The sequence below is a fragment of the Pleurocapsa minor HA4230-MV1 genome (assembly GCA_019359095.1).
GTDB lineage: Bacteria > Cyanobacteriota > Cyanobacteriia > Cyanobacteriales > Xenococcaceae > Waterburya > Waterburya minor.
Map to the genome: position 1 here is coordinate 115,344 of JAHHHZ010000021.1, position 57,671 is coordinate 173,014.

Below are 57,671 nucleotides of genomic sequence, written 5' to 3' on the forward strand. Positions count from 1 at the left end.
AGACTACAATATTTCCAGCAGCAGTACATTTATTTTTAATATTCGCGTTTTAGCCAATCAATACCAGCGAATTTTAGAGCAGAATCTCAAGATTTCTCCTGAATGCAAGATAGAAGAATATCTCGATCAAGACCATCAAAATAGCTACTTTCGTCTAATTGCGCCTACAGGAAAACTAGTTATTGATTATCAAGCAACTGTAGATTTAACTCACCGTGCTGATAGTATCAATGAGATTCAAGAAACATCTCCTGCTAAATTACCTCTTGATGTTATTCCTTATTTATATCCTTCCCGCTATTGCCAAAGCGATCGCCTGATGAAATTAGCTCAAGACGAATTTGGTAGCGGTGAATCTGGGTATGCCAAGGTTCAAGCCATTTGCGATTGGATTTATCACAAAATCGACTATCTTTCAGGAAGCAGTGACTCTCAAACTTCAGCATATGATACGGCGAGCGAAAGAGTAGGAGTGTGTCGAGATTTTGCTCATTTGGGAATCGCTTTTTGTCGAGCATTAAGTATTCCTGCGCGTTTTGTTTCTGCCTATGCTTGGCAATTACAGCCACCCGATTTTCATGCTTGTTTTGAAGCATATTTGGGCGATCGGTGGTATTTGTTTGACGCTACTCGTCTTGCGCCTATTAATGGATTAGTACGGATTGGTACGGGAAAAGATGCAGCAGACACTGCTTTTGCTACGGTATTTGGTGCGATCGAGTTAAACAACATGAACGTATATATCGATCGGGTTGACGAACAGGGATCAGAGCCAGAAAAGACCGACTACGCGACAATTTCTGCTTAAATTAATATTAAACAATATACCCAGCGTGATGAGCCTACGGTGATTACTTAAAACGATCGCGTCCCTGTTGTTTTGCTTGATACAGAGCAGCATCAGCAGCAGCGATCGCCGACTTTGGCTGTAATTTTTGGCAGGGAATTTGACTACTGATACCCAAACTCATTGTCACGTATTGGCTAACTAAAGATTGAGCGTGAGGAATTTGCAGCTTTTTTACTTCGGCGATCGCGGATTGGGCAACTTTAATCGCCCCTTGATAATCGGTATAAGGTAAAATCAAGGCGAATTCTTCCCCACCATAACGACAAACTAAATCTGATTCTCCCTTGGCAGCTAAATTAAGAGCCACAGCTACTTGTTTAAGGCAATCATCTCCTGCTTGATGACCGTAAAAATCGTTGTAATTTTTGAAATAGTCAAGATCCCCAAGAATAAGAGTGATTGGTGCTTGTTTTTGTGCCAATAAACACCATTGTTGGTCGAGATACTCATCAAAGCGACGACGATTGGCAACTGCGGTCAAGCCATCTAAATTGGCTAATAACATCAGTTGTTGATTAGCTTGTTGTAAAGCAGCCGATTGTTCCATCACTTTACGAGTTAAAAAATGCAGCTTTAAATGAACTTTAATCCTAGCTAGTACTTCCTCTTCTTGAAATGGCTTAGTAATATAATCTACTGCCCCTAGGGATAATCCTTTGATTTTATTTTCGGTATCGGCAAGTGCAGTCATAAAAATGATGGGAATATTACTGGTAAAAGAATTAGCTTTCAGTCGCTGACAAGTTTCAAAGCCATTAATACCAGGCATTTGAACGTCCAACAAAATTAATTCTGGTAGAGCATATTGGGTCTGAGCGATCGCACTTTCTCCATCAACTGCTACTCTGACTTTTAATCCAGCACTTTTTAGCACCTGGGATAACACTGCCAAGTTAGTATGATTGTCATCGACGATTAAAATTACACCAGTATCTGGATTATCCATAATCTAAAGAAAAGTTAGAACTCAAGAGTCCGCAGAATTATTAGCCAGATGTTGTTCAATAAATTCTTGAAGCTGTTTTATTTGAAAACTGGCGGTTAAATCGAGCAATTCTTGAGCAAAAGCGTAAAAACTGTAATCTAACTGTTTTAATTCCTCAGCAATTTCTTGAATTTCGTCTAGGCTACCTTGTTTGGCAAGGTCATATAATTGAGAAAGCTTGCCACTTGCAGGAGGAACCATGGCTTCTTTTGGTTGAGAAACATTGAGAACATTATGATTGGTTAAATTAGCATCAGTCTCTTCATAAATCCATTGTAGTTGCAGATGCACTTTTAGCATTTCAAACAAAACGTCTGCCTGGACTGGTTTGGGCAGAAATTCATCCGCACCTGCATCAATACTTTTATTGCGATCGATTTCAAAAACACTGGCAGAAGAAGTAACTAAAATAATATTTTGCAACTGAGGTGATTTTCGCAGCTGATGCATCATTGCAAAACCATCCATTATGGGCATGATTAGATCGGTAATAATTAAGTCTGGAGCAATGGCTAAAGATTTTTCTAACCCTTCTCGACCATTATCTGCTTCGCTCACATCAAAACCAATTGGTCGCAGTAAGTTAAGTAGTACAGAGCGATTTTCCCAGCGATCGTCTACTACTAAAATTTTTCTGGTCTTGCCGTCATAACCAATAATTTTGCCATCAGTTCCAATTCTGTTCGTATCTGCCCATGCTTTTGCTTCTGGTAATTCCACATCAAACCAAAATACACTACCGCGATCGCGCTGACTTTGGACTTCTATAGTACTATTCATCATTTCTATGATGTTTTGACTAATTGCCAAACCCAATCCTGTTCCCTCCGTCATTTTTGTCGTATCGCCAACTTGCTCAAAAGGCAGAAAGATGTTTTGGACTTGTACTTCTGTCATACCCACCCCTGTATCTTCAATTTGAAATCTAATTTTTGATAATGAATCTGATGAGCTTAACAATTCAACTTTAAAAGTCACACCACCGCGATCGGTAAATTTAATTGCATTACCGATCAGATTAATTAATACTTGTCGCAGGCGTTTTTCGTCGGCACTAACGCCAACAGGTAGTTGTGAGTTGGCTTGAAAGATAAAGGCAATGTTTTTCTGTTCGGCACGGATACGACAAATTTCTGCCACTCCTTGTAAAAAGCTAGAAAAATGGAAACTTTTAGGATGAAGCTCCATTTTCTGCGCCTCAATTTTAGAAATATCGAGAATATCGTTGATCAAGGTAAGCAAATGAGAGCCACATTGATAAATGATTTCTACTCCTTTACTATCCTCGTTTTTACTTGCTTTAGAGCGTTGCAATATTTGTGCGTAGCCCAAAATTCCGTTCAAGGGTGTTCTTAATTCGTGACTCATGTTAGCCAGAAATTCGCTTTTAGCTTGGTTAGCGCGATCGGCAGTATGTTTAGCTTTTTCTGCTTCTTCTTTTGCCACTTGCAACTCTAAAGTGCGTTTTTCTACCCTAGTTTCTAGTTCGGTGTTCGTCTGTTCCAGGGTAGCAAAAGATTCTTGTAACTGTTGTGCCATATTGTTAAACGAATCAGCTAAAACTCCTATTTCATTAATACCTCGAACTTGGACTCGGCGATCTAAATCACCACGAGCGATCGCTTCAGATACCTGGGATAAGAGTAAAATCGGTCGAGCAATCCAGCGAGAAGTGTAAATCCCCAAAACTGTTGCCACGCCTAAAGCTATTAAGCATAATAAAATGGTCGTGCGAGTATTGGCATTAATTTCTGCCATAAAATCAGCTTCGGGAATCGCCAAAACAACCAACCAATCCAAACCATATTGATCTTGCCAAGGAGTAACCAGAACAAAAGTTTTTTTGTCTGCGTTTGGCGCAGCTATGTCAGAGGGAATCGCCATTGCCAACTGCTGAGCATTTTTAATCTTGTTGAGATTGCCAAATTTTTGTTTCAAATCAGCATAAATTGCGCGAATCGTCGGATCTTTGCTAGCCGAGGCTTTCATTCTTTGAGCTTCACCTTTGTCAATGGTGTAAAATTTCTCGTCACTTGAAGCTGCTACTATTAACCCGTTTCTTTCTAAGATATATGTCTTGGCTGAAGGAGTAACTTGTAATTGTTTAAGAAAATCTCCAATTTGCGAAAGTACTAGATCGATACCAATTACACCCAGCAGTTTTTTATCTCGATCGTAGAGGGGATAGCTAGCAGAAACAGAGATGATCGAAGGATCGTCATCCCAGGTGTAAATTTCGCTCCATAAAGGACGACCATACTTAACAGCATCTGTATACCAACTATCAAGGCGAAAATCAAATTCCTCTTCAATAATTTTTTGGGTAGGATTGCCCTTGGCATCGGTAGCATAGCCGTGATATTTACCCAGATAAGCTTGTTCGATCAAATCCATTCTTAAGCTATCGTCAGAGGCGCGATAAATACCAATGAAGTCACCTTGAGGATTACCAAAGTTGATATAGCCAAACTTGGGAAAAGTCCGCATTTGTTGCCAAAAATAACGCCCAAAAGTGCGAAGATCTTGGGTGTTAATTAAGCCTAAATTAATCGCGCGAGCATTAACTTGATTGATTTGATGAGGAATACCTAAATAACTATCCAGATGTTGATCGATGCGATCGCTGACATCTTTTTGTAGCTTTACAGCTAGATCGTTAACCGCTTTTTGACCGTTGCGTAGAGATAAATATCCCGTCAGCCCAACGGCAGCAAAAATTTGCAAGACAAAAGGAATGACAAGAACTGTACGCAGGGGAAGTTGTTTAGATTTTTTACAGCCCAGATAAGTTGATAGTATGCTCAAGGAGTTAACTCGCTTACGATCTAAATTATTTTTATAATTCCCCGATTAATTTAATAATTTAACAATTAGATTTTTATCAAAAGAATTTTTAATACAATTCATAGTACTAGAGCGTCTAGGTTACAATATTTAGCTAATTTTAAGTAGCGCGAGCATTTGGGCATTGCCCACATTACCACATTTAATTTTTTTGACACAATAAAATTAGAGTGGACACATAAGTACTAGCACGTCTAGTTTAAATTGTTAGGTAAATTAATCGCTAAAAATAAAGCCAGATAGAGACTTTATACATTTGATGAACCCAGTATTTTAGCCTAGACACGCTAGTAGGTATCTTTGTCAATCAACCAGTAATTGAAGAATAGATAACCCAATATTTTATTCATTATCGAGCAGTTAAAATTCATATCCTCTTTTAACCCAATAATTCCAATCTTCAATCGCTTCTTTTGTGGTCGAATCAATGTTTCGAGCTTGTATATCAGATAATCGTGCGCAGAAAACATCCTCTAGCTCACTTTCTTGATAGAGAACTTCAACGAACATATCATGTGAACAATCATCTTCTGGCGACATTTCTAAAACAGTAACGTCTCTGCCTTTAGGTTTTTGACGGTTTACCCATTTAGCCTTGAAAGGAAAATTGATTTTATCTTGCAAATAGTAATACCAACCCATTGCCCTTTCCTGGTCATCATAGCAATCTACCACCACTTCCATATAAATCCGCTCGTCGCGGACATGATCCTGTTTAACTTCCGACATAACTAGACAAATTAATATAACTGTTTGAGTTTATTATCCAACCTATTTTTAAATGTTACATTTATAGTTAGCAAGCGATCGCTATCTGAAGCAATACTTCAACTTGCTCACGTTACTAAGGCAAACAGAGAATTTTTTGAGTTATTCATTGAATCTTCATGATCTTTTAAATCAGGAAAACGAGTTGATTATAGTAAAGTTTGACTGAATTCTCTTAAAGCTACAGAAGAGCCGACTTGCCAAGCTCGATTAATATATTGAGTTACGATTTCTTTGATCAAAAAATTTGGGAAAACAACGCTTTGATCAGATTCTATATATTTGTTATTCGCGAAAAGATAAATATGCAATTTATTAGTTTTATAAATCCATACTTCGGGAATTGCTAGAGAAATATAATCTTCAATACGAGTAAAAGAAGTAACATCTATTTCAATTGCTAAATCGGGTGGCGGGTCGATACTCAAATCTAATTTTCTTTTTCCCAATATTGCTTGATAATTCTCGATATAAAAACAAACATCAGGTTCTAATCCCGCTTCTTTTCCACGCCTTAAAGTTATGGGATGAAAACTTTCCCAGTCTTGCCCTTGATGGCGTAGTAATATTTTAACCAGGTCTGCAATCACATCAATTTCTTTGCCGTGTTCGGCTATAGGACTCATCAATAAAATATAATTATCTCGGAAACGAAGACGGGGAATAGAGCGATCGCCTAATTGGTTTAAAATTTGTTCGTAATCGGCTATAGTACCAGGAAATTTTAATATTGTTCCTGCTGGAAGATCGATTTTATCTGGGGTAATAATAGGTAACATATTTTTACTTTCTAGTAGCTGTTGAAATTAATTTTTTGTTTCATAATTTCTCTTTAATCTTGTCAAAGTTTTTCTAGCAAATGTTAGTAAATACTTCCCTTTTTTTTGATTACCTTGTACCTAATTAAAAGTTTATCAAATTAGTTGGAGAAATGACCTTACAATAAAAACATAATTTTGGCTTTCGAGAAAAATCGAGGTGAATAGTTGAAAAACACGACAACTCAAGTCCGAATTGCTAATCCTAATGATATTCCTGTAATTTATACTTTTATTCGCAAAAAATCAGAATTTGATCGCTCTATTGGTTCTTATTCAGGTACTATTCAAACTTCTGAAAGCAAAATACGTCAGACAATTTTTGGGACTCATCCTTTTGCTTACGTTTTATTAGCAGAAAATCAAAGTATAATAGGATTTGCTTCTCTTCAATAATTAAAAATAGTTTGTTTAACTACTTAATTTTTTAAACTTATTGGTTTACGATTAGGTAATGTGTAACCACAAATTTTAGAATAAAGAGTCGCATCAGGATGTTCTGAACCATATTCTTCGTAAGCCCAAAGTTTTGTCCATTGTGGTTCTTTTTGATCGAAAGGAACTATTTTATTTTCTTGATTAATAGTAGCTAAAGCTCGTCTAAGTGGTATAGATTGATTGGAATTGCAAATAAATTGATCGATTCTTAAAAATGCAGTTTTAGGCGAACAATTAGGCAAACAATTATGAGTGAATGCTTGTTTAAATGTAACTATATTACCGTCTTGTTTAATCGAAGAAGGAGCATAATATAATCCAGCTTTATGAAGCTCTTTTCTTTTTCCATAAATATCTGTAACACCATAATTAGCAACATAAATATATTCTTCTCCGTGAATATACAAGTTTGGTATTTGGTTATTGCTATTTCTTTTTTTTAGAGTAGTAGTTTGAGCAATTTTTTGTTCTGGTTGTTTTGCAACTGATTGTTGCTTTATTTCTTCAATTTGTGGCTCGTTTGACTTAGTGACAGTTTTATTACTGCTTTCAAAAGACCCTGATAAAGAAAGCCAGCCAAAAATTAGTGAGCTAACTATATAAGTGCCTATAGTTATTTTTTTGTCATGCTTTGTAGGCTTAAATCCCATGATGTTAATTATCTTGATATTGGGTTCTATAAACTTTTTTTCTTTTTGTGGTCATAATTTTTTGTCTAGCAGATACACAATATTTATTACTTTCAAATGTAGTTATTCTCCGATAAAAAAGCTTCTAAATTAGGAATAAATGTATTAATGCCATTAGGTAGGTAACAATCATAACGACGGTGAAAAGATAGATCCATATTGATTCTTTCTTTAATATGTTTAATCGCATCAGGATATTCACCTAACATACTTTTAATAGCTGCATAACTAGCCATCTCAATAAAATAATATGGACAACTATTACTAGCTTCTTGTCTTGCTTTTATTACTTCATCCCAATGATATTTAGCTTCGGCTCTGAGAAAATTGGGATACTGAAGAGTTACATCCTCAAAACCATTGGTATTAAGCGCAATTATTTGTGGTGGATATGAAGTAAAAGATTTTTCAAAAGCAGAAAATCTTTTATCTTGTGTAACTATTTCTGTAATTCCATTATTATCTATATCTTTAAAATCTGTACATATTGGGACATAATATGGTTCTCTATCTAACACATAATAATCAGAGCCATAGTCATATGTTAAAGCAGCTTTAACAACTCCATTACCTAATCTATAAAGTTTATTTGGTAAATTTTGATCGTAAACAGTTACTTCTAAACTCCCAGTGCAAGAACCATTACCAACCATTTCATCTTCAACAACAACACTAGCTTTGTTTCTGTTATAAAGATTCTTCAACGACACTGTTAATGATTGAGCACCACTACCTGTTGTAAACTGAACTTTTTGTTCATATACTTCGCCACTATTGGAATCGAGAACGTACACTGAGGATTCTTTTGCTCCAAATTCAGAAAGTTGATTCGCATGAATAATGTTGAAAGCTACAGAATATTCAGTTGTTTGGTCACGAAGCTTATATTCAAAGTTACAACCAAGATCGACAGATCCACTAAAAATATTAATTTCATTTTCTTTTAGCTCTAAACTACAACCTTCAACCTCAGTTCTTTCTATTGACTGGGCTTTAGCTTGTTCTGGAATCAATGAACTGAATAAAGATAAGCTAATGGCAGCTAAATATTTAATTAGTAATTGTCTGTTTTTCATTTATCGGCTCGGCTTAATTGGTTACTCTTGTAGATTTAGAGTTCCCAAAAATACAACGCCAAGTAACAATGTTGCAGTAGTTGAGATTAGACTTGAGACAAAGATAAATGATGTATTAATGGCTAGTATTTTAGAATTTTATAAAAACATTATTTACCTTACATTTTGTTAACCAGAACCTAACTTTTACCAAATCTGAGACAAGAATGTTTTATTCCTTTCTATTTTTGGGAAATATGTAGCAAGTACCCTGTAAGGATTCAAAAACGACGACTTGGCGATCGCCAGCTTTACTAAATATTGCAGCCTTTGGCTAGTTCTAGCCTTACAGGGGGAGAGTCATATCTCTTATCGACTCAACCTCCCTTTTACGAATTAGCTCTTAAACATTCATTAAAAAATCTTATTCTTGAAGGTACAAATATAGAAGCAGCATTAGTTATTTTAGGTCTTTCTTTTGATCTTTGTGGGAAAAGATACAGGCTTTCTTTTAGCAAATTATGATTGTTTGAGAATAACCAATCTTTTGCTTCAATTAAAATAAGACTATTGTGATTTTCTTTATATTGTAAACTATCTACGAATCTTAATTCTATTGTATTACAAAATGTATTTTTGTTAGATATTATATCATCTATATTTAGATTTTCTGTATTATCGACTTTTAGCATTCTCTCTAAATCATTTATGTAGAGAAATTTATATCTATAATCAGGAGCTATTACCACTAAAATTTTAGGACTAATTGCACAGCATATCATAGACTTTGGATTTAGAATATCAGAACGAGTATGTGGATCACCATCCATTGCGATAACAGGATTATCAGAGGCAATAAAAATAGGTGTTTTACTAAAAAAAACAGAAATTTTTTTTCCACACAATGAAAGAAAAGTTCTTCCAGCCATTAATCCCATTTCTCTTAAGTGATGTATCTTTACAGCACTTTCTAGCTCATCTTTGCTTGTGTTTATACAATTAAATTTGAAAAAACACTCAATTTCTACCCGTCTAGCTTCAACTCTCCAAAAAAAATTAGCAATTGATCTTTTGAGTTCAATAGAAAGTTCAGAGTTTTGAAAAGTTTGAACTTTATAAAATAAACATTTTTTATCAACTAAATTTGTAATTTCTTCTACTATCCTGTTCCAATTATTCTCAAATTGCTCATTATTCTTCTCAACAAAATCATTATATTTTGGTTGCTCATCATCTTTAATGGAGTAAAAATGTCTTTTTATTGCTACTCTTTCTAGTTTTTTTTGTTCAATATTATATGTAGGACTATTTAAATTAATAGATAAAATTTTTCTTTCTCTTCTTTCTTCGTTAGGATTACAAGAAAAATATTTAAGATAAACAACGGGGATAATATGTTGTTTTTTAGTAACCATATTTGCTTAATATAATAAATATTTAACCATGATAGTCCTTTTTTATTTATGCTTACATACTAGGGGAAGAACTAGCGAACGTGACATGAGGAGTAATCTAGATAATTTTGTAGGAACTACCCAAAGGCTGCAAAAATTCCGAAGATTGGCGATCGCTGTTTTTTGCAAATCTGATGGTAAAGTTTTCTCGGAAAAAGCAGTTGGCGATCGCTAATCATTGAACATAATATTATAATTTATCTAAAGAATAGACAAATTATGCAACTAGATATCATTCTTATTAGTTCTCTTACGATCAAATCGTTTACTTCAATGGTGCTGTAAATTGTTTTGTTTCCTGGTGTAAATCTGCAACTTTTTGGCGAATTTCAGGATTATAAAGACGGAGATAGTTCCAATAATTGCCAAACACCCCCTCGATATAATCTTTGGTTTCAGGAAAAGGTATTTGTTCTACAAAGCGATCGCGATCCTCGATATCGTATTGCTGTAGCCAAGAGTTAACATTACTTGTCCCTGCGTTATAGCTTGCCACTGCTAGTAATGAGTCATCTTGATAGCGTTGATGATTATGTTCGAGATACCAAGTCCCAATTTTAATATTGTCATCAGGATTAGTTAGGGAATAATTTGCCAGCCCGATTTGTGCTGCCGCCCATTTAGCAGTAGGCGGTACAACTTGCATCAAACCCACTGCGCCAACGGTAGAATTAATGGTGGGGTTAAAAGTAGATTCTTTACGCATGACCGAAATTGCTAGAAGAGGATTAATCTTGTCCTGTTGAGCGTTTTGCAGGATCTGAGTTTTATAGGGAAAAGGAAACAGACTCTGCCAATATGTCTTGGTTTGGCGTAAAGCTCGCCACTGCTCTAATTCTGGGGGAGTTTCTCGTTTAGTCAGATCCCAAATCTGCTGCATTCCCTGGCTGTATTGACCCCGTTCTAATAAAAGTACTCCTTCGCTAAACTGTTCGTTAACCGAGGTTTGCTGAGGACGCTCGATTTCTGACTGTAGCAGTAGCCAAGCATCATCATACTGTCCCAAAAGGTAGAGTTCTTGTAGCGCAGCCGAACCTATTGGTAGTGGCTCATAAGTTTTGGCTAAGTCTAAAGTAGGTGAAAGAGGACGTAGTTGGTTAAAATCTCCCACATCCCACCCCAGCATGACCGCAGCACGCCATGCCCAATAAGATTGAGGATAAAGCTTAATTATCTGCTTAAAGGTGGTTTTAGCCGCTTCTGGCTGATTGATTTGCGTCGCCCATTTACCAGTTGTATAGAGAGCTTGAGCAGCGAAATCATGCTCTTGATTGGATTTAACTAGAGGCTGCATCCATGACCAAGCATCTTCCAGGTTACCTTGTGCAGCTAGATCCTGTGCCTTTTGCCAACGATATTCAGCCGCTGATGCAGAATTACCATACTGATTGAGTAATTTTTGCCGAGAATCATTGGTAGCATCGTACTTACCAAATCTTTCATGGATGATCGCCTTAGAACGATAAGCTTCAGGAGCAACTTCGGGAAACTTAGCGATCGCTTTTTCCAGATAGACTACCGCTTCATCACCACTAGAGATGCTAGCAAGATGAATTAAAGCCTGTCCCGCTTCTTGTGAATCATGATATTCTCTCAGTAATCGCTGGTAAGCATTTTGAGCGGTATCTAAATTACCGTTACGATGGAATCCTCTGGCAGCGCGGTAGAGATTACGGGGAATTGAAGAGGCAAAAATATAGGCATCGGCAGCTTTACGATGCTCCTCATCTCGCCAGTAACCATCAGCGATCGCTTGCCAATCATCTGGAGTTAACTTAGCAGCATATTCCAATACTAGGCGATCGCGAATCGGATTTAAATCTTGAGCGCGACTATATTTTGCCAATAACAGCAGCAGTTGATGCTGATTGGGGTTTTGTCGCAGACGCTGACGAGCGATATTTTGGGTAATCGGATGATAGGGAAACTGGCTGATTAGTTTGGCTAATAAAGGTTGCTTTTCTGCCAGCACTAAGGCATTGGCACTTACAGGAGAGTTAGGATAGTTTTTGAGCAGATAGTTAAGAGTTTTCTCGGCTGCTTGTGGCTGATTGTCTTGCTGATATGCTTGAGCAATTTTCCACAGAATTTGGGGACGCAATAGAGAGTAATCTTGGCTTAATTCTTGAAGATAACCTAGAGCCTGTTTACCTTTGCCCTGCTGAACTAAATCCGTTGCTAGTAAATAATGAGCGCGTTGACGATCCCTAAGCTGCTGGGGCGATAAACCACGTTCTGGCTGGTTAATTAGAGCAATTAATTGAGACTGTCGAGCAGTAGGAGTAAGCGATCGCAAACTGACCAAAGAAGATGTTTGAGTTTGTTGCCCAGACTTAAAGAATCGCGCCTGACAACTACGCAAAGCAAACCAGCCCAAACTACAAAATAAAACTAGCACCACTAGCTGATGCTGCTTTTTCAATGGAAGTCTTTTTCTAAGGCTAAGTTGATTAGGTTTTGGTTGTTTTGGTCGCACGGGAGATTCTAGCATGAGGTCAACTAGGGAGAATGAGAATTAGTTGCAGGTTAAGAGGTAAAAGTTTACCTAAATCTTTGACCATCAGACAATGTTATACACTATGTGATATTTCTTTGAGGCAGATGATCGGACTAACCAATTCGCTTAAGTTAGCGTTGCCTGGATCGATAATCTGGAACTATGGTTACTAGCTTTGCGTCAAATGCTCATAACTAATCTATAAAAGAAATATTTTTTGCCTAGTCATGTTTAACGCAAAATATCCTAAAATAGCTACCTCTAGTCTCATAATTTTGTCTGTTTTGGCAGCGACAATTAGTAGCTTTGCTAATATAACTCCTGCTCAAGCACAGTTGTTTCCTGAATCAGAATCAAGTAGAGATCGAGATTATACCCCCCCAAGTAGAAATCAGCGGGTGGGAAATAACACAATTCCCGAGGGGTTTGTCATTCCCATGGAATACGAGGAAGAGAAAATTTTAGTTACTCCTGAAGAAACTGTTCCCATTACTTTATTAGTAGCGGCTGATATTAAGGACAGTAGACGCAATATTTTGATTCCTTATGGCAGCGAAATTATGGGAGAAATTCAACCTAGTGACGATGAATCTGGTTCGTTTTTTATGGCGGATAAAATCGTATTACCTGACGGTACAACTCAGTCAATTGACGCAGTTTCTGAGGTAGTAACCCGTAGAGAGAAGATTAAAGAGGGTGCTAAAGCTGGAGATATTCTGCAAGGCGCAGCTATTGGTGGTGCTGCTGCTGCGGTACTATCGGAAATTTTCGGCGATATTGGCGCATTAGAAGTCCTGGGGGGAGCTGGCGCTGGCGCTCTAGCTGGAGTGTTGCTGGGAAAAAATGAAGTAGAATTAGTTTCCATCGATCCCAACAACGACTTAGATTTGACTTTAATGAGCAGTTTGACAGTGCGCTAAATCTTCAGTAAGTTTTTAGGCTTTCGTTACATTATTCAACAACTTCAAAAATTAATCATCTGATCCCCAATAGTTGTGGGATCTAACTAAGTTGAAAAATAAAGGTTACGAGATCTCCTTTGCCTAAAGCGATGCGATCGCCAGTTCTCAGCCGATGACGATTGCCTTTTTGCAAAGGAGCATGGTTAATATACGTACCGTTAGCACTGCCTGTATCTTCGACATAGTAAGTATCTCCTTCAATTCTGATATCAGCATGAACCCGTGATACCACCTCAGAATCAGGAAATCCAGAAACATCAATATCAGGTGGAATTTGCTCATTTGGTTTACCAAAATGAACCACGTCTAGGCTTGAGGGAATTTCGATGGTGGTGTTGCTTTGTAAATGTAGTAAACTTGCTTTTTGGATTTGTAGCTGGGTTGCTCCAGGTATTCCCGCCGAGCTAAAAGCCTGATTTCTTTTAGGAACTGAAGCTTTGGGAGCTTGATAGTGATTTTCGGCGATCGCGCCATCTTGACTGTTTTCTACAGATGCAGATTCCCTTACTGGAGTTTTGCCATCCAAATTTACATTAGGTATTTCCGAAGGAAAAGGCGTAACGTCTTCATTATAAAGACTTGGTACGGTTTGAACAAATTCAGTGTCAGGAGGTTCTGGGGCAAAATTGCTGGTTACGCTCGTTTCTACTTCGGGAAATCCAGTCGGTAATTCCGAATTTTGAGCTATGGTTTGAATGTCATCATCTTGATCCTGCTCGTCCCAAGGACTCTGGATTGGTGATGTCATCACAGTTTCGGGTAACATATCTGAGCTGCTACCAGATAAAGGTAGTTCTTCAGTTAGAGATATCTCTGGAGGAGAGATATTAGGTGGCGCACCAATGGCAGTTTCTTGTAAACCGGCTGCGGTGGGAGTATTTTCTGCTTGCAAATTAAAGCCACATTGACCACAAAAAGTAGCATCTGTTTGCACTGAGGCTCCACAATTAGGACAGCTAGTGCTAGCTGGCAGAGGAGTATAACAATTTTCACATTGCAAAGATCCTTCAGGATTTTGATGGTTGCAACTGGGGCAAGTAATCATAAGGGTTTTAAAATTAACTATTTCAATATTAACGACATAGGTATTTTTTTATCTCACTATACTATCGTGAGGGTCAAGGTTGGTAAACATTAGCTATCCAAAGTGTATTGATTTGATGAAGCTAACAATACTCAGTCACTGTTCTATAGTTCTGCTGCTGCTGCTTGGTCTAATAGCCACAATAATTCTCCTTGGGGTTGAATTAAACGAGAGGGATATTGTCTTTCGTCTCCTTGAGCGGCAAAAACCTGTTTCAGTGCAGAACGTTTACTCGCTCCTACAACCATAAATAAGACGTAGTTTGCCTGATTGATCAAGGGGACGGAGAAAGTTAGACGAGGTTGATCGTCTTTGTTGCCTACTGTGATTAGGCGATCGCGAACTGATAAAGCATCTGTATGGGGAAACAGTGAGGCGGTATGTCCATCATCCCCCATACCCAATAAAATTAAGTCGAAAGTAGGAAATCCCTCGGATTGCTGGAAAAATTCTCTTAATTCAGCTTCATGTCGTTGAGCATCTTGTTGGGGATCTGCACCAGTAATATTCATCGGGTGAATGTTACTCGCAGGAATGTCGATCTTGTCTAGCCAGACTTGGCGAGCCATTAACTGATTGCTGTCTTGATGGGTGGCGGGGACATAACGCTCATCCCCCCAAAAAATATGTATTTTTGACCAGGGTAAAGATTCAGTCGCTAAGGCTGCGTAAAGAGATTTGGGCGTACTACCACCAGATAAGGCGATCGTGAAGCGGTCATTTACTTCTAGCACCTGATGTATCAATTCAATCACGATTTCATGCGATCGCTTAATCAAGGCAGATTGATCGGCTAAAATTTCTACATTTTGTTGGTTTATACTAACCATTTTAAATTTTCCCCAGGTCAAAAAAATATTTATGCTTGATTTAAGTTAAAAAGACTGGTAATTGTAGGCAAAAGTCTAGTTTAAACACTGTTTATTTTAGAACTGTCCACTGAAAATATGACCAAAACTTAAATATATTTAGGAATTCTCTAGAGATTAACCCTTATTCTAGCTTCTGGCTCAATTCAGATTGGGCGATCGACGTCTAAATGCTGAATTAGGGTATAACATAAACTAAAAAGCGCTCAAATGAATCTATATGTTTGTGTTGATGTCAACACTTGCAACAATTATTCATAAGCTTTAAAACTAGTATATAGAGTGCAATAATACAATTTTAGTTGTAAGGAGAGTAATTGCTCTGTGCTGCAACGTTTAAAGCAAGATTTAAAAAACGATTTAATTGCGGGTTTGCTGGTAGTGATCCCTCTAGCAACAACCATTTGGCTGTCTGTTTCTACCGCGAGATGGGCGATCAATTTGTTTACCCGTATTCCTAAGCAGATTAATCCTTTTGACGATTTAAATCCTATCCTGACGGATGTGCTTAACTTCTCGGTAGGGTTTACCGTGCCACTACTGAGTATTCTAATTATCGGTTTGATGGCACGAAATATTGCTGGACGCTGGCTATTAGATTTTGGCGAAAGGTTTCTGCAAGCGATTCCTCTGGCTGGTTCGGTCTATAAAACTCTGAAGCAGATCTTAGAAACTCTTTTGAGTGATTCTAAAAGCAAATTTAGAAGAGTGGTACTAGTGGAGTATCCTCGTAAAGGAGTTTGGACGATGGGATTTGTTACAGGTAAAATTAGTCCCCAGCTACAGAATCATCTTCAACAAGAGGTGATTAGCGTCTTTATTCCCACTACTCCTAATCCAACTTCTGGTTGGTATACTGTAGTGCCACAAGAGGAGGCACTCGATCTTGATATTTCGATTGAAGATGCTTTTAAAATCCTCATCTCTGGAGGAATTGTGAGTCCAGAAATGCCAGAGGTCAAATCAAAGCGCTTGGTTGCCAAACAGCCTGAACCAGCCGTAGTTGAGCATGGTTTTATTAGCCAACAGCCTGAATTAATTTCTGTAGAAGAAGAAAGTTGAGTGAAACAAGACAGTATAATGATTGAGCTTGATGGAATTATTAAGCGTCTATCTTTGATTCACTATTACTAAAACATGGCTCTGCGTAAACAACCCCGAAGTATTGCTCGCGAATTAGCACTGCTAAGTATTAGTCAAGTCAAAACTAAACAAGGCAAGCTAGCCCAAGAAGAATTAGATAGCCTGGTTTTAGCAGCTATTCGTACCTTGACCATTGAAGTACAGGATAATCTCGAAACAGCATCAGCAGAAATTAAACGTGGAGAAGAACGTCTGTTAAATAGCGAAACTCGCGCTAGTGATTTGGATAGTGCCAAAGTAATGATTCAGGAAGCTCTGGCAGTCTCCCAAGCAGCGATTAATCGAGTTGGGATGGCGATCGAATTTCCCGAATTTTTGCAGCTGACAAACAAAGAACAGGTAAGACAATACGCTACAGAATTAATTGTCACCGTCAATGATTATCGTCAAGAAATTGAAGCAACAATTGAGGACGTTTTGGTGGGTTGGCAGCTTAGTCGCCTAGCTAAAATAGATCGTGATATCCTGAGAATTTCTGTGGCAGAGATGCTTTATTTACAAGTACCTGAAAAGGTAGCTATCAACGAATCGGTAGAGTTAGCTAAACGCTACTCCGATGAGGATGGATTTAGGTTTATTAATGGTGTCTTGCGTCGGTTAAGCGATCGCCGTCGAGAGAGTACTGAAGTACCAGAATCACAACTAGCAACAGCAGATACAGAAATCTTAACTCCGTCTAACGCCGAAAAAGTAGAGCCTTCAGCCGAAGAGCAGCCACCAGAAATCTTACCAATTGTGCAGCCAAGTTCTTCTAATCAAGATTAGGTTATCTTTAAGTTAAGCGATCGCGACAGTTCAGCTTCGATCTTCATTTAGAAGTAGGGAATTACTATTTTCTGGTTAATCCTTACATACTTTTCTTACTAACAAATTGTTATGCCAACTTTTTTACAGCAGATCGTTAGATTCTGGCGAAATAACATTAGTCCTAAAATAGCCCCTTTAATTACAGCAGTCGGTATAGTCGGCTTAATCACTTGTCTGCTAATTATTTATCTCGTTGCTGAAATTTCTGATGAGGTTCTAGAACAAGAGGCTTTTGCTTTTGATAAAACAATTTTGCTGTGGATACATTCCTTTGCTAATCCCACCCTCGATCGCATCATGCAATTTGTTACCAGTTTCAATAATCCCGATCTAGTCTCCATTATTGCTGGAGTCGCTCTGGTGTTGTTGCTGTGGAAACGTTGTTATCCAGAAGCGAAAATATTTGCCATTGACTGTGCTGGTGGGGTCATTCTTAGCTATGGTTTAAAGTCTGTATTTGGTAAAACTCGCCCCGATCTTTGGCAATCGGCGATTAAAGAAGTATCTTATAGCTATCCTAGCGGTCATGCTTTAGGTTCGACGGTTTTATATGGATTTTTAGCCTATTTATTTGCTACTCGCTTTCCTCAATTTTCTGGACTAATTTATCTGCTGGCAGTTGTTTTGATTGGTTCAATTGGTTTGAGTCGTTTATATCTGGGAGTGCATTGGCCAACTGATATTTTAGGTGGTTATGGCATTGGTTTTTTATGGCTGACTTTTTGTACCACCATGCTGAAGTTACAGAAAATTAAACAACTAACAACAACCTAATTGGCGATTGCGGAGCCTTCTTGGAGGGAAATCGCCTTGCAATTTACCTGTTTATTTTTGCAAGATAGTAAGTATTAATGCTGATTAGGAAGTAAATTAGTGGTAGATGTCAAAAAGTTGTTAGGCGAAAAAGCGATCGTTATCGGTGGTAGTATTGCTGGCTTGCTGAGTGCGCGGGTGCTGGCAGATTATTTTCAGCAGGTATTAATTCTTGAACGCGATCGATTACCTGAAACTCCTGAAGCTCGTCGTGGTGTTCCCCAATCGGTTCAACCCCATGTCTTGTTTACCAAAGGATATCGGATCTTAGGTGAGCTTTTGCCTGATGTTGCCGAACAGTTACAGTCTAACGGCGCATTGAGTATTGATTGGGCAAGAGAGTTTAAGCATTATAATCAAGGACATTGGGGTACAGAAGCAATAGAACCTTCCGAGATTGTGTCTATTACCTGTAGTCGCTATTTATTGGAGTGGACAATTCGCCAAGAGTTAGTCAAGCTACCGAGAATTAAAATTCTCGAACAAAGTAAGGTTTCAGGATTACTGTACGATCGGGCGAGAGATCGAGTAACGGGAGTACAGCTACATTCCACACAGTTAAGCGCAGATTTAGTCGTAGATGCTAGCGGTAGAAGTTCCCAAGCTGCTCAATGGTTACAAGAGATAAATTACTCTCCTGCACCAGAAACTGTAGTTAACCCTTTTTTAGGCTATGCTACCCGCCGTTATCAATTGCCAGCTAATTTTCAACCCGACTGGAAAGTACTATTAATCTCCCAAGCTCCACCAGAAAATACTCGCTTAGGCTATTTAGCCAGAATTGAACATGATGAAGTAATTGCCACCTTGGGCGGTTATGGTAAAGACTTTCCTCCTTTAAATGACTTAGGATTTCTCGAATTTGCTCAGAGTTTGGCACAACCCGATTTCTATCAGGCGATCGCTAATGCTCGTCCGACATCGCCAATTTATGCTCATCGCGCCACGGCTAACCGTCGCCGAAATTATGACCAGATTAAGCTTCCTGCTGGCTTAATTGCCCTAGGAGATGCTGTCTGTGCCTTATGTCCCGTATATGGACAGGGAATGACCGTCAGTGCTTTGGGAGCAAAAACCCTACAGACTTGGTTAGATAAATCGGCTAGGGGTAAATTAGATAATAATCGCTTCCAAAAACAACTAGCAAAAAGCAATTCTTTTCACTGGATGCTAGCCACTAGCCAAGATTCTCGTTTCCCCACCACCGTCGGCGGGGAGCAAAGCAAAGAGGGAACAGTAAATAAATTAATGACAGGCTATATGAACAGGTTGCTAGCTAAATCTGCCTCCGAACCTAATTTACACCTCATGTTTTTAGAAGTTGCTCATTTATTGCGATCGCCCTTATATCTCTATCATCCTGCGGTTATGTGGCAGGTTTTAGCATCATCAAAGAATTTTACGTCCGACTAATACTTCTTGGGCTGGCGATCGCTATCTCTAGTATGCTAGTACATTCCTTTTTTAATTTATTTACTCCCAGCCGATCAGCTTAGGAGAAAGGGATAAAAAGAACTTGCCCTTCATATTCTTCAGGTTCGCTACAACAAATAAATAGCTCTAAATCATCAATGATCTTACCAATGGGTGCTGTGGCAATCACTTCAACAACTCCAGTCATAGGTAATCCTTGATTGACGCGCTCGTACGCATACATTGTAACAGTGGCTACATCATGGGTAAGCAAGATACGTCCCTCGTTCGCAGCCCATTCCAAAATATCTGGATCATCAGCATTCATCAACCCTACGTCTTGAACACGGACTAAATCTAGGTCAATAAAACGTCTCATTAAACCACGCAATATAGTTCCGTTAAAATTTTCGTCACTTAGAAGACGCATTTTGTCCCGATTCTTTTTGTGACTTACGGGTAAGCAAGCGCTGCCTTAGATCGGCTAAGTTGTGTTTTTGAGTCAGTTGTTGTCTGAGTTGTTGAGCTTGTCGATCGCGCTGTTCCAAATAACTGTCAATTTCCTGACGATGGTTTAGATAGTAAGCAATGCTAGTGTATATATCTTCTAAGCGAAGAACTGAAAACTGAATAGCGATTTCTTCAAGAGTGGAGCCGTTGTGATATGAGGCAAGTATGCTATCTAAAGTCACTCGGCTCGAACCAACACGGATACCGCCCGCTTCGTCCCAGCGGAAAGGGGGAGAGATTGCTGGGAATTTTGCCGAAGAACTCATTGGGGACATATGGCAGCTTAGTTGAACTGTATAAAAGCATTGTAGCAAGAAGCATATTGCTTTTTCTGGCAGCAACTGTGTTTAACTCACAACACAAATGCAGGGCTATTTCGTTCTAACTGTAGTGAACCAAGAAATAAATTTCTTGGCTTAAAATTAAAGTCCGTTTAAACGGACTTAATATACTTAGACAGAGAATTTATTCTCTGGATATATGAGAATGAAATAGCTCTGAAACAAGTGTAATATCAAGAATTTTTCTGGATATCTTTCCAGGTCAAAATCTCCCAAAAAACTGCATCATATTCGATCTAATCGCTGCTTTAGTATTTCAAGCTTCATACTCTGTTCCTACTAAAGAATTTTGCGTCCGACTAATATTTCCCTAACTTCCAACATGGCTGAATAAGTGGGGATAATATGTAAAGTTTCCGCCAGTTTTGTATATTCCAAGGCAGTGCTAATGGCTTCGGGTAAGTCTTCCTTAACTATTAGTTCAAAATTGGTTTTCTCTGGATCGACCGATTCAGAACTATATGCCAGGCGTAATGCCATATCGTAAACGCGATCGCCACTGACAATTAAAGTGCCTCCTAGCTTAACTAATTCCTCGGTATCAACGTCCCAAATCCAAGAGACATCTGTACCGTCGGGAATGCGATCGTTCAAGACTAAAAGGGTAACATCAGATTTACCTTTCTTCTTGATATCATTAACGGCGCGGATCGTTTCATTCAGACCAACAGGATTTTTAGCCAGCATGATCCGCACTTGCTTTTGCTCGATTTCTAACTCTTCAGCACGACCAAAGGCAGCTTTAAAGTTTTGCACCGTGCGATATATATCTTCAGTTTTAATGCCAATTGACTGAGTTAAGACGCTGGCTGCCAGGGTATTGTACTTGTTATAAACACCAATTAAAATTTGCGGATGTTTATGGCTATCAAGCGCCACTTTGCTTTTGGCAAAACCACAGCTAGGACAGTGATAGTCGCCTAAATGGGACAGATAAACTCCCTGATAATCTAAAAGATGTCCACAACGAGGACAATAGATGGAATCAACCGCATGGGGAATTTCAGCTAGATATAATTCTGGTTCATTGAGTCCAAAATAAAGGACTTTTTGTTTCAGCTGCTGTCCTAAACTACTCAGGGTAGGATCGTCGGCATTTAAAATAATGGTGGTGTCTGCTGGTAGAGGAGAAATTGCTTTTCCCCACCGTTGGGCAATGGTATCAACTTCGCCATAACGATCTAACTGATCGCGAAAGAGATTTAACGCCAAAATATATTTAGGCTGACAGTTTTGTAATAATAGAGGCAAGATGTTTTCATCCACTTCGAGAATGGCATAGTCGGCAGATATCTTACCCGTCATGTCCGCACTACTGAGCAGCGCTGTAATCAAACCGTTGATTAAATTTGCCCCACTAGAATTATGTACCACTGTATAACCGCGATCGCTTAAAATCTGTTTGAGTAATAAAGCGGTGGTGGTTTTACCATTTGTTCCCACGACCACAATTACTCCCTGACTAACCTGCTCAAACAAGAGAGGCAACAGACGAGAATGCAGCCGACGAGAGATTTCTCCTGGTAGGACAGACGCAGCACCCAAGCCAAGCGATCGCACTATCCCTGTTACCGTCTTAGCCACCCCAACAGCCAAACCTAAGCGAATTCGATCTAATAGTTGCATTTTATTCAGTTAACAGCGATCGGTTATCAATTAAACAGTCCCGTCAAGCGGGATAACATCAACAGTTAACAATAACTAATCGCGAATGACAAGTAATTAGCCGTACAAATTAGCGATAGACAATTAGGGTGATCGGCTCGTAAGTAGCGCGAAATTCCGTTGCCCTAAAGGACTAGCTTCGCGTCGCGCGGGTTCCCCGCGTTGAGGAAATTTCGTAAGAAGGAAATAGGAAATAGGAAATAGGAAGTAGGAAGTAGGAAGTAGGAAAGTGGGTATCGCCGTTTGCCTTGTTCACCTAAAGCTTAGAGCTAATTGATTAATCAATCTCGAAATTAAACGGTAAACGAGCATATACGCCACTAGGATCGTTAAAAGCGCTTAACATCGATATTTCCTGTTTAAGCTTGAACAATTCGGCGGTAAGAGGATCTTTTGCTGCTTGCGATTCTAGAATTTTAGCCGTAAACAATTGAAGAATTTGCCTGTCAAAAGGATTTTGTTGGGGATATTCTTCTAGTTGCCAACTATTCCCTAGGTTAGCTTTTTTAGCTGCAAAGGCGATCGCACTTTCTAATCCTCCCAGGCGATCGACTAGACCAATTTTGAGCGCTTCTTTACCCGACCACACACGACCTCTAGCAATCTCTTTTACCTTGTCTAGGGGCAAATGACGATAGTCAGCTACTTTGCTCAGGAATAGCCCATAGGTTTTATCTACTGACTGTTGATAAATAGCTAATTCTGCTGCGGTTTTCGGCCGAACATTGGAGTCAATATCGGCAAATTTTCCTGTTTTAACTACATCCCAAGTAACGCCATTGTCTTGCGCAATTTCTTGAATATTAGATAGTAAACCAAAAACCCCAATCGAACCTGTAATAGTATTTTCTTCAGCAAAGATTTGATCTGCACCAGCAGCAATCCAATAGCCTCCAGAGGCTGCCACGTTACCCATCGACACAATTACTGGTTTTTTCTTTTTAGTCAGCAAGATCTCTCTTAAAATGACATCTGAGGCTGTGGCGCTACCTCCAGGACTATTAATTCGCAGCACAACTGCTCTAACGCTCTCATCTTCGCGTAATTCCTGAAAATCCTCAGTAAAGCGATCGCTGCCAACGGTTTCAATACTGCCACTACCATCAACAATTGCTCCTTCGGCATAGATTACAGCAATTTTATCCGCAGCCTTAGAGGTAACTTGGGTCGGGGAAATCGTTTCATTGGCATAAGTTCCTAAGTCTACCTGTCTAAAGCTTTCCGTATCTTCGGTTTCTTTGGTTTCTTCGGTTAAGACGCGTAATTTGCTCACAACCTGATCGTAATAGCCCACCTGATCGATCAAACCAGCCTGTTTTGCTTCCTGGGGTTCGAGATATCCCTGGACATCTACTAGCTGTTGTAGTTTACCCGAATTTAATTTGCGACTATCAGCTACGTGATTGAGAAACTTGCCCCACAGATCTGAGAGTAAGACTTTTGTCTGTTCTTTATTGGCGGGACTAAAATCTTCACGAATATAGGGTTCGACGGCTGATTTATAATCCCCTACTCGAATTACTTGAACTCCTACGCCATATTTTTCTAATGCGCCTTTAAAAAACATCTGCTGGGAACTCAAGCCATTAAGTTCCATTGTTCCCATCGGGTTAACAATCACTTCATCTGCTAAAGAAGCTAGATAATACTCTTGCTCACTTAAAGTTACGTCATAAGCAATAATTTTTTTACCCGCAGCTTTAAACTTTGCCAAAGCAGTTCTCACTTCTTCTGTCGTAGCATAACCGTTGGGAATACCAACTTTTCTCCCGTCTAGAAGCATTGCCACAATGCGATCGTCTTTGGCTGCTTCATCAATGGACTGTAGAACTTTTCGCAAGGTAATAGTTTCTTGTGTTTCCACTGAAAATGCCTGTGCTAGATTTGCAGAAGACTTAAAGTCTTTAACTTGGGTAGACAAATCAAAAACTAAAACCGATCGATCTTGAATACCCTGAATTTTTTCTTCGTCTGAAACAGCGGTGAGTAAAATCAAAACTAGACCGCCAATACTTAAGCCGAGAAAGAGGCATAAGCCAATCATACTCCCGATGGTGCTAGCAAAAGTCTGTTTTAAAAATTGACGCATTATGGTGATTTATGATGAGTAAATAATGTGAGATAGAATTAGAGCGGTTTAACTTGGCCTATTGTTATACTTCCCGTATTCCCCATCAATATCATTATTATTGTTAATCAACAGCTAAATCTCTGTTTTGCTTCAACTTTTAATTTCTACACCGCTAATATTAACGAAGTCATCAAAAATTCATTGGTTCGTCATACGAAAGTCATAGGTAAGCTATATGTTATATATTGTCAGCTCTACACATGATTTCACTCATAAGCTCCTTCAGGCTTTTTAGGGCTGACTTTATTATTTTTGCCGAATAATTATAGTTATGTTAACTATTTTGATGTTACGCAAAAATATACTTTTCCTAGGACTGACTAATCTTGAATTCCATACCCGACAAACTGTTATTAGTTTTAATCATCTGTTCTAGCTCAAAGCCGCTTTTGGTAAACAATTCTTGAAATTGCTTTTTAGTGCGCCAGCCACCGCCAGGAGTGGCGACATTAATTTGTACGGCAAAAATTCCTGGCATAATGCCATCGGCTTCAGTTTTGGGTTCATCAAGATCGGGTACAAATGACTGTAGTAAAATCAATTTGCCATCTTGGGGAAGTGCTGCTTTACAGTTAGCTAAAATTTTCAGCGCATCTTCATCACTCCAGGCGGAAATAAAGTGTTTCATCACGATCGCATTTGCACCTTTGGGGATCTCTTGAAAGACATCCCCTGTTTTAATGGCGATCGCATTTGGATCGACACCAATACTAGTAATATATTCTCGGGCGGTATCAGCTACATCAGGTAAATCAAATAAAATCCCTTTGCACCCATAGCGTTTAACAATGTTGGCAATCAAACCCCCCTGTCCACCACCAACATCCATTACCGTTTCATACTGACCAAAATCATAGGCATCTAGCAACCCATCTACCTGAGAATTGGTGAGAAAACTCATTGCTTTGATAAAAGTGTCTTTACTCCACTCGTTGTCATAGCAATACTGATAAACTCCTTTTTTATTAGCCAGTTCAAAAGGCACAACTCCCTGTTCTAATGCCTCTGGCAAAACCTTCCAAGCATCCCACTGTGCAGGTTCAATCAGATGCATCAACAAATGTCCCACGGATGGATCTTTGTTAGTTACCAATAGAGTAGATGTTTCCGTGGGGGCAAATATTCTACCTGGTTTTTCTGTCAATACTTCCACATGGGCTAATGCTCGTAGGATAAAGTACAATCGTTCGGTATCGGTGTTAGTTGCTTGGGCTAAATCTTCTACTGTTTGCGATCCGCGATCGTCTAATAGATCGAAAATGCCTAGTCGTGCTGCGGTATATGTACACTGACTCTTAACGAAAGTCAGCATTAAATCAAATGCTCTTTTCTTCGCTTCTGTATTGGGATTGGTGCTAGTTGATACCATTTTGATTACTAATTACTGATTACTGGTTACTACTTCCTATTTCCTATTTCTTATTTCCTACTTCCTATTTCCTACTAATCTCCGCCGATTTCGACGAGTTTGCCAATATTGAAATCAATTTTGACCCAGCCTTTAAGGCGACGTAAGTTGTCCAGCAGCAGTAAAGGAATTTGCCAGTTATGCAGCATCAGAAAGGGCAAAGGGTCATTCGGAGTTAAAATAGCGTCTGTTCCTTGAGTGATCTTTTGCCACCAAGCGTTTAATTCTTTGAATGAGCGAATGTTCAATAATCTCCAGAGTTCGTGATATGTCCAATAAGTTGGTTTGCTATTGGGTAAAGGAGCGATCGCCATTTCTCCTGGTTCACCATCGGTCAAATAAGCCTTTGCCACCCCTGGATGATCGTGGAACATGGTGATGGCAGAATGCAAACGAGGGTTACATTCAATCGGATATACCGTGCCTGACTCAGTCTGAATCATGTCAAAACAAACTTGTCCTGTTAGATTCATTTTTTGGATAAAGGTTTCTACCCACTGGTAAATTGCAGGATTATCTACCTGTTCATAATTCACTTGAAACGGAGAAGACTTAGAACAGCAGTGTAGTCTAATTTTGCCTTTGCGTGCGGTAGCGTGGAAGCAATATTCCTGTCCCCGAATAAACTCCTGCATGACCCAAGGTTTAGATTCACTAATGGGCAAACTCTGCACATATTCTGCCATTTCTGGAAAAGGTAAGCGAGTCAAATCTAGACGTAGTACCGAATCATAGGGAATACTCTTGACTATATATTGACTACCATCACTGGAAAAATCAAAATCTAAGATCTGTTGTGGCTCGGTAATACGAAATACTTTGGGCGCTGATAAACCGAATTCCCTTGCTTTTGAACAAAAGGCGTGTTTGTCATCCAGAATGGCTGTCTCTTCTGGATCTAAATGAATTGATTCGCAATAGGGTTCTAAAGCTTTTTTAGCTAAGGAATCATAATAACTGGCAATGGGGCTAGATACAGGAACAAACAGATCGATATTTTTTTGCTTCGCTATATCTACTAAAGCCTGACAATAAGCTTCTGGTTCTTTTTCTGGGACGGGGACGGTAAAAAAGCCTTTGACAGCGCGGGAAAAGCGATGTCCTGAGAGCCAATATTTATGGGTTTCGACTAAATATACGTCATGACCATCGCGATAGAAAGACCTCGCTAACTGTAACGCTTTGGTCATTTTTGCCCCAGTGATTAAAATTCGCTTCTTTTCAATGGGAGTAGTTGCGATTGCTAGCTCTTTTTTGTCGCCGAAGATACTGCTAACTAGAGATACCAAGATCATTCCTAAATTAAAAGGAAGTAATAGGGTTAATAAACCAAAAGTTACTAGATTTTGGGCGATCGCCGTCCCGTATCTTGAAATAAATAATTTTTGCGCCATATATAATCAAAAAAGTGTTAATTTGCCACTACGGCAATTTTTTCAGCCCTAATCCTTAATTTATTTACGTTTTATTAGGGTTAAGCCATCGCGGATGGGAATCATTACCTGTTCGACGCGAGGATCGTCGGCAACAAAGCGATTAAAACGGGCGATCGCCTGACCGTTCTCAGTTCGTTGTGATTCAGCTAAATAGGGTTGTCCCTGCATCAGGGTATTGTCTACGCAGATAAAGCCATCAGCAGCTAATAGATCTGTATCTAACAATAGGTTGAGATAATCGATATATCCTCCTTTATCAGCATCAATAAATGCCAAATCAAAAGATCTGCCTGCCTTAACTAATTCCTGCATAGTTTCCATTGCGGGAGCAACTTTTAGCTCAATTTTCTTACCGTGTTTGGAAACATCAAAGCATTCGCGGGCAAATTGGGCAGCATATTCATCTACTTCACAAGCGATCAGACAACCATCATCAGGTAAAGCCTCGGCGATCGCTAAAGCAGAATAGCCTGTAAATACGCCAATTTCTAAGACTTGTCGGGATTTACTGATCGCCACCAGCATTTTTAGGAGTTGTCCTTCCAGATGCCCTGAGAGCATTTCTTGTTCTAAAGCTTTTACTGTTTCGCCGTCGTCAAAACGTTTACTCCAGTCTTCTTTTTGAGTGCGATCGGCTAAATTAGCTAAGGCTGAAGATTCTTTAGTAGTGCAACTTTCCAAGTAGGGATCTAAACCCGCAGCTAATTGATATGCTGTAGTTAAAGATTCCTTAAATTCAGTGGAAACTGATTCTGTTTTGGCAGTTTCTACAATTTGTTCTAACTGTTGAACGAGAATTCCCCAAGGAGTTACTGGTCTGGCGGTTTTCTTTTGTCCGTCTGGTTGAGAATTATCTTCAGCGTTAACGTTAGACGGATTGGCTGTACTTACCACGATATCTCAATTGCTCCTCTAATAAATTATTTTTTGCATTAGGAAATTTGCTGAAGTTACTTTTTACTTCAACTGGATTAATATTTTGACTTTAAGCTATTTTTCTATTATCTAAAACAACACCTTGAATTAAACTTTACTCACCAAAAGCTATGGTATTTGTGGTTTAAGGGGTTTAAATTCTCATTACCTAGGTTTTCTCGCCAAAAAGTGAAATAGCTAGGGTAACTTAAAGAAAATTCTTGAATATGCTGATAAATAGTAATAGATTAAGTCATTTAATCTTACTTAATATTACTATTAACACATTTTTTTTGCATAAACATCTGCATATAGTTATACTTGCGAAAAATTATCTAATTAATTTAATCAATAATTTAATCAATTGTTATTGACGCTAGAGCTATGCAGTCACAAATTTGTTGTTACTTGGTCTACTCTTTTATTAAAGCAAGTTTACCCTTGAGAATCTGGCAGTATTTGTAAAATAATGTAAAAGTTGTCTTAATATTGCTGTTATTAGTTTAATTTAGCTATATTTTCTCTTGACAAAATACTTTTAATCTGATGCAACTTTAAAAGCAAGACATAACGCTGATATGTGAATTATCTCCGTTCTAATTTACTAGCTTTTAGCTTTTAGCTTTTAGCTCTTAGCTCTTAGCTTTGTAAAACTTCTGACTTAAGTAGTTTAGTCATACCAATTCTCTATGAAAATGCATTAAATCAGATTTGACCACTTTGCCCCAACAGCGCGATTATTCAAGGCGAAATGAATTCGCCGAATCTCGCGCTCAAACTAAGCGGGATAAACGTCTTTGCGTCTTTGTCCTAAAGGATTCCCTAAAGGGCGACACGGAGTTAGTACCCTTGCGGTATACACCTTCGGATAAGCTTCGCGTCCGTCTTTGCGCGAGACTTAAAAAATAGAGTTAAGTAATCCATAATAAGTTTAGAAATTACTCAACTCTGTAGGTTAGACCAAATAAAACTAGAATGCAAACACAGATTTAACGATCGCCCAAAGCAATTCGAGCCTGTTCGCGATCGTCAAAATGAATCTTCTCAGTGCCTAGAATTTGGTAGTCTTCGTGTCCTTTCCCCGCAATTAAAACACCATCCCCTGGTTGAGCATTTTTGATAGCTGTGGCGATCGCCTTTGCCCGATCGCCGATCACTAGAGGTTCAACAGTATCAGGAATACCCGCTACGACATCTTTGAGGATCTGTTCGGGGTTTTCAGTACGGGGATTATCAGAAGTTACTACTGCCAAGTCGGCTAGTTGCGCAGCAATTTTCCCCATCAGTGGGCGTTTTGTGCGATCGCGATCGCCTCCACAGCCAAAGACACAGATCATTTTGCCACTAATAAATGGGCGCGCAGCCTTGAGTAAATTTTCTAAACTGTCAGGAGTATGGGCATAGTCGACAATCACATTAATATCCTGATCCGAACTCAACTGCACTCGTTCCATTCTCCCTGGTACACCTGCAAAATTCGGCAAGCTATCTGCAATTAGCTGTAAATCCACTCCCAAGTGTAATACTGCACCCGCTGCTGCTAGCAAGTTGGCTAAATTAAATTGACCAACTAAAGGAGAATTAAAGGCAATTTCCCCTTGTGGAGTATGTAACACACCGCTAACTCCTGTGGGTTGATAATCTAAATTACTGGTATATAAGTCAGCATCTCGATCGTCAACGCTATAAGTCCAAACCCGCTCAGAATCTAGTTGGGCAATTAAGCGTTTACCATAATCATCATCAAGATTAATAATCGCTCTACCTTGGAGATATTCGGCGCTAAATAATAAAGATTTTGCCTGGAAGTAATCTTCCATATCTCGGTGATAGTCCAAATGATCCTGCGTCAGATTGGTAAATACTGCCACCTCAAAACCGCAGCCTTTGACTCTTCCTTGAGCTAGAGCATGAGAACTAACTTCCATTACCGCATATTTATTCCCAGCCTTTACAGCATCAGCTAACTGCGATTGTAAATCTACGGCAAAAGGGGTAGTGTGGCTGGCGGTTTGACTATATCCTTGCCAGCGAGTGTAGAGAGTACCTAGCATGGCGGTAGGATGTTGCGCCTGAAGCAAAAAGTATTCAATCAGATGACTGCTGGTAGTTTTACCGTTTGTCCCTGTAACTCCAATCATACCTAGTTTTTGACTGGGATAATCATGAAAAGCGGCAGCGATCGCACTACATGCAACAATCATGTCATCAGTTTGAATTACGCAGGCATCGCCAGAGGGGGGCTGTTTTTGGGCTGCTGCGGGAGTAATCACAGCTGCGATCGCACCTTGACTTGTCGCACTACCCCAAAACTCTCCACCATCTACTCTCGTTCCTGGCATACCAATAAATAGATCTCCCTGTTGGCAAGCATGGGAGTTAGTACAGACTCGATTTACTTCAAGCTCCAAAGCATCATGTTCTGGTTGTTGAAGATTGGCTTTAGCTAATAATTCGCGCAGCTTCATCATTTTTTTGTGTAAGTGCTTAACGGTACTATATTTTGCCCACCTTTTTACCCTATGTTTCGATATTTTGCTGTAACATTTGCTCTAATTTGCTAACTGTAGCGCGAGGAGATATACGGGGTAAAGGTTTTTCTCTCTCTAATAATTTTTGACACAGCACGGGAATTTCATACTGATAGGCAGCAAACCAATCTTCACGAGTAGTGATGTCGCGTATTTCTAATTCAAACTCAATTTGACTAACCTGCTCTAGTTTTGACTGCAATCCTTCACATAGATGACAACCAGGCTTACTATACAGAATTAATTGCATCACTAATTTCTTACTTGAGTTATTTATCTAACAATCTTAGCTGGTGACTAATTCTACTGTGAACAATTTGTAATTCATTAATATTGCTTAATTCAGCCGAATCAAAACAAGTCTGGATTCTTCTCAGGGTTTTTTCTAGTTGCTTGGCTAATTGTAAAGCCTGTTCGCTAATTCGATCTATTTGCTGCTGTTCGTAGATTTTTAAAGCTACACCGCGTAAGATTTGAATCCCTACTGTTTCTAATTGTTTTTGGACGCTAAATTCTAAACGTAGTAGAATTCGCTCTTGTTGATGAAATCTCTCTAGCACTAGCTTTTGTGGGTGACTAGATGTATCTTGTGGCAGTCTTGCCATCCGCTTGATTTCATCGATTAAAGAGCAGAAAATTGGTAAGGGTACTCGATCGAGTGAAGATTGAGTTGAGTTGTCTTTTTGCGTAATAATGCCACCGCGATCGCTGTAGCGAGTTAAGGTAATATATTCTGAGTGGTGTTTAAAAGCCTGCTCTAGTAGCCTTTGCCATGATAGCTGAGATGATAGCTGTGGCAAAAAATCTGTTGTTTCAGGTTCTAGTTCTGGTGGAGCTGTTCTACCTAAAGTTTCAGCAATTAATTGTGATATTTGCGCCTCACCTAAAGCAATTTCCAGCTCGTTGTTCGATTCTGAAGTTAATAATTCAGCTGGATGCTCGGCAATAATTGTGGCTTTGTGATCCAGATTGTTGGTTGGATGCTGATTAATAAATTCTGGAGGAATTTCAAACAGAGTAGCTGTTGCATCTACTTTGGTTTTAGCTAATTGTTCTTTAGGTTTGGGAGTTAAGTCTAAGTCTTTTAGAAAGTCCAAATCTGCTGGTAAGTCTGATAATTCTGGCTCAAGATCGGGCTGATCTATCGCAGATGCTGCGGAATGAGCAATAATTGTGGGAGCAGAATCTACTAATCGACGAGAATTAGCACCTTTGAGGGGTGCATTGGGATTAAAGCTAGTATCGATCACAGTTTGGTGCCGATCTTGCTGTTGATTACTTAATTGAACTGCATTCTGAGGATAATTTGCCAGGATGATTTGGTGTGTTTGTAAATCAATCAACTGAACTTCTAAATTATATTTAAAGACTTTAGCGATGGAATTGGCAAACTTTTTCGACTCTTCGTTATAGGGATCTAACATTCCTAAAACTAAATAATTGCCATTTAGCTTTAAAGGTAGAACCTGATAGTGACGACAAGAATCTACAGGAAAAACCTGATCGATTAATTGAAAAATTTCTCTACTATTAGCAAGACAATCAGCAAATATTGCTGTTTTGAAACTACCAGAATTAAAATCATTCATAGAAAAAGCCTAGCTGTAAAATTTGTTTAGTAGTAAATTATTAATCTAGTGATGGATAATATTGGAACTATCAGCTTATTAATTAATCATGCTTTTAGAATTCTTCACAAGACTAGGTTACCCAAATTTAACTTAAAAATTAGCATTAAAATAATTAGATTTAAATCTTATGCGCTATCAAGTCCGACTCAAAAAAAGTGAAGAAGGGTACGCTGTCTGGTGTCCTGGGTTACCTGGATGTTGGTCACAGGGAGATACAGAAGAAGAGGCTTTAGAAAATATTAAAGATGCGATTAGTACTTTTCTAGAGACAGTTGATCAGATAAACCAAGATGCCGATGCTCGATATGTGGAAGTAGGATAATTATGCCCAAACTTTCAGGTATTAATCATCAAAAAGCAGTTAAGGCTTTTAAAAAAGCTGGCTTCAAAATAGTAAGACAAAGTAAACATATTGCAATGACTAATGACAATCGCATTATCATTATTCCTAGAGCTAATCCAATCAACGCCTATACAATGGCTGGAATTGTCAAAGATGCAGGTTTAACGATTGATGAATTTAAACAGCTTTTGTAAATTGTGATCGCCAAGCGCGACACGAATGGGTGTAATCGCATTTTGATAAATTTTTAGGTTGGGAGTGCGATCGCAAAATTTAATAGTCAAAATAAAAAGGGGAATCAGCCCATTCCCCAGTAAAAGTCGTTAAGTCGCAATTGCCAACCTAGTTAGTAATATAGTACTTATTGATGTAATAGTCAACAAAAATACTTAAAGTTTTGCATTAATGATGTTAAGGTAAATAAAAGACCAATCGGTCTTAAAATTAGATGTCAAAAGCACAACAAACTAAAGCGCGTATAATTCAGCAAGCAGCAGAGTTGTTTAACCTCAAAGGTTATGCAGGTTCTTCGATCGCCGATATTATGCAGGCTACAGGATTAAAGAAAGGAGGAATTTATAATCATTTTGCTAGTAAGGATGAACTGGCATTAGCTGCGTTTGATTATGCAGAAAGTCTTCTGAGTAAAAGGATTTGGAGTGTGGTAAAAACTAAACGCAATGCAATTGAACGCTTACAGGCACTAGTAGGTAGCTATCTAATTTATATCGACGATCCGCCCATTATTGGAGGCTGTCCAATTTTAAATACAGCGATTGAAACCGATGATACCGATTCTCCCTTACGCGATCGCGCTTTACAGGCTATGAATTCTAGTCGTGGTTTGATTGTGCGAATTATCAATATAGGGATTAAAAAAGGGGAAGTGCGATCTACTGTTGAACCTGATACCGTTGCCACGATTATTTTTTCGGCTTTAGAAGGAGCAGTTATGATGAGTAAACTAGAACGAAATCCCGTTCATCTAGAAATAGTCGTAGCGCACCTGCAAAGTTATATTCAAACTAATCTTGCCTAAAACGCAGCTAAATTTTTTTGACTCAAAAAAGACCGATTGGTCTGTAAAATTAACTATTAACCTCCAATGAAGAAACAACCATTTGAAGTCGCTCTAGACTTACCAATTAAAACCTATGACATTGATTTTGCAGGAATTGTCAGCAATATTGTCTATATTCGCTGGTTAGAAGATTTAAGACTCAAAATGCTTGAATTTTATTTCCCTCTAGAACAATTAATGTCAAAGGGATACTGTCCAACTGTTAACTCCACCGAAATCAAATACCAGAAAGCTTTAAGGTTAGGCGATCGCCCTGTGGGTAAGATGTGGATGTCTCAATTGGGGCGTTTGCCCTAAAGGACTAGCTTTGCGTCGCGTTGTACTTTACAAGCCGAGATTTGTCTGGGACAAGAAATAGCTGCTACTGCGACGCAGGTGGGATTTTTTATGAGTTTGGAATCTATGCGTCCAATGGCTATGCCCGAAGAATTAAAACATATTTACGCCGAATATAATTGATTAATTGTAAGTGTTACTTGCGTTTTTGAGAAATAGTTGTTATTTTGAAGATCGAAAGCAAGTGTTGCTTGCAAAAACCTTGATAATTTTGCAAAAACACAATGAATTTATCTCTACAACTGTTATTTCATGGTGCAATTGTCCTGCTCATCGGTTCATTATCGGGAATTCCTTACGGTTCAGCAATTACTAAGAAAAAAGACGAAGAAGTCATTAGGGCATGGCGAGTAGCTCATTCAGGACTATCAATGGGTGGCACGACAATGATTGCTTTTGCTGCTGCGATTTATCAATTGGATATAAATGCGATCGCTTTATCCATTTTGGTTTGGTCATCTGTTATTTCTAGTTATGGATTTTGTATCGCTCTCCCCTACGGTGCTTGGGTAGGTCATCGTGGACTTTCTATTGGTCAAACTATTGAGAACAAAATTGTTTACTTGGGCAATATGGTGGGTGCTACAGGCTCTTTAGTTAGCACTTTGGCACTAATTTTCGGCTGTTTAGAGTCGATGAATATTTTTAGTACCTGAAAAGGTGGGCAATAGTATTTTTGAGTACCTTATTAAGTTAAATCTAAGCGTTGCCCACCCTACTTTAAAGTGCGATCGCTTAATGGAAAGAGAAGCATGGCAGCAAACTCAACCTAATGATGAACAGATAGAAATATTTAAACAAACAGTACAAGAATTAATTAAATTACAAAGCAAAAATCAAATTATTAGCAAGGTAAAGCAATCATCATAATCTCTCTTTGATGATAAAAAAAATTAAATACAGGATATAGATAAAATGTCAAAGATTAACCATAATTCGATGGCGATCGCCTGTGCTTCAGGGGGTTTTAAGGCAATATTTGTACATGGTGTATTGAGTGCTTTTGAAGAGGCAAATCTTAAAGCAAATGCTTATGCTGCTGCTTCAGGTTCAGTAATATCTAGTGCCTGGGCAGCTATTGGTAAAGCTAGAGAATCAGGAATGAATTATTGGCTAGAAGGTTTAAAAGTTCATCACCAGACTAAAAGCATGAGTCAGGTATGTCTGGGGGGAATATCTTATTTTTGCGCTCGCGGTGGTCAACAGCTTTTCACCTCAAATTCAGCCAATTTTTATATTGCTACCAGCGCGGTAACTAGTGAAGAGGCTGCTGAACAAACTCAAGGAAAACAAGCAAGAAGATTAGGTAAAAAACTATTGGTATCGGCTACGAAAAAAGACCGTAGTTGGGTGAATAAACATTTAAAAATCGAGCTTTTTGGTAGTGCTAGAAAAGGCAATTTAGCTCTTAATCAAAACAATTTTCGTGAAGTTAGCTATGCATCCAGTAGAATGCTACACATTTATGATACACCAGCTTGGATTAATAACCAGCCTTACGTCGATGCTTCCTATACTTGCATTTGTCCTGCATTAGAAATGGTTGAACAGGGATATCAAACAGTAATTGCGATCGCCACTGAAGCAGGTAACTTTTATCGAGATTTATTCCAATCTCAAGTTATTCCCACACAATACCAACAAGTACCAATACGTATAATTCAGCCAAATATAAATCCCAAGGATATGGGTGTAGATGTTTTCCAAGCTACACCTGAAGGAATAGCAGCAGTTTATCAACATGGTTTAGACAAAGGCAAAGCGTTTTTAGCGTAATTAAATTAACTCTGGAGGATCAAACCAATGCAGCAAAGTAAAACATGGTTACTATCAATTTTAATTTTGAGCATTGCTATTACTAGCATTCACTACACTGATAACGCCATTTATGTTCATGAATATCCCGAACCAGAATGGTTTACAACCTCTGGTGTATTAATTACCTGGATAGTCATGACTGCGATCGCCATTATATGTTACTGGCTTTATACCAGACAGTTATATTGGTTGAGTTATTTTCTGTTAGGTCTTTATGCTGGTACTGGTTTATCTAGTCCAGCCCATTATTTTTATGGAGAACTGTCTCGGTTTTCTGTGAAAATGCACCTTTTAATTTGGACTGATGTATTTGCAGGACTATCAGTAGTTGCATTTATTATTTGGTCAGCATTAATTGCTCAAGAATGGCGCAGTAGCAAGGAGATAGAAAAATGAATACAGCTAAAACTAATCAACCTTTATTAATTACAATTGCCATCAGTCACTACTGCGAAAAAGTTCGCTGGGCATTAGATTATTTAGGGATAGATTATGTCGAAGAAAACCACGCACCACCATTTCATAGACAATATACATCCCGTTATGGAGGTACAAGCGTTCCTGTTTTAGTTGTAAATGACAAGGCGTTTGCTGATTCTAAAGATATCTTGCATTACTTAGATACTATTGCTTCCGATCAACAACTTTATCCCCAAGATCTAGAATTACGCCAGCAAGCAGAAACCTTAGAAGCATTATTTGATGACAAATTAGGTGTAGCCACACGCTGTTTAGGTTACTACTATGCTATTCAACAACCTTGGTCAATTCTAGCTGCCTGGGGCATGGGAGCAAGCTTGAGCGAAAGAATTAAATGTATTATTGCTTTTCCTAAGACAGTTAATTTTCTCAAACAAAACTACAATGTCACTGCCGAAGGGAAAGAAACTGCCTTACAGGATATTAAAGATGTTTTCGACATAGTTAACCAGAAACTCAATGCAGGTCAACAATATTTAGTAGGCGATCGCTTTTCGGCAACAGACATCATATCATATTTGAGCGCAAGCCTTCATTAGAAACAGATCGTTTTGTATTCTTCAATATCGATGGATTTCTCTTTGGTCTTTTTGATTCCATAGTCACTGGAGAAAAAATTCAATATGGTAACAACACAGTGCCTACCATTGAAGTAAATGACATTAATAGTTGGCATCAACGACTAAGCAAACTTGGTCTAAAAATAATACTTTCTCTACAAGAAGTTAATGGAACAAAAATATTTCAAGTTGAAGATACAGAAGGCAATATCCTCGAATTTTATCAATGGATTTGAGTCATAAATTTCAACACTGTTTATTAATCAGTATACGGGCAACTCCCGCAGGTGAGTTAGTTATGCGTATGTATCGAGAACATAGACAGTGATTTTAGTTATAATCACGTTAAGAACAAACTGCTATTAAAAATTACAATGGTAACTACTATTGATATTGGAACATTAATTGTTTCGACTCCAGATGTTGGGTATGGTCGTCCACGAATTGCAGGAAAAAGATTTTCTGTCGAGCAAATAGCCACTTTAACTAAAGAAGGTTTAACCCCTCAGCAAATAAAAGATGAATATGATTTTTTGACATTGGCAGAAATTCACGCAGCTCTTGCTTATTATTATGCAAATAAAGAACAAATAGAACAATATTTTGTCGAAGAAATAGCAGAATATCAACAACTATTGGCTCAGTATCAAACTGACGAATTACTAGGGCTATTTCGTTCTAACTGTAGTGAACCAAGAAATAAATTTCTTGGCTTAAAATCAAAGTCCGTTTAAACGGACTTAATGTACTTAGACAGAGAATTTATTCTCTGGATATATGAGAATGAAATAGCCCTGGACGAATTACAGTGAGTAAAGTTCGTTTTATAAGGTAAGTCTGGCAAGTAACTGCACCTAATGAGAGTAAACTTTAAGAAAAGCTAGGTTGTATTACTTTGCAGTTTGTTATATTACTAGCCTTTTTAATAAACTTTTCATCAAAGGTGTATAGTTTTGAACAATGTTGACCTTGTGCTAGATGAAAAGCATCTGCAAAATCTAAACCATTTTCATGCCATTGAAGTATTTGAGCAATTAAATTAGCATTAGCAAGATAGATATTAGGTAAACCAAATAATTGTCTTAAAGCTAGACAAATTTCTGTTGGGTTAAATTTATAGGCAAATCGCAGAACCCATTCAGTTTCGAGAATTACTGTATTGCTTATAAATACATTTTGTGTCTGTAAAATTGCTAAACTTTGTTGATATTGCCATTGGTTATCTTGAGTCAATAGTCGCACAATAATATTAGTATCAATTGTCACCATTACTTAAATCCTCTAATCCCTGACGAATGGCATCTTCTATGTCTTCAAGACTTTTAGGAGTTCCTTGATACTTTAAGCAGCCTGCTACTTCATCTAAAGTTGTTTCTGGAAAAGGTTTTTTGGGCTTTAACAGAATTCCATCTCCCATATCAATTGCGATTAATTCTTGTCCTTCTTCCCAGTGATGAATTTCTCGTAAAGCTTTGGGAATAATAACTTGACCTTTACTTGACATTTTTGTGGTTTTCATCAGACTAAAGAAATGGCAAAAGTAAGAAATATGTAAGAATTATATCTTTAATTGTGCGTTCATAACCATGGCGATCGCCTCTTAAACAGGATAATCATTTAACAGGCATCGCCCTAAGTTATTTTATCTTTAATTACGTCCTGCGGTTACTCCACCATCCACAGGCAAAACCACCCCAGTAATCCAACCAGAGCGATCGCCATCTGCTAGAAACAAGACAGATTGGGTAATGTCTTGCACTTGTCCATTGCGACCAAGGGGATGAAAATTATTAAATGAGGCTAATTGTTCAGATGTTAATAAAGAGTCAAATAAGGAAGTTTCTACCACAGCAGGAGCGATCGCATTTACTCTAATTTTGTCAGGTGCAAATTCAATAGCTAGATTTTTAGTTAGTGCATGAACAGCACCTTTAGCAGTGGAAGAACCACTACAGGGAGTAGCAGCTATGGCGTGTAATGCCCACATTGAACCAGTATTAATAATTGCGCCACCACCTCTTTTTTGCATTTCGGCGATCGCAATTTGGGTAAGAAAAAAGTATCCTCGTAGTAAATTTAGATAGCTTTCTAAATCTGCTTCTGTGTGAGCAAGAAATGGTTTTGGTTCAAAGACTCCTGCATTATTAAACAATATGTCTACACCACCGAAATGTTCAACAGCAGAAGAAACGATCTCTTGTCGGATTTTTGCTTGACCGATATCTCCTGCAACCCAAGCAATATGTTTTCCTGTCGGATCGATCTCGGTTGCGGTGTTTTTTAATACATCTAAACGACGACTATTTAAAACTACTTTTGCCCCTGCTGCAACAAATGCCTGGGCTGTATTTGCACCAATACCACTACCACCACCAGTAATTAAAATGACTTTATCTTGTAGGCTCATAATTTGATTTCTCTCAATAAATCTCGATCGCAATCATAATTAGCGATCGATTATGCTTACAAGCAGACACAAATTTGTGAGGTAGGGTACTTTTGTGAAAGAATTGCCGTCTCGTCAGGAACAAATCAATCTGCAAAGAAATGTAAATGTAGCTGCTGTAGTGGAAGCAGTTTTTGGCTGTAAATGGTCATTGAGTATACTAGGTTTAATTCGTCGTGGCGTATGTCGTCCTAGTGCGATCGAGAGAGAAATAGAAGGCTTGACTCCTCGCGTCAAAAACTATTATTTTCGTCGCATGATGAATTTAGGTATTTTAGAAAAGATTGTTTATCCTGAAGTTCCACCCCATGTAGAATATCGGCTAACTGATTTTGGCAAGCGTTTTTTGCCAATCATTGACTCAATTGAAAAGTTACAGTCTGAATTGATCAGAGAGAATAATCAGTAATCTTATTTCCTAGATTTCCTCTTAACCAGAATGATTGCATTGGTTTTCCTATTTCCCACTTACGAAACTACTATATGTCAACTTAAGTTCAATAAAATGCTAAGTACTTCATGTCTATAAAATACGCTGCAAATTTATTGATTTTTCATATTTAAATCAAGATACTATATATATAGTACACGAAATATTTTTGATCAGTAAAAATAATGACATATCTACAAAGTCAATTTATTTATTTTTTAAAAATATGAACTTTAAACTATTAACTGCAACCACTTTATTGTTAACTACTGGAACAATTACTAACATTGCGACTGCAAACGCAGATACTGTTACTACTATTCAACCAGCAGCAACTGCTAAAATTGCGCATCAGAATGATATTGCTTACGAAATGCAAGGCTGTATGAGAAAAAGTAATACCATAAGCTGCACTCTAATCATAACTAGTGAAGTTAAAGATAACAAGATATTCATAGAAACAACAAGAACAAGATTTATTGATTTAAATGGAAATGAATATTTTTCTAACTCTGCTAAAATTGGGAATAATATTAGTAATGAGTCTAGAGCAGTTGGTAACAATTTTATCAAAGGAATTCCTCTCCGAGCTTCTCTTAAATTTGATAATATTCCTGAAAGTATTAACAATTTTGCTGTTCTAGAGCTAGGTTTACAGACAGATAGGCAGTCTTTTGATCATGCTGACACAATTGATCTTAGTGTTAGATTTGATAAAATTTTAATACCAGAAGAGCCTGTTACTACTAATATTAGTAGTGAAAGTAATAACTATAATTATCAAAATGTTCCTGTTACTTCAGAACCCATTTCTGTTACTGATAGTCTAAATTCAGTCAAAGATACTGTAAGTGACGTAAAACAAAACGTGAATACAGTTAGAGATATTTTAAATATTTTTAGATAGTAATAAGAGACTTGGTAGTGAAACCCAACCAAATCTTTTAATCGTTGGGTTTCGTGCCTCAACCCAACCTACTAGCTACTCAGGTGTTAGGTACAGTTAGAACAGGGCTATTTCGTTCTAACTGTAGTGAACCAATAAATAATTTCTTGGCTTAAAATTCAAGTCCGTTTAAACGGACTTAATGTACTTAAACAGAGAATTTATTCTCTGGATATATGAGAATGAAATAGCCCTAACACTTAGAATCTAGTATTTAATTAGATTTAATTTATTTAAAACCTAAATCAGTCCCTATACCTGCGTGAACCTGAGCTAGCTGCTGATATTTACGAGCATGTTCAATCGACTCTTGCGCCTGTTCGTCACTGATATCTTTGATTTTCTTGGCGGGAACCCCTACTACGAGCGATCGCTCTGGCACATCTTTAGTGACGACGCTACCTGCCCCAACAATACTTCCTGCACCGACTCTCACCCCATCGAGAATCACTGCACCGATGCCAATTAAACAACCTGTTTCAATATAAGCCGAGTGAATCACTGCTCGATGACCAACTGTTACATAATCTTCTAAAATAGTAGGTTTACCAGGATCGCCATGTAGCACAGCCCCATCTTGAATATTACTATATTTACCGATCGCAATAGTCTCGACATCCCCGCGAACTACTGCTCCATACCAGATGCTCGAACCCTCTGCTAGAGAAACGTTACCCATTACAGTAGCATTATCAGCAACAAACGAGGCAAGAGACAAATCTGGAGCAGACCAAAAGGAATCAGTATGAGCCATAATTTAAAGATAAGCTATCTAACGATCTTAAGATAATTCAGTCACAACAAGATTTACCCGTGTTATAAGGAAAACAGAACCAATTTTATCTCCTATGGATTTAGCTTTACAATACCCTGTTTTTGGCCCCGAAATTGTTTGTCCCCACTGCCGACAGACAATTCCTGCTCTCACCCTTACGGACACTTATCTTTGTAGTCGTCATGGTGCTTTTGAAGCCGATCCTAAAATTGAAGAATTGGTTCATTTACCATCAGGCAGAAGTTGGCGACAGTGGGAAAATCAATGGTATCGTCAGCATACTCATCCTGACGGGATTCGCTTTGAAATTCACGAAGCTTTGGATGCTTTGTATACTGAAGGTTATCGCGCGACTAAAGTAATTATTGCCGTTCGCTATCGAGATTTGGTTAGCTCTTATTTAGGGCGTAGTCATCCTTGGCGGGAAAGTCCAGAGTTTAAATCTCCCAAGCTTTATGGACTACCGATCAGTTTTAGCCCTGAAACAGATGCTGAGCCTTACTGGGAAATTATTAACTTTACCCTGGAAAAAGAACCTGGAGTTCCTCGTCACTATCCCTATCGTTTTTTGTTTGAATAATTGATAACTAATAACTCAAATGCATCATGCTTCGATTCGCACAGCCGATATTCATCAGGCGATCGCTTTTTATGAACAGCTAGGTTTTACGGTCAATGAACGTTTTACTACAGGCTATACTCTGGCTTGCTGGATGACTGGGCTGGGAGGGCGGATTGAGCTGATCCAAATTCCTGAACCAAAGCCCGCGCCAGATTCGTTTCACGATGAACATTATGTTGGCTACTATCACCTGTCTTTCGAGCTGACTAATTCTACTCCCGACTTGAGCAGTTGGCTTACTCAACTAGAAGCAAAAATTGAGACTTTAAGAGCCAGTGAACCAGATAAACTTGCTCCTCTTAAGGTTTTACTGCAACCTGAACAACAAATGATTGGCGATCGCATTTACGAAGTCGCGTTTATCGCTGATGTCGATGGCTTACCCTTAGAATTTATCCGCATCCTTAATTGAATTAACTAGATTGCGGTTGATTTTGCCAAAAGTCATCAAGCTTTGACCAAAATGCTACTATATCATCGCGCGCTCGCCTTTTTATTTCTCTAGACAGAAGCCACCTAATTTTAATTAGCGTAGACTACAAATATAATCACTAATTATTTTAAATTTTAGGATCTCGCTTACATGGTTTCTGCTTCTAATAAATTAGCTCATCTGGTTTCGGCATCAACTAAATCCGTATATATTGACGGCAAAAAGTATCCTTTATCCGAACAGGTAGTTAAGAATATTGAAACTGTGATTGGATTTCAAGCCAAACAAGAACTTAAAATACCGTGGCGCGATCGCATTGTGGAAAAAATAGCGGCTTTTTTTGGTAAATCAGAATTTTTATATCTGCAATTATTTTTTTTTACCAGTTGGGCAATCTGTACTCACGTCGCACCAGGACTATTACCCTTTGGTCTACCTCTTTTTGATGCCGAAGCAATGGGAATCGATATTGTGGCTTTACTGATCGCTACAGGAGTATTAGTCCAGCAGAGTCGTCAAGATAAATTAGCCGAACAGCGATCGCATTTAAATTTGCAAATTAACCTGTTAACCGAACAAAAGATTGCTAAATTAATCGAGTTAATGGAAGAGCTAAGGCAAGATTTACCAAGTATACGCGATCGCTATGACCTAGAAGCGCAAATTATGCAGAAAGCAACCGATCCTCAAATTGTCTTAGATATTCTGCGGGAAAATTTAGAATCGTCTGAGACTTAATCGATTATTACATCAAGTATAGATAATGACTTTAAATAGAGTGATTCCCCAAGTCCCCGACGCGAAGCTAGTGCTAAAGCATACCGCTACGCATATCCTTTAGGGCAAGTCCCTAAATCAAAACATTTAACTGTTCATCCGAACCTGATATTACTCATTCCCTACTGATATGTCTAAAAGATGATGGATTAGTTGAAAAGGCACAAACTTTATCAATGATCAATGTTCAGTGAACAATTGATTAATAATATCTGTCTTGCGAATGATTAGAATTTCTAACTAATGATATAAGGTTAATATTACTTAATAATTCAACAATAAACTAAATGATACTTAAATATCTGCAACAAGATTGTTGAAAAACAAATGTAATTAACTAATCTATAAACTATTTAGCTGACCTTAGAGAGGGTTCTAATATGTCCGAGTTTAACGGTGTGATGATGCAGTACTTTCACTGGTACAACGAACCCGATGGTAGCTTGTGGAATCAATTGGCAGAAAATGTCGAGCATTTAGCTAAAGTAGGAATTACCTCAGTCTGGCTACCACCCGCTTATAAAGGTACTGGTGGCGGTTTTGATGTCGGTTACGGTGTATATGATATTTATGATTTGGGCGAGTTCGACCAAAAAGGTTCAGTTAGAACTAAATACGGGACAAAAGAAGAATATATTAATGCAATTAAATTAGCTAAAGCAGCTGGCATTCGCATCTATGCAGACGTAGTTCTAAATCATATGCTTGGTGCAGACCACGAAGAAGAAGCAGAAGCAACGCCAATGAATCCCCATAATCGTCATGAAGCGATAGGTGATTTACAAAAGGTGAAAACCTGGACACATTTTACTTTTCCTGGTCGCCAGGGTAAATATTCCAGCTTAGAATGGCACTGGTGGCATTTTGACGCAGTTGACTATAATGCCTATGATGGCGATGCTGATGCTATTTATCTATTTAAAGATAAGCAATTTGACGAACAGGTAGATTTAGAAAAAGGTTCGTTTGCTTACTTGATGGGTTGTGACCTTGATATGGAACATGAAGAAGTGCGGGGTGAACTTCTGTATTGGGGAGAGTGGTATATAGATACTACTGACGTTGATGGTTTTCGTTTTGATGCGGTGAAGCACATCAACGCTGGATTTTTCCCTGATTGGTTAAACCATGTGCGCAAGTATTCAGGCAAGCCTTTATTTGCTGTTGGGGAATATTGGTCTAATGAGCCAGAAGCTTTACACCATTTTATTGATGTCACTGGTGGGGACGTGGCTTTATTTGATGCACCTTTGCACTATAACTTTACTGAAGCTAGTAAAACAGGCAACAACTTTGATATGCGTCAGATCTTTGACGGTACATTAGTTAACGATCAGCCTACTCTAGCAGTAACGCTAGTGGAAAATCACGATTCCCAACCTTTGCAGTCCTTAGAATCTGTAGTAGAGGCTTGGTTTAAACCGTTAGCTTATGCCCTAATCTTGTTAAGAAGAGATGGCTATCCTTGCGTTTTCTATGCTGATTACTACGGCGCACATTACAAAGATACTGGGAAGGATGGACAAGAATATGAGATCTTTATGGATTCCCATCAATGGCTAATTGATAAATTCTTAGAGACTCGTCAAGACTTGGCTTATGGTGAGCAGTATGATTATTTTGACCATGCTAACTGCATTGGTTGGACAAGACTGGGAGATGAAGAGCATCCAGGGGGAATAGCGGTAGTCTTAAGTAACGGTGCAGAAGGTACTAAATGGATGGAAGTAGGTCAACCAAATCAGGTTTATATCGATCTAACTGAACATATCGATGAACCCATTACCACTAATGAAGAAGGCTGGGCCGATTTTCGCTGTCAAGCGGGTTCGGTTTCCGTTTGGATTCCCAAAAAGTAGTTAATCTGTAGTTGGAATTTATCATTGCCAAAAGTCGATCGCCTAAAGTAAACTACAAACTGATAGGCGATCGCTACAAAACCTTAACGGCGTTGCTGATTTGGTAGGTTGGGGAGCCACTGCGCTGCGGAGGTTCCCTCCGTTATAGCAAGTGGCGTTAGAACGATAGTGAAACCAAACAAAATCTTTTAATCGTTGGGTTTCGTGCCTCAACCCAACCTACTAGCTACAAAACCTTAACTAATTTTTCTCTACTATCAAACTATGAGATTGTTGCTGCTGTTTCTGTGGCTGAGAACTCAGCTTACGAGCATCAAATCGATTAGAATCACGCTCGATTTGCCAGGGATCTAAAATATCTTTAACTAAAACTTCTTTGAGCCAAACTTGAGCTACTACTGTAATTGGCAAAGCTAAAAACAAGCCTAAAAGACCAAAGAATATAGCAAAAATAACTTGAGATAGGAGAGTTACGGCTGGTAATAATGATACCTGTCTCTGCATAACTATCGGTGTTAAAATATTAGTCTCTACCTGTTGAATTATAATATAAAGAATTACTACTGCTAATGCTTTCCAAGGTGCATCTAGTAATGCCATCGCTGCGGGGGGAACTACGCTTAATAGGGGGCCCAAATTAGGAATAAAAGTTAGGATGCCAGCTAACAAAGAGTTTGCCAAAGGTAACTTAACTCCCAAACATAGTAGACCAATTCCGCTTAGAACAGCAATTACAGTCATACTAAAAAGAATAGCGATCGCCCAACCACCTAAATTCTTCTCGCACTTTTTAAGGATGGTTTTTACTCGCCGACGATAGAAAGCAGGAAAGATCAAGAGAAACATCTTTCTATAAGGAGTTGGATTAGATAACAGCATGAGCGTCACTACTATTACTAAGAAAGAATTTAAAAAGATCCCTAAAGTACTAGAAAATAGACCGAAAAAACTACTAATAAATTGATCCGCAAAAGATTGCAGATTTTGTGTCAGAGATTCTAACCCTCTAAATTCTTGAAGTAAATTCTGGGGTAAAAAATTACTCAGCCAATTATTAATGCTACTAAGCTGTTCTAAGCCTTGAGGAACTAACTCTACCAACTGCTGAAACTGCTCGATAAATGGCGGGATGACTAAAGCAATAAAACCAATAATAAAAGTTAATATTCCCGTAACAGCGATCGCCAGCGCCGTTTTGCGTTCCAGCGCAAATTTTGACTGTAGCAGCTTAACCAATTGATTGATCGTCGTAGCAAAGACAACCGCAGCAAAGGCTAATAGTAAAACTTGTTTGATTTGCCACAGAATATACAGGGCGATAATAATAGCTAAAAATCCAATTAGTGTCCCCAACCGCACAATTTTCGTCTCCAATTCCAATAATTTAAACTTAGTAGTTTATTGACTTACTGTCGTCTGACTAAAGATTGCTTTATCAATGGACATTTAAGAATTCAGGATCGACAATTAATTGACTTATGCTGTATCGGTCAAATTAAGCAAAAATTCTAGATTGCCAGAATCATCTCATAATCTACACATTGACCAACGGTCACAGCAGGCTCCGTCGTCTCACGGCGGAGTAATCTGTGACTAAGTAACTACAGCAAGTACTTTTAATTCAAACTTAATTAATCTATGAAATTTGACTTTTTATCCTGGGAATTTGGTGCTAACAAGCTAAATGACTATTTACTTGCAGCGGTTATTTTATTTTGCTCGATCGTATTAATTAAAATACTCAGACGTTCAACTTTTAAACGTCTTAGAAAGTGGGCAGCTAAAAGCGAAAATATTTATGACGATGCCATTGTCAACATCCTGGAAAGAGACTTAATTCCCATCGCTTACATTGCCAGTATTTATCTAGCTGTGGATAATTTAGCTTTCCATCCCATACTCGAACGCACTGTAAACGTCATTGTAGTAATCACTTCAACTATCTTGGCAATTCGACTCATTTGTGCAGCAAGCGAATATATCATCAAAATTTACTGGATTAATTATCAACGAGATAACGTTAATTTAGAACAAAGCATTGATGCTTTGATGCCTGCGATTAGAATAGTGATCTGGCTAATTGGGATTGTCTTTTTACTCGATAATTTAGGGTTCAATATCTCCGCTGTAGTCACTAGCTTAGGGATTGGCGGCGTAGCGATCGCTCTAGCTTCTCAAGGAGTTTTGCAAGACTTATTTAGCTATTTTTCCATCCTCCTAGATCGCCCTTTTGAACTAGGAGATTTTATTATTGTCGGTGATTATCTTGGTACAGTTGAGTATGTCGGAATTAAGACTACTAGACTCCAAAGCGTCGGCGGAGAGCAAATCGTGATGGCTAATACCGATTTAGTTGGCTCGCGCATTCGTAACTACAAAAAAATGCGTCAACGTCGAGTTCTCTTTAACTTTGGTGTGGTGTACGAAACTAGTACCGAACAATTAGCCCAAATTCCCGATTTAATTAAAGAGATTATTGCACAGACAGAAAATGCTACTTGCGATCGCGCTCACTTTTCGGGCTATGGTGAATATAGTCTAAATTTTGAAGTAGTTTATTTGATTAACACAAATGACTACAGTGTCTATATGAATGCCCAACAGGAAATCAACCTCGCAGTTAAAACTAAGTTTGCTGAGTATGGCATTGAATTCGCTTATCCCACACAGATTGCTTATCTAGATACATTACCTGCTGGGATGTTAATTAAGCAAGAACAGACAATTTAGTCGCCTCAATTTATCAGCGCGATCATCTTGATAGTTTATTTCAGCAAAGCTTCGCCTCTGCGGAATAGTTCCCTGGCATAGTCTGTCCAAGTACCTTGTCCCCAATAGCGGAAGCAGCTGGTTTCAACTAAAAGTACATAGAGCAAAGCTTCTTGATATTCTTTGGTTTTGGTAATTTCAGGATTTTCCTTAACCAGTGCATCATATTTTTGATGGAACATGGCGCTTAATTGATTCATTGGTTCGAGAACATTTTCATAGCCTTTAACCCAGCTAAGATCGTCTGTCCAGGATGCCCCATCCATATGAAACTGGTGATCTGTTGCTTGAAGATGAGCGATCGCTCGATCTACTTTTTCGGGAGTAGCAGCATCAGGATTTACCTGCTGCCAAATTTTATGTTGTCCTACCGCCTGACAAACGGGGTAGTCTTGAGGATTAGCTCCCGCAGCTTCTATTAGTTCAATATATTCTGTGCCGTTTAACCCTACAACATTTTGGTTATTCTTTAGCTCATACCAAACAGGCTGGAAATCGCGGGCATATTCATTCATCATCACTCCCCCATTTTCTCCATCAGCAATTTGACTGACACAGCTTGGTACAGCAATATTACCAATCATTTGTTTGCCTCTACCTTTGGCTTCATGGTAAGGCTGCATTTGAGCTACTAACTTGGTGTCTGAGCCTTGAGTTTTAATCAGTGCGGTAATGCTAATAGTTTCGCCCTGAGAATTACGAGCAACTAAACGATTGGGAATATACTTATCATCATGCTCTAAACCTGAACCGTCTGGTCTTTCTACGGAGTGTTCCTGTACTAGTAACCAGCGATAACCGCATTCTTTAAGAGCTTTAATATATTCGTAAAGGGTATCAGGATGATTAGGCAGATGCATTTCTGGGGGAGAAAATCCCTTGACTCTTGCCAAAGCTTCGTAACCAAACATTGCCGCAAAATAATGTTGCCAAGCCTGAATATGCAGCTTGAGATCGGGAATTGGCGTAGAGGGAATTACAGCATGACTCCACATCGTACCCAGCCATTCGACATAAGGTTGATAGGCTGCATCACAGGTGATTTTTTTCAGTTTTTCTAAAATATCATGGCGCTCCATCTGCTGAAAACCCCAGAGTAAATTACCCGAATAATCCAGCATGATCCGAGGACTACAACCATTGGCTACTAATTCAGGAATCCAGTCTCCCATGCGAGAATAACACCAGGCAAAAGCTTCTGCATTATGGTTATCGCCATCATGAGGATGTTCAAACATATGTTGCAGGTTACTTATCAGTTCACCGTTTGCACCTGCGGGAATAGTTGGCTGATGCATATGGAGAGCGCAAGCAAAAACAGCATTAACCTGATTTAAATCGATTTTACTGTCGGCTAAAAATATCGGTCGATCGTGATTTACGGCGATCGCAATTTCTGCTGACCAACCACAGATATTGGGTAAGCCATTGGTCACAACTGTTAGATGGTTACGTGGTGCTGTAGCGGTAGACATAAATTATTCTCTGAGATTATTAGCAGTTGGTTTAATTCTATAACGTTCCCTCTAGTAGATCGTCAAGTTTGAATTGATGGGTTGAGATTAGGTAGTCCTAAAGGATAAGCTTCGCAAATGCGACACGAAGTTAGTCCTTTAGGGCTTTAGCATAAGCTTCGTGACCGTAGGGAATCCTTTAGGGCAAATAGGTAGTAGGTAGCAGGTAGCAGGTAAAAACTAATGACAATGCTTGACTTCTCAAAACAATCTGGACGCACCACTGGAATCTACTTGAGTATTAGCGGCTTTAGCTTTAATTCCTGAAGCGATCGCTGCCTTAGTCTACTCTACTATTAATCATTTTTTTACTCTAGTTTTAGATACAATCAGTCAAACTTTAATAGCAGTAGTTGTCCTAAATTCTTATGGTAATAAAGATCTTTAAATTTAAACAGAAAATTCAAACAAATTTAACACAAAACTACTTTAATTACTACAGTCTAAAGCCTTCAGTTTTTTGATGAATCTAGTACCACTACATAGTTACATCTAGTAGTCAAGACTAAAATTCAAAACTTTATCTAAGGTTCATCGATTTTTTACACAGCATATTTTTGACCGTTGTAAACTATTTAAGATAAACACAAATATCACTGTAGCACTAGTGAAAAGTAGTTTTAACTGTTGACTATTATTGAATAACTCAGTTGATGTTATTACTAAAAAACCAGTTAATTAAGTATTATTAGACTTGGTTTTTTGGCATTACATCAAACACCATCTCTATCTTATAAAGACCTAAAGTAATGAAATTAAGTATTGGTATTTTGGCTCATAATGAAGCAAATGCAATTGCGACTCTATTAAAATCTCTTAGTCAACAAAGCTTATTAACTAGTTTAAATAAAGGATATTCAATTGAAATTATTGTTGTCCCTAATGGCTGTAGCGATGATACAGCGTTAATAGCTCGTAACACTTTAGAAACATTTCCTAAAGGACGACGCGACCCTAAAGGGTTAGCTATCGCGTCAGCTAGTCCTAAAGGACGACGCGAAGCTAGTGCCGTGGCACATTGTACCCTTGTGGTATACAGCTCCGCATATGCTTTAGCATTAGCACCTGGCGGTACGTCATCGTTTAAAAACGACCAAGCGTTGTGGAACTGGAAGGTATGCGAGGTCAAAGAAGCAGGGAAAAGTAATGCTTGGAACTTATTTATTCATGAGTTTGCAGCACCTGATGCTGACTTCTTCTGCTTAATGGATGCAGATATCCAACTACACGATCGCAATGCTTTAGAAAAAATGCTCAAGGTGTTAGTTGAAAATCCCGAATATTGGATTGCGCTCGATCGACCAATTAAAGATATTGAGCTAAAAGAAAATAAAAGCTGGCTAGAGAAATTGTCGGTAGCGGTTTCCAAATCGTCGAATGCAGGTCAACTTTATATTTGTGGACAACTTTATTGTGGTCGTGCTGAACCTTTACGTAATATGTGGATGCCAGCAGGATTACCAGTAGAAGATGGGTTTTTAACTCAAATGGTAATTAGCGAAAACTTTACGCTAGAAAATCCTACTTTTACTAAAAGAATCGTTAGAGTTGAAGAAGCCTCCCATATATTTGAAGCTTATACTAATCCTTTAAAGTTAGTTAATCACGAAGTTCGAGTTGTTGTCGGCATCGTAATTAATGCCTTTTTAACTTATTACTTGCAAGAGAGATGTAGTAAGAAATTAACGGCAGGAATGCTGATTAATAGGATGAATAAGGAAAACCACTTATGGCTCAATGATTTTGTCCGTAATTCTCTGGTTAAAGAAAGATGGTGGCTCATTCCCATCTCTTTAGTATTTCGTCGCTATAGATCTTTACGATGCGAAGCGAGTCCTTTAGGGCAAAATCGCTCTTTATGGAAAGCCTTGTTGCGGATTCTTATTGCTACCTTAGCTTTTATAGTAGACATTAGTATTTTTATTCGCGCCAACAGCACTTTACGCCGTAAGGTAATTAGTAACTACTGGTAACTATTCGTCCGTGACAAACAGCGTAGTTTTTTAACTTGTCACGAATGGCTATGACGCGAAGCTTATACTAAAGCCCTAAAGGACTAACTTCGTGTCGCATTTGCGGAGCTTATCCTTTAGGACTCGCTTTCCTAAAGGACTAGCTCCTTACGTCGCGTCGCGCATCGTCCGAAGGTGTATACCGCAAGAGTACTAACTCCGTCCTAAAGGATACCGCTACGCATATGTCGCCCTTTAGGGAATCCTTTAGGATAGCTTTTCAGACGTAATGAAGGCTAGATTTCTTGTAAAAGTGCGATCGCCACATTCAAGAAGACTTTATTTGGTACTAAGATAACTATGAAGTCTTTTTTAGATTAATCAAAACTTCTCGATCATACTGTGGCTAAGTGGAAATTAAGCCAGCTTTGGCAAACATTAACCTTTTTTGAAATCGTGCCTAATTTTAATCTCTGGCAACGATTGTTTCAAAATAGCTCATCACAATCTTATCAACAGACAAAAATGACAATTTTGGTAGCTGGCGCAACGGGAGGAGTGGGTAAACGAGTAGTACAAAAGTTACTGGCTCGCAATTACCATGTCCGAGCATTAGTTAGAGATGCAGAACGAGCTAAAGCTATCTTGGGAGAACAGGTAGAACTATTTGAGGCCGATCTAACTATTGCTGATACTCTTAAACCAGCCATGATGGAGGGAATCAGTGCCGTAATTTGCTGTACAGGTACGAAAGTTCAACCAGTGGAAGGAGACACCCCTAACAGAGAGAAATACTATCAAGGGATTAAATTCTATTTGCCAGAAGTGGTTGATATTCCAGAATTGGTAGAGTACGAGGGAATTAAAAATTTAGTCCAGGTAATCTCGCAGTCTCTTCCTCCTAGAGGAGAACAAATGATCTTTGATTTTGCTCATCCTACTAACGATTTATCAGAAATTTGGGGTGCAGTAGATGATGTAGTAATGGGAGGAGTCAGCCAAAGCAAAATTCGTTTAGCAGACAATAAGGCAATCTTTGCGGGGGTTGTTTCGACAGAGAATAACGGCGGTTTTGCTTCAGTCCGAACTCGCAACTTTACACCACCGATGGATTTATCTGATTATCAAGGAATTGAAATGAGGGTAATTGGAGATGGCAAACGCTACAAATTTATTACTCGCTGCGAAGGTAAATGGGATGGAGTAGGCTACTGCTATTCCTTTGATACGATTCATGATTATCCCACAACTGTGCGGATTCCCTTTAAGGATCTAATTCCCGTATTCCGCGCCAAAACTGTCCAAGAAGCTAGTCAGTTTGATTCCGCAAAAATCTATTCGATGCAACTGATGTTGAGCAAGTTTGAATACGACGGGGAACTAAATCCTCAGTTTGAAGCAGGCTCATTTAAGCTGGAGGTTGAATATATCAAGGCTTATGGTGGTCAAGTCAAACCCCAATTAGTTCAAGTAAGTTCAGCAGGAGTTACTCGCCCGAATCGTCCAGGAATTAACTTAGCCGAAGAACCCCCCGCAGTCAGGATGAATGAGCAACTGGGAGGGATTTTAACTTGGAAATTGCGAGGCGAAGAAGCTATTAGATCTAGCGATTTAACCTACACTATTATTCGTCCCTGTGCCTTAACCGAACAACCTGGGGATAAAATTCTTTATGCCGAACAAGGAGATAATTTAAGGGGACAGGTTAGCCGAGATGCAATCGCTGAACTCTGTATCCAGTCACTGAATTCGGCTTCGGCGGTTAACAAAACTTTTGAAGTCAATGAACAACAACAAGGTAATACTAACTGGGAAGAATTATTTAATAATCTACAGCCCGATAATTAGTTTTAATTATATTCAAATGCGATCGCAATATTAAAATCTCGTGATGAAAGACGAATACTCGAAACTTAAGCTTATTATCACCCTAATTGTCTATCGCTAATTTTGTACGGTTATATATAAGGTTATTCATCAGTTTTGAACTGAGTTTTATGAGCTTAAGAAATCAGCAACCAAACTAAAATCTAATAAGATCATGGGAGCATCCTACTTTTTGACTAAGCAGAAATACTCAAAGCGGTGTCACTATTTAAATAGGCACTCCGAAGTTTCAGCAATTTTTACTCATTGCATAAATGGGATGCTCCCAATCTAAATACAGATAGTGAATAGAAGTATCAAACAAATTAGAAGAACATTCTGTCTAAAATTTATTTTTCAAGTTTTGTTCTCTAATTAATATGGAGTGTGCAATTATGATTCGCGTTTTACTAGTAGACGATCAAGAACTGGTCTGCCAAGGGTTACGGGCAATGTTAAATCTAGAGTCAGATATCCAAGTAGTTGGCGTGGCGAATAATGGTCAAGTTGCTATTGAGCAGGTAGAAGCTTTAGAACCAGATGTCATCTTGATGGATATTAGAATGCCTGTCATGGATGGCAGAGAAGCAACCAGAATTATCTCTCAGCGATTTCCCGAGATTAAGGTTTTGGTTGTTAGTACCTTCGATGAAGATGATTATATTGCCCATTCAATTAAAGCAGGAGCCAAAGGATATTTGCTCAAGGATATGCCCGTAGAAGAGTTAGCTCAGGCGATTAGATTAGTCGCTCGCGGCTACAGCCAAATGGGCCCTGGGCTGATGGAAAAAATGTTTGACGGAATAGTTAGCAATCGCAGCGATACGGAACCCGAACAGCCTGAACTAGCAGAGTTAACTGCTAGAGAAATAGATGTCTTAAATTTAATTGGGACTGGTTGTACTAACCGCGAAATTGCTCAACAACTCTATATTGCTGAAGGGACAGTTAAAAGTCATGTTACTCATATTCTCAATCGGCTTAATTTACGTAATCGAGCGCAGATTGCTATTTATGCCAATTCGGTCAAGCAAGCTTGCTAACTAAACTGCTTGATATATTTTAGTCAAGCTAAATTGTCGAGTATTTAATTAACTAAAATGGAAAAGCGATCGCTAGGAACATCAAAAGTTCAAATAATGCCAATTCTCATGGCAACATGGCAAGCAGGAAAAAAAATGTGGGCAGGAATTGACGATCGCGAAAGTATTAGGGCGATTCGAGCTGCTGTAGATGCAGGAATAACTACCATTGATACGACAAAAGTTTATGGGCAAGGCCATTCAGAACAAATTGTTGCTTAAGCTGTATCCGACAAATACTCGATAAACATGGGGGGAGGAATCCAAGGTTCTACTTCCCACTCTAGCTTAGTTGATGCACCAATAAGCAAACCAGCTATAAAATCATTTTAATAGCTGTGAGGAATGCCAGATTTTACCTGTCTAATGATAGTTTGAGCCAATCCTTGAGGCGATCGCGGATTGGGAACAATGGGTAGAGCCTGAATCAATGCCCGATAAAACCGTTTAAACTGTCCTTCATCCTTCCAGATATTGCTTTAAGAAATCGCATTTATATTACAGCTTTACCACAAGCTATGTTTCAACTACATTTGCTTAAGAGTGCGTAACTGATGTTACCAATTCTTCTGTGGGTAATGTCAGTTAGTTCACTATGTTTCTGAATCTGAGGTGGAACTGTTCATAAAAGAGGGAGACAAGAAAGCCACTACTGCACCCAACATAAACCCGATAATATTACGGAATAGAGGTAAAAATTCAGGAGTACGAATCACCACAGGGCCCATGCCAAAAGCAATAAACAGAATCCCCCACAGTGGAGACATAATTAGACCCCACTGCCAAGCAATCACCTGATCTTTATTACGAGGAATAACTGCTACACCTAAGATCACCCCACCGACAATCGAACTAATTAAGGTCAAAATCCATTGCTCCTGCGGTAATCCAGGTACAGCATTGCAACCGTTTTTAAGTAAACATCCTTTGACTGATTCTAAAGCTTCAACAATGGCATTATTCTCACCGTGTTCGCGAATATAATACATATTGCCAAAACGAGTCTGAAGCTCAATCCAGAAGTTACGAGGCAGTAATTCATATACAGCATCACCAATGCTAAAAGCTAGTAGATTTCCGCCTCTACTATCAGCCACTAGCAAAATACTTTTATCATCTAAACCCCAGAATTTCTTGACTGCACGACCAGGAGAGCGATCGTATTGAGTTAAAACACGCATTTTCCAGCCTGTTTGCGCCTCAAAGTCTTCGAGATTTTCAATTAAAGACTCCTCCTGTAACTCTGGCAATAAGTTAGCCAAATCGACCACTGGAGTGACTTCACTAGGTAATAATTCTGGATTGTTAACTGCTAAAGCGGGGGGAGTTAACCAAGTGACTAAAACCAGTAAACAAGCTCCTAAAATTAGCAAGGAGCGCTGTATAAACTTATTGGCCATGATTATTTTGTTTAAAAAATTATTGGTATCCAAATTCGGCTTTATAAAAGTGTTCTTATTTTCGTTACATTTATTTACCTTACTCTAAGATTATCAGCTATTAGTAGTGGTGGATGCAAGAAAACAGAACAAATATTCAACCAGACTTTAGATTTTAGATTAATGATTGTTTTAACCCAGTCAAGATTACAGGTCTTTTAATCGTATCTAATTATATTTGCTCCATTGACTAACACTCATGAGTTCTTCATCCAATCTAAACAGATTTGCATTTGTTGTTTCATAGTGGCGCGATCGCTTTTAAAACGACGACCATGTCCTGGTAATACCCACTCAAAAGAGTAATTTGCTAATTTTTCCATCGATCGCACTTGTTCCGTCCATGAATACCAGGAATAGGCGCGAAAGGCATAAAGATGATTGAGATATTTTGACCAAGCTAAATGATCGCCTGTAAAAAGGAATTTTTGAGCGTAAAGTAGCACTGTATGTCCTTTACTGTGTCCAGGTACGGGAATAATTACAACATCGTCGCTAAATTGAATTGGCTCGATCCCCTCAAGTTGAATTTCTACATCTTTGGTATCTGAAGTAACATCATCAATATGCAGAAGGCGATCGCATTGAAAATGATCGTGGAATTTTTGATGATCGGCAACATCATCTCGATGGGTTAAATATAAATAGCGTATTCCTCCCATTTCTTCTAATCTTTTCACTAGAGGAGGAGAATATCGAGGCGAGTCAACTAAAATATTACCTGCCGCTGTTTGAATAAAATAACTAGCTGCACCGTAAGAATTTTCTGCATGATAGCCACAATGATATACATTATCTGCCAATAAAATTGGCAAGCTTTGTTGTGCGACTTTTATATCTTTGGGTTTTTCTACCGTACCGATAGAAGCTGTCGGACAGGATAGTAATGCTTGCATCGCTTTAAGCTGTTCGATTTCATTACTCGGTTGGTGGTATACGGCTGATTGTTCCCCTGCTTCGGTAAAAATTTCTGGTGCCATCCAGCGACAGGTATCACAATCGATGCAAGTGCTATCTACGTAAAAATTACCACCAATGTTTTCCCAACGTCGTTGCGTTAATTTAGCCATTTGTCTAATCGATCGCAGTTTAATTAAGCTACTTTTTATAGTTCATTATAGCTTTTATTCATAGTCGTTATGATTACGTTCAACTTTTCGAGCAATGGACACTTTAGTTATAGCCATCGAACGATAGATTAAGACATCTCCTAGTCTCTTTGCGTCTTTGCCCCAAACTAAGCGGGATAAACGCCTTTGCGCGAGATAAAGTTTTTATCCTAAAGGATACCCTAAAGGACTAGCCCTAAAGGATTAGCTCGCAAGCTCGCGTCCTTCGCGTCGCACTTCGTTATTGTCCTAACCTTTACTTCGACTGCTATAACCAACTCTAAACAACCACTGATCGCTTTTGAGTTAAAAAAACATTATTAATTCTGACGATCGCGATTTGACTGAAATTTTTCGACAGGAAAACCTTTTCGTCGGGGAGCATCTAAAATATCTGCTCTAGGACTGCGCCATACTTTCCAAGCAGCTTTTGCTCCAGCAACCAACCCAAAACTACTTTGCTGCACTTGCTGTACTTGCTGTTTCGCCACGACTAATCCGCGATCGACCTGCTGCACTACTCCTGTTGCGTTATTAATACCTTGATTAAGCTCGTCGGTTAATTCGCCAACTTCTTTTCCTGTCAGACGAATTGCTTCCAAGGTAGGGGGAAACTCCCGATTTAGAGTATCAAAAAGTTTTTCAGCACTACGAGCAGCTCTACCCACTTCTTGTAGAGTCGGAATAGTTACGAGTAAAACAGCAAATAGGCTAAAAGAGACTAGAAGTAAGGAAAGTCCTAGCCAAAATAAAGGATCTATCATAAAAATTGAGCAGTCAGCATCCTTTAATTCTAAAGGCGATCGGTCATGGTCGAGTTTAAATCTCGATTTATATCTAGTCTAGTAGCTTTAGTGGTTGCTCGACTGGTTTCGATACCTGTGGCGATCGCTAATTTTAGTCTTGCTAAAGTCTCTTCCCAATTTTCTAAGGTACTCTCTGAAAAACGATCCGCCTGTAGTTGAATACTAGTAGTT

Annotated in this window: 59 protein-coding genes (2 of these 59 cut by a window edge); 29 read left to right on the forward strand and 30 right to left on the reverse strand. The window is 38.7% G+C overall.

The features are described from left to right. Positions 1-808 carry the 3' portion of a transglutaminase family protein gene (locus KME09_12725; protein ID MBW4534790.1) on the forward strand. The gene continues 26 nt to the left of window position 1, outside the view, so the window shows 808 of its 834 coding nt (coding positions 27-834); its start codon lies off the left edge, out of view; its stop codon occupies positions 806-808. A gap of 43 nt (positions 809-851) precedes the next feature. On the opposite strand, the gene KME09_12730 is transcribed toward KME09_12725, so the two are convergent. The 4 genes from KME09_12730 to KME09_12745 all read right to left on the reverse strand — a co-directional run bounded on the left by KME09_12730 (position 852) and on the right by KME09_12745 (position 6,226). Continuing rightward, positions 852-1,796 (reverse strand): diguanylate cyclase, encoded by a 945-nt coding sequence (locus KME09_12730; protein MBW4534791.1) that lies wholly within the window; start codon positions 1,794-1,796, stop codon positions 852-854. Positions 1,797-1,817: 21 nt separating this feature from the next. Continuing rightward, positions 1,818-4,619 (reverse strand): response regulator, encoded by a 2,802-nt coding sequence (locus tag KME09_12735; GenBank protein ID MBW4534792.1) that lies wholly within the window; start codon positions 4,617-4,619, stop codon positions 1,818-1,820. A 420-nt stretch (positions 4,620-5,039) separates the two neighbouring features. Next, positions 5,040-5,408 carry a calcium-binding protein gene (locus tag KME09_12740; GenBank protein MBW4534793.1) on the reverse strand — a complete coding sequence of 123 codons (369 nt, stop codon included), beginning with the start codon at positions 5,406-5,408 and terminating at the stop codon, positions 5,040-5,042. A 188-nt stretch (positions 5,409-5,596) separates the two neighbouring features. Beyond that, entirely contained in the window at positions 5,597-6,226 is a 630-nt protein-coding gene (locus KME09_12745; GenBank protein ID MBW4534794.1) for a Uma2 family endonuclease, read from the reverse strand. Positions 6,227-6,433: 207 nt separating this feature from the next. Here KME09_12745 and KME09_12750 point away from each other — a divergent pair, with 207 nt between their 5' ends. Beyond that, positions 6,434-6,661, forward strand: coding sequence for a hypothetical protein (locus KME09_12750; protein ID MBW4534795.1), 228 nt, complete (start codon positions 6,434-6,436; stop codon positions 6,659-6,661). A gap of 23 nt (positions 6,662-6,684) precedes the next feature. Here KME09_12750 and KME09_12755 read toward each other — a convergent pair whose 3' ends face one another. The 4 genes from KME09_12755 to KME09_12770 all read right to left on the reverse strand — a co-directional run bounded on the left by KME09_12755 (position 6,685) and on the right by KME09_12770 (position 12,392). Next, the gene (locus KME09_12755; GenBank protein ID MBW4534796.1) at positions 6,685-7,353 is read right to left on the reverse strand and encodes a hypothetical protein; all 669 of its coding nucleotides are present in this window, start codon (positions 7,351-7,353) and stop codon (positions 6,685-6,687) included. A gap of 92 nt (positions 7,354-7,445) precedes the next feature. Continuing rightward, entirely contained in the window at positions 7,446-8,468 is a 1,023-nt protein-coding gene (locus KME09_12760; protein MBW4534797.1) for a hypothetical protein, read from the reverse strand. A 368-nt stretch (positions 8,469-8,836) separates the two neighbouring features. After that, a complete protein-coding gene (locus tag KME09_12765) occupies positions 8,837-9,862 on the reverse strand; it encodes a DUF4238 domain-containing protein (GenBank protein ID MBW4534798.1) in 1,026 nt (341 codons plus the stop codon). 304 nt (positions 9,863-10,166) lie between these two features. Next, complete coding sequence (locus tag KME09_12770; GenBank protein ID MBW4534799.1) at positions 10,167-12,392, reverse strand: transglycosylase SLT domain-containing protein; 2,226 nt, start codon at positions 12,390-12,392, stop codon at positions 10,167-10,169. 275 nt (positions 12,393-12,667) lie between these two features. On the opposite strand from KME09_12770, the gene KME09_12775 reads away from it, so the two are divergent. Next, positions 12,668-13,318 carry a hypothetical protein gene (locus KME09_12775; protein MBW4534800.1) on the forward strand — a complete coding sequence of 217 codons (651 nt, stop codon included), beginning with the start codon at positions 12,668-12,670 and terminating at the stop codon, positions 13,316-13,318. Between the two features lie 82 nt (positions 13,319-13,400). Here the strand turns inward: KME09_12775 and KME09_12780 are convergent, their stop codons facing one another. Further along, complete coding sequence (locus KME09_12780; GenBank protein MBW4534801.1) at positions 13,401-14,405, reverse strand: FHA domain-containing protein; 1,005 nt, start codon at positions 14,403-14,405, stop codon at positions 13,401-13,403. Between the two features lie 143 nt (positions 14,406-14,548). After that, entirely contained in the window at positions 14,549-15,274 is a 726-nt protein-coding gene (pgl, locus tag KME09_12785; GenBank protein MBW4534802.1) for a 6-phosphogluconolactonase, read from the reverse strand. Between the two features lie 363 nt (positions 15,275-15,637). Here pgl and KME09_12790 point away from each other — a divergent pair, with 363 nt between their 5' ends. The 4 genes from KME09_12790 (at position 15,638) to KME09_12805 (ending at position 19,489) form a co-directional block, all read left to right on the forward strand. Beyond that, positions 15,638-16,375 (forward strand): DUF502 domain-containing protein, encoded by a 738-nt coding sequence (locus tag KME09_12790; GenBank protein MBW4534803.1) that lies wholly within the window; start codon positions 15,638-15,640, stop codon positions 16,373-16,375. Between the two features lie 75 nt (positions 16,376-16,450). Continuing rightward, entirely contained in the window at positions 16,451-17,221 is a 771-nt protein-coding gene (gene nusB, locus KME09_12795; protein MBW4534804.1) for a transcription antitermination factor NusB, read from the forward strand. Between the two features lie 111 nt (positions 17,222-17,332). Further along, positions 17,333-18,037 carry a phosphatase PAP2 family protein gene (locus KME09_12800; GenBank protein ID MBW4534805.1) on the forward strand — a complete coding sequence of 235 codons (705 nt, stop codon included), beginning with the start codon at positions 17,333-17,335 and terminating at the stop codon, positions 18,035-18,037. Between the two features lie 99 nt (positions 18,038-18,136). Continuing rightward, on the forward strand, positions 18,137-19,489 hold the full coding sequence (locus tag KME09_12805) for a hypothetical protein (GenBank protein MBW4534806.1): 1,353 nt from the start codon (positions 18,137-18,139) through the stop codon (positions 19,487-19,489). Positions 19,490-19,568: 79 nt separating this feature from the next. Here KME09_12805 and KME09_12810 read toward each other — a convergent pair whose 3' ends face one another. The 10 genes from KME09_12810 to KME09_12855 form a co-directional block, all read right to left on the reverse strand. Next, positions 19,569-19,919, reverse strand: coding sequence for a DUF5615 family PIN-like protein (locus KME09_12810; protein ID MBW4534807.1), 351 nt, complete (start codon positions 19,917-19,919; stop codon positions 19,569-19,571). Further along, positions 19,903-20,265, reverse strand: a complete 363-nt coding sequence (locus tag KME09_12815; GenBank protein ID MBW4534808.1) for a DUF433 domain-containing protein — start codon at positions 20,263-20,265, stop codon at positions 19,903-19,905. Before KME09_12815 ends, KME09_12810 begins: the two co-directional genes overlap by 17 nt. A 354-nt stretch (positions 20,266-20,619) precedes the next feature. Further along, positions 20,620-21,966: a Mur ligase family protein gene (locus KME09_12820; GenBank protein MBW4534809.1), complete on the reverse strand. Its 1,347-nt coding sequence runs from the start codon at positions 21,964-21,966 to the stop codon at positions 20,620-20,622. A 316-nt stretch (positions 21,967-22,282) separates the two neighbouring features. Next, positions 22,283-24,094 (reverse strand): signal peptide peptidase SppA, encoded by a 1,812-nt coding sequence (gene sppA / locus KME09_12825; GenBank protein MBW4534810.1) that lies wholly within the window; start codon positions 24,092-24,094, stop codon positions 22,283-22,285. A 352-nt stretch (positions 24,095-24,446) separates the two neighbouring features. Next, positions 24,447-25,505 (reverse strand): class I SAM-dependent methyltransferase, encoded by a 1,059-nt coding sequence (locus tag KME09_12830; protein MBW4534811.1) that lies wholly within the window; start codon positions 25,503-25,505, stop codon positions 24,447-24,449. Positions 25,506-25,579: 74 nt separating this feature from the next. Further along, on the reverse strand, positions 25,580-26,938 hold the full coding sequence (locus KME09_12835; protein MBW4534812.1) for an ATP-grasp enzyme: 1,359 nt from the start codon (positions 26,936-26,938) through the stop codon (positions 25,580-25,582). 60 nt (positions 26,939-26,998) lie between these two features. Then, complete coding sequence (locus KME09_12840) at positions 26,999-27,874, reverse strand: class I SAM-dependent methyltransferase (protein MBW4534813.1); 876 nt, start codon at positions 27,872-27,874, stop codon at positions 26,999-27,001. 1,010 nt (positions 27,875-28,884) lie between these two features. After that, positions 28,885-30,363, reverse strand: a complete 1,479-nt coding sequence (locus tag KME09_12845) for a UDP-N-acetylmuramoyl-L-alanyl-D-glutamate--2,6-diaminopimelate ligase (GenBank protein MBW4534814.1) — start codon at positions 30,361-30,363, stop codon at positions 28,885-28,887. Between the two features lie 52 nt (positions 30,364-30,415). Next, positions 30,416-30,676: a glutaredoxin family protein gene (locus KME09_12850; protein ID MBW4534815.1), complete on the reverse strand. Its 261-nt coding sequence runs from the start codon at positions 30,674-30,676 to the stop codon at positions 30,416-30,418. A gap of 19 nt (positions 30,677-30,695) precedes the next feature. After that, on the reverse strand, positions 30,696-32,015 hold the full coding sequence (locus KME09_12855) for a hypothetical protein (protein MBW4534816.1): 1,320 nt from the start codon (positions 32,013-32,015) through the stop codon (positions 30,696-30,698). 169 nt (positions 32,016-32,184) lie between these two features. Here KME09_12855 and KME09_12860 point away from each other — a divergent pair, with 169 nt between their 5' ends. The 11 genes from KME09_12860 (at position 32,185) to KME09_12910 (ending at position 37,409) form a co-directional block, all read left to right on the forward strand. Continuing rightward, positions 32,185-32,379: a type II toxin-antitoxin system HicB family antitoxin gene (locus KME09_12860; GenBank protein MBW4534817.1), complete on the forward strand. Its 195-nt coding sequence runs from the start codon at positions 32,185-32,187 to the stop codon at positions 32,377-32,379. A gap of 2 nt (positions 32,380-32,381) precedes the next feature. Then, entirely contained in the window at positions 32,382-32,594 is a 213-nt protein-coding gene (locus tag KME09_12865) for a type II toxin-antitoxin system HicA family toxin (GenBank protein MBW4534818.1), read from the forward strand. A 254-nt stretch (positions 32,595-32,848) separates the two neighbouring features. Further along, positions 32,849-33,439, forward strand: a complete 591-nt coding sequence (locus KME09_12870) for a TetR/AcrR family transcriptional regulator (GenBank protein ID MBW4534819.1) — start codon at positions 32,849-32,851, stop codon at positions 33,437-33,439. 66 nt (positions 33,440-33,505) lie between these two features. Continuing rightward, a complete protein-coding gene (locus KME09_12875; protein MBW4534820.1) occupies positions 33,506-33,778 on the forward strand; it encodes an acyl-CoA thioesterase in 273 nt (90 codons plus the stop codon). Between the two features lie 263 nt (positions 33,779-34,041). Continuing rightward, positions 34,042-34,473: a hypothetical protein gene (locus tag KME09_12880; protein ID MBW4534821.1), complete on the forward strand. Its 432-nt coding sequence runs from the start codon at positions 34,042-34,044 to the stop codon at positions 34,471-34,473. A 4-nt stretch (positions 34,474-34,477) separates the two neighbouring features. Further along, positions 34,478-34,687 carry a hypothetical protein gene (locus KME09_12885; protein ID MBW4534822.1) on the forward strand — a complete coding sequence of 70 codons (210 nt, stop codon included), beginning with the start codon at positions 34,478-34,480 and terminating at the stop codon, positions 34,685-34,687. A gap of 45 nt (positions 34,688-34,732) precedes the next feature. Continuing rightward, positions 34,733-35,593: a hypothetical protein gene (locus tag KME09_12890; protein MBW4534823.1), complete on the forward strand. Its 861-nt coding sequence runs from the start codon at positions 34,733-34,735 to the stop codon at positions 35,591-35,593. Between the two features lie 27 nt (positions 35,594-35,620). Continuing rightward, on the forward strand, positions 35,621-36,031 hold the full coding sequence (locus KME09_12895) for a hypothetical protein (protein MBW4534824.1): 411 nt from the start codon (positions 35,621-35,623) through the stop codon (positions 36,029-36,031). Next, positions 36,028-36,654 (forward strand): glutathione S-transferase, encoded by a 627-nt coding sequence (locus KME09_12900; GenBank protein ID MBW4534825.1) that lies wholly within the window; start codon positions 36,028-36,030, stop codon positions 36,652-36,654. The genes KME09_12895 and KME09_12900 overlap by 4 nt, the downstream gene beginning before the upstream one ends. Positions 36,655-36,752: 98 nt before the next feature. Next, positions 36,753-36,911 carry a VOC family protein gene (locus tag KME09_12905; GenBank protein ID MBW4534826.1) on the forward strand — a complete coding sequence of 53 codons (159 nt, stop codon included), beginning with the start codon at positions 36,753-36,755 and terminating at the stop codon, positions 36,909-36,911. A 138-nt stretch (positions 36,912-37,049) separates the two neighbouring features. After that, complete coding sequence (locus KME09_12910; protein ID MBW4534827.1) at positions 37,050-37,409, forward strand: DUF433 domain-containing protein; 360 nt, start codon at positions 37,050-37,052, stop codon at positions 37,407-37,409. A 136-nt stretch (positions 37,410-37,545) separates the two neighbouring features. Here KME09_12910 and KME09_12915 read toward each other — a convergent pair whose 3' ends face one another. The 3 genes from KME09_12915 to KME09_12925 all read right to left on the reverse strand — a co-directional run bounded on the left by KME09_12915 (position 37,546) and on the right by KME09_12925 (position 39,082). After that, complete coding sequence (locus tag KME09_12915; protein ID MBW4534828.1) at positions 37,546-37,944, reverse strand: type II toxin-antitoxin system VapC family toxin; 399 nt, start codon at positions 37,942-37,944, stop codon at positions 37,546-37,548. After that, positions 37,931-38,194, reverse strand: coding sequence for an AbrB/MazE/SpoVT family DNA-binding domain-containing protein (locus tag KME09_12920; GenBank protein MBW4534829.1), 264 nt, complete (start codon positions 38,192-38,194; stop codon positions 37,931-37,933). The genes KME09_12915 and KME09_12920 overlap by 14 nt, the downstream gene beginning before the upstream one ends. Positions 38,195-38,323: 129 nt before the next feature. Continuing rightward, positions 38,324-39,082 carry an SDR family oxidoreductase gene (locus tag KME09_12925; protein ID MBW4534830.1) on the reverse strand — a complete coding sequence of 253 codons (759 nt, stop codon included), beginning with the start codon at positions 39,080-39,082 and terminating at the stop codon, positions 38,324-38,326. 160 nt (positions 39,083-39,242) lie between these two features. Here KME09_12925 and KME09_12930 point away from each other — a divergent pair, with 160 nt between their 5' ends. Next, positions 39,243-39,530 (forward strand): helix-turn-helix transcriptional regulator, encoded by a 288-nt coding sequence (locus tag KME09_12930; GenBank protein MBW4534831.1) that lies wholly within the window; start codon positions 39,243-39,245, stop codon positions 39,528-39,530. 247 nt (positions 39,531-39,777) lie between these two features. Further along, the gene (locus KME09_12935; protein MBW4534832.1) at positions 39,778-40,458 is read left to right on the forward strand and encodes a hypothetical protein; all 681 of its coding nucleotides are present in this window, start codon (positions 39,778-39,780) and stop codon (positions 40,456-40,458) included. Positions 40,459-40,726: 268 nt separating this feature from the next. Here KME09_12935 and KME09_12940 read toward each other — a convergent pair whose 3' ends face one another. Continuing rightward, positions 40,727-41,251, reverse strand: a complete 525-nt coding sequence (locus KME09_12940; GenBank protein ID MBW4534833.1) for a gamma carbonic anhydrase family protein — start codon at positions 41,249-41,251, stop codon at positions 40,727-40,729. Between the two features lie 82 nt (positions 41,252-41,333). Between KME09_12940 and KME09_12945 the strand changes: the two genes are divergently transcribed. From KME09_12945 to KME09_12960, 4 genes are all read left to right on the forward strand, one after another. Continuing rightward, the gene (locus tag KME09_12945) at positions 41,334-41,852 is read left to right on the forward strand and encodes a TIGR02652 family protein (GenBank protein ID MBW4534834.1); all 519 of its coding nucleotides are present in this window, start codon (positions 41,334-41,336) and stop codon (positions 41,850-41,852) included. A 19-nt stretch (positions 41,853-41,871) separates the two neighbouring features. Next, positions 41,872-42,306 carry a VOC family protein gene (locus KME09_12950; protein MBW4534835.1) on the forward strand — a complete coding sequence of 145 codons (435 nt, stop codon included), beginning with the start codon at positions 41,872-41,874 and terminating at the stop codon, positions 42,304-42,306. Between the two features lie 171 nt (positions 42,307-42,477). After that, positions 42,478-43,065, forward strand: coding sequence for a DUF1003 domain-containing protein (locus tag KME09_12955; protein ID MBW4534836.1), 588 nt, complete (start codon positions 42,478-42,480; stop codon positions 43,063-43,065). Positions 43,066-43,484: 419 nt separating this feature from the next. Further along, on the forward strand, positions 43,485-44,963 hold the full coding sequence (locus KME09_12960; protein ID MBW4534837.1) for an alpha-amylase: 1,479 nt from the start codon (positions 43,485-43,487) through the stop codon (positions 44,961-44,963). A gap of 240 nt (positions 44,964-45,203) precedes the next feature. Here the strand turns inward: KME09_12960 and KME09_12965 are convergent, their stop codons facing one another. Beyond that, positions 45,204-46,322: an AI-2E family transporter gene (locus KME09_12965; GenBank protein MBW4534838.1), complete on the reverse strand. Its 1,119-nt coding sequence runs from the start codon at positions 46,320-46,322 to the stop codon at positions 45,204-45,206. A 279-nt stretch (positions 46,323-46,601) separates the two neighbouring features. On the opposite strand from KME09_12965, the gene KME09_12970 reads away from it, so the two are divergent. After that, positions 46,602-47,693 carry a mechanosensitive ion channel family protein gene (locus KME09_12970; protein MBW4534839.1) on the forward strand — a complete coding sequence of 364 codons (1,092 nt, stop codon included), beginning with the start codon at positions 46,602-46,604 and terminating at the stop codon, positions 47,691-47,693. 35 nt (positions 47,694-47,728) lie between these two features. On the opposite strand, the gene KME09_12975 is transcribed toward KME09_12970, so the two are convergent. Further along, positions 47,729-49,207: a glycosyl hydrolase family 57 gene (locus tag KME09_12975; GenBank protein ID MBW4534840.1), complete on the reverse strand. Its 1,479-nt coding sequence runs from the start codon at positions 49,205-49,207 to the stop codon at positions 47,729-47,731. A gap of 788 nt (positions 49,208-49,995) precedes the next feature. Between KME09_12975 and KME09_12980 the strand changes: the two genes are divergently transcribed. The 4 genes from KME09_12980 (at position 49,996) to KME09_12995 (ending at position 54,368) form a co-directional block, all read left to right on the forward strand. Next, positions 49,996-51,219: a glycosyltransferase family 2 protein gene (locus tag KME09_12980; protein MBW4534841.1), complete on the forward strand. Its 1,224-nt coding sequence runs from the start codon at positions 49,996-49,998 to the stop codon at positions 51,217-51,219. A 381-nt stretch (positions 51,220-51,600) separates the two neighbouring features. Continuing rightward, positions 51,601-53,046 (forward strand): CIA30 family protein, encoded by a 1,446-nt coding sequence (locus KME09_12985; protein ID MBW4534842.1) that lies wholly within the window; start codon positions 51,601-51,603, stop codon positions 53,044-53,046. A gap of 413 nt (positions 53,047-53,459) precedes the next feature. After that, a complete protein-coding gene (locus KME09_12990; protein ID MBW4534843.1) occupies positions 53,460-54,107 on the forward strand; it encodes a response regulator transcription factor in 648 nt (215 codons plus the stop codon). 57 nt (positions 54,108-54,164) lie between these two features. Beyond that, positions 54,165-54,368: an aldo/keto reductase gene (locus KME09_12995; protein ID MBW4534844.1), complete on the forward strand. Its 204-nt coding sequence runs from the start codon at positions 54,165-54,167 to the stop codon at positions 54,366-54,368. Between the two features lie 371 nt (positions 54,369-54,739). Here the strand turns inward: KME09_12995 and KME09_13000 are convergent, their stop codons facing one another. The 4 genes from KME09_13000 to KME09_13015 all read right to left on the reverse strand — a co-directional run. Beyond that, positions 54,740-55,546, reverse strand: coding sequence for a TPM domain-containing protein (locus KME09_13000; protein MBW4534845.1), 807 nt, complete (start codon positions 55,544-55,546; stop codon positions 54,740-54,742). 236 nt (positions 55,547-55,782) lie between these two features. After that, entirely contained in the window at positions 55,783-56,655 is an 873-nt protein-coding gene (locus tag KME09_13005) for an MBL fold metallo-hydrolase (GenBank protein ID MBW4534846.1), read from the reverse strand. A gap of 359 nt (positions 56,656-57,014) precedes the next feature. After that, a complete protein-coding gene (locus tag KME09_13010; GenBank protein ID MBW4534847.1) occupies positions 57,015-57,458 on the reverse strand; it encodes a hypothetical protein in 444 nt (147 codons plus the stop codon). Positions 57,459-57,487: 29 nt separating this feature from the next. After that, a protein-coding gene (locus KME09_13015; GenBank protein MBW4534848.1) for a YtxH domain-containing protein crosses the window boundary here: on the reverse strand, positions 57,488-57,671 show its 3' portion. The gene runs 161 nt beyond the window's last position; only the last 184 of its 345 coding nucleotides appear in the window; its start codon lies beyond the right edge, outside the window; the stop codon is at positions 57,488-57,490.

Coding starts and splice junctions, on each gene's coding strand:
- KME09_12730 (MBW4534791.1), bottom strand. CDS start 1,796: ATGGATAATCCAGATACTGGTGTAATTTTAATCGTCGATGACAATCAT.
- KME09_12740 (MBW4534793.1), bottom strand. CDS start 5,408: ATGTCGGAAGTTAAACAGGATCATGTCCGCGACGAGCGGATTTATATG.
- KME09_12745 (MBW4534794.1), bottom strand. CDS start 6,226: ATGTTACCTATTATTACCCCAGATAAAATCGATCTTCCAGCAGGAACA.
- KME09_12755 (MBW4534796.1), bottom strand. CDS start 7,353: ATGGGATTTAAGCCTACAAAGCATGACAAAAAAATAACTATAGGCACT.
- KME09_12760 (MBW4534797.1), bottom strand. CDS start 8,468: ATGAAAAACAGACAATTACTAATTAAATATTTAGCTGCCATTAGCTTA.
- KME09_12765 (MBW4534798.1), bottom strand. CDS start 9,862: ATGGTTACTAAAAAACAACATATTATCCCCGTTGTTTATCTTAAATAT.
- KME09_12770 (MBW4534799.1), bottom strand. CDS start 12,392: ATGCTAGAATCTCCCGTGCGACCAAAACAACCAAAACCTAATCAACTT.
- KME09_12780 (MBW4534801.1), bottom strand. CDS start 14,405: ATGATTACTTGCCCCAGTTGCAACCATCAAAATCCTGAAGGATCTTTG.
- pgl (MBW4534802.1), bottom strand. CDS start 15,274: ATGGTTAGTATAAACCAACAAAATGTAGAAATTTTAGCCGATCAATCT.
- nusB (MBW4534804.1), top strand. CDS start 16,451: ATGGCTCTGCGTAAACAACCCCGAAGTATTGCTCGCGAATTAGCACTG.
- KME09_12800 (MBW4534805.1), top strand. CDS start 17,333: ATGCCAACTTTTTTACAGCAGATCGTTAGATTCTGGCGAAATAACATT.
- KME09_12810 (MBW4534807.1), bottom strand. CDS start 19,919: ATGCGTCTTCTAAGTGACGAAAATTTTAACGGAACTATATTGCGTGGT.
- KME09_12815 (MBW4534808.1), bottom strand. CDS start 20,265: ATGAGTTCTTCGGCAAAATTCCCAGCAATCTCTCCCCCTTTCCGCTGG.
- KME09_12820 (MBW4534809.1), bottom strand. CDS start 21,966: ATGCAACTATTAGATCGAATTCGCTTAGGTTTGGCTGTTGGGGTGGCT.
- sppA (MBW4534810.1), bottom strand. CDS start 24,094: ATGCGTCAATTTTTAAAACAGACTTTTGCTAGCACCATCGGGAGTATG.
- KME09_12830 (MBW4534811.1), bottom strand. CDS start 25,505: ATGGTATCAACTAGCACCAATCCCAATACAGAAGCGAAGAAAAGAGCA.
- KME09_12835 (MBW4534812.1), bottom strand. CDS start 26,938: ATGGCGCAAAAATTATTTATTTCAAGATACGGGACGGCGATCGCCCAA.
- KME09_12845 (MBW4534814.1), bottom strand. CDS start 30,363: ATGAAGCTGCGCGAATTATTAGCTAAAGCCAATCTTCAACAACCAGAA.
- KME09_12850 (MBW4534815.1), bottom strand. CDS start 30,676: ATGCAATTAATTCTGTATAGTAAGCCTGGTTGTCATCTATGTGAAGGA.
- KME09_12855 (MBW4534816.1), bottom strand. CDS start 32,015: ATGAATGATTTTAATTCTGGTAGTTTCAAAACAGCAATATTTGCTGAT.
- KME09_12860 (MBW4534817.1), top strand. CDS start 32,185: ATGCGCTATCAAGTCCGACTCAAAAAAAGTGAAGAAGGGTACGCTGTC.
- KME09_12865 (MBW4534818.1), top strand. CDS start 32,382: ATGCCCAAACTTTCAGGTATTAATCATCAAAAAGCAGTTAAGGCTTTT.
- KME09_12870 (MBW4534819.1), top strand. CDS start 32,849: ATGTCAAAAGCACAACAAACTAAAGCGCGTATAATTCAGCAAGCAGCA.
- KME09_12875 (MBW4534820.1), top strand. CDS start 33,506: ATGAAGAAACAACCATTTGAAGTCGCTCTAGACTTACCAATTAAAACC.
- KME09_12880 (MBW4534821.1), top strand. CDS start 34,042: ATGAATTTATCTCTACAACTGTTATTTCATGGTGCAATTGTCCTGCTC.
- KME09_12890 (MBW4534823.1), top strand. CDS start 34,733: ATGTCAAAGATTAACCATAATTCGATGGCGATCGCCTGTGCTTCAGGG.
- KME09_12895 (MBW4534824.1), top strand. CDS start 35,621: ATGCAGCAAAGTAAAACATGGTTACTATCAATTTTAATTTTGAGCATT.
- KME09_12900 (MBW4534825.1), top strand. CDS start 36,028: ATGAATACAGCTAAAACTAATCAACCTTTATTAATTACAATTGCCATC.
- KME09_12910 (MBW4534827.1), top strand. CDS start 37,050: ATGGTAACTACTATTGATATTGGAACATTAATTGTTTCGACTCCAGAT.
- KME09_12915 (MBW4534828.1), bottom strand. CDS start 37,944: ATGGTGACAATTGATACTAATATTATTGTGCGACTATTGACTCAAGAT.
- KME09_12920 (MBW4534829.1), bottom strand. CDS start 38,194: ATGAAAACCACAAAAATGTCAAGTAAAGGTCAAGTTATTATTCCCAAA.
- KME09_12925 (MBW4534830.1), bottom strand. CDS start 39,082: ATGAGCCTACAAGATAAAGTCATTTTAATTACTGGTGGTGGTAGTGGT.
- KME09_12935 (MBW4534832.1), top strand. CDS start 39,778: ATGAACTTTAAACTATTAACTGCAACCACTTTATTGTTAACTACTGGA.
- KME09_12940 (MBW4534833.1), bottom strand. CDS start 41,251: ATGGCTCATACTGATTCCTTTTGGTCTGCTCCAGATTTGTCTCTTGCC.
- KME09_12950 (MBW4534835.1), top strand. CDS start 41,872: ATGCATCATGCTTCGATTCGCACAGCCGATATTCATCAGGCGATCGCT.
- KME09_12955 (MBW4534836.1), top strand. CDS start 42,478: ATGGTTTCTGCTTCTAATAAATTAGCTCATCTGGTTTCGGCATCAACT.
- KME09_12960 (MBW4534837.1), top strand. CDS start 43,485: ATGTCCGAGTTTAACGGTGTGATGATGCAGTACTTTCACTGGTACAAC.
- KME09_12970 (MBW4534839.1), top strand. CDS start 46,602: ATGAAATTTGACTTTTTATCCTGGGAATTTGGTGCTAACAAGCTAAAT.
- KME09_12975 (MBW4534840.1), bottom strand. CDS start 49,207: ATGTCTACCGCTACAGCACCACGTAACCATCTAACAGTTGTGACCAAT.
- KME09_12980 (MBW4534841.1), top strand. CDS start 49,996: ATGAAATTAAGTATTGGTATTTTGGCTCATAATGAAGCAAATGCAATT.
- KME09_12990 (MBW4534843.1), top strand. CDS start 53,460: ATGATTCGCGTTTTACTAGTAGACGATCAAGAACTGGTCTGCCAAGGG.
- KME09_12995 (MBW4534844.1), top strand. CDS start 54,165: ATGGAAAAGCGATCGCTAGGAACATCAAAAGTTCAAATAATGCCAATT.
- KME09_13000 (MBW4534845.1), bottom strand. CDS start 55,546: ATGGCCAATAAGTTTATACAGCGCTCCTTGCTAATTTTAGGAGCTTGT.
- KME09_13005 (MBW4534846.1), bottom strand. CDS start 56,655: ATGGCTAAATTAACGCAACGACGTTGGGAAAACATTGGTGGTAATTTT.
- KME09_13010 (MBW4534847.1), bottom strand. CDS start 57,458: ATGATAGATCCTTTATTTTGGCTAGGACTTTCCTTACTTCTAGTCTCT.